60 protein-coding genes are annotated in these 54414 nt (G+C 63.2%); 30 read left to right on the forward strand and 30 right to left on the reverse strand.

Annotation, left to right across the window (positions count from 1 at the left end):
- The coding region (locus MAXJ12_RS09525; protein WP_008835616.1) for a response regulator at positions 1-341 on the reverse strand (341 nt) is incomplete at its 3' end.
- Positions 328-855, reverse strand: a complete 528-nt coding sequence (locus MAXJ12_RS09530; RefSeq protein WP_008835617.1) for a MarR family winged helix-turn-helix transcriptional regulator — start codon at positions 853-855, stop codon at positions 328-330. The genes MAXJ12_RS09530 and MAXJ12_RS09525, both read right to left, overlap by 14 nt.
- A gap of 244 nt (positions 856-1099) precedes the next feature.
- Between MAXJ12_RS09530 and MAXJ12_RS09535 the strand changes: the two genes are divergently transcribed.
- The 3 genes from MAXJ12_RS09535 to MAXJ12_RS09545 all read left to right on the forward strand — a co-directional run bounded on the left by MAXJ12_RS09535 (position 1100) and on the right by MAXJ12_RS09545 (position 3175).
- Positions 1100-1993, forward strand: coding sequence for a branched-chain amino acid aminotransferase (locus tag MAXJ12_RS09535; protein WP_008835618.1), 894 nt, complete (start codon positions 1100-1102; stop codon positions 1991-1993).
- A 142-nt stretch (positions 1994-2135) separates the two neighbouring features.
- A complete protein-coding gene (locus MAXJ12_RS09540; protein WP_008835619.1) occupies positions 2136-2420 on the forward strand; it encodes a hypothetical protein in 285 nt (94 codons plus the stop codon).
- Positions 2421-2530: 110 nt separating this feature from the next.
- On the forward strand, positions 2531-3175 hold the full coding sequence (locus MAXJ12_RS09545) for an MBL fold metallo-hydrolase (protein WP_008835620.1): 645 nt from the start codon (positions 2531-2533) through the stop codon (positions 3173-3175).
- A gap of 53 nt (positions 3176-3228) precedes the next feature.
- Here MAXJ12_RS09545 and MAXJ12_RS09550 read toward each other — a convergent pair whose 3' ends face one another.
- The 3 genes from MAXJ12_RS09550 to MAXJ12_RS09560 form a co-directional block, all read right to left on the reverse strand.
- Positions 3229-3663: a BA14K family protein gene (locus tag MAXJ12_RS09550; protein WP_008835621.1), complete on the reverse strand. Its 435-nt coding sequence runs from the start codon at positions 3661-3663 to the stop codon at positions 3229-3231.
- A 149-nt stretch (positions 3664-3812) separates the two neighbouring features.
- Positions 3813-4025 carry a cold-shock protein gene (locus tag MAXJ12_RS09555; RefSeq protein ID WP_008835622.1) on the reverse strand — a complete coding sequence of 71 codons (213 nt, stop codon included), beginning with the start codon at positions 4023-4025 and terminating at the stop codon, positions 3813-3815.
- 338 nt (positions 4026-4363) lie between these two features.
- Positions 4364-4576: a cold-shock protein gene (locus MAXJ12_RS09560; RefSeq protein ID WP_008835623.1), complete on the reverse strand. Its 213-nt coding sequence runs from the start codon at positions 4574-4576 to the stop codon at positions 4364-4366.
- A gap of 374 nt (positions 4577-4950) precedes the next feature.
- On the opposite strand from MAXJ12_RS09560, the gene MAXJ12_RS09565 reads away from it, so the two are divergent.
- The gene (locus tag MAXJ12_RS09565) at positions 4951-5493 is read left to right on the forward strand and encodes a Kazal-type serine protease inhibitor domain-containing protein (protein ID WP_008835624.1); all 543 of its coding nucleotides are present in this window, start codon (positions 4951-4953) and stop codon (positions 5491-5493) included.
- Between the two features lie 330 nt (positions 5494-5823).
- On the opposite strand, the gene MAXJ12_RS09570 is transcribed toward MAXJ12_RS09565, so the two are convergent.
- Complete coding sequence (locus tag MAXJ12_RS09570) at positions 5824-6114, reverse strand: hypothetical protein (protein WP_139043844.1); 291 nt, start codon at positions 6112-6114, stop codon at positions 5824-5826.
- 343 nt (positions 6115-6457) lie between these two features.
- Here MAXJ12_RS09570 and MAXJ12_RS37595 point away from each other — a divergent pair, with 343 nt between their 5' ends.
- Positions 6458-6595: a hypothetical protein gene (locus MAXJ12_RS37595; RefSeq protein WP_008835626.1), complete on the forward strand. Its 138-nt coding sequence runs from the start codon at positions 6458-6460 to the stop codon at positions 6593-6595.
- A 48-nt stretch (positions 6596-6643) separates the two neighbouring features.
- Here MAXJ12_RS37595 and MAXJ12_RS09575 read toward each other — a convergent pair whose 3' ends face one another.
- The 4 genes from MAXJ12_RS09575 to uvrB all read right to left on the reverse strand — a co-directional run bounded on the left by MAXJ12_RS09575 (position 6644) and on the right by uvrB (position 11786).
- Positions 6644-7126: a YegJ family protein gene (locus MAXJ12_RS09575; protein WP_008835627.1), complete on the reverse strand. Its 483-nt coding sequence runs from the start codon at positions 7124-7126 to the stop codon at positions 6644-6646.
- 30 nt (positions 7127-7156) lie between these two features.
- On the reverse strand, positions 7157-7360 hold the full coding sequence (locus tag MAXJ12_RS09580; protein WP_008835628.1) for a hypothetical protein: 204 nt from the start codon (positions 7358-7360) through the stop codon (positions 7157-7159).
- A 232-nt stretch (positions 7361-7592) separates the two neighbouring features.
- Positions 7593-8537 (reverse strand): calcium-binding protein, encoded by a 945-nt coding sequence (locus MAXJ12_RS09585; protein ID WP_008835629.1) that lies wholly within the window; start codon positions 8535-8537, stop codon positions 7593-7595.
- 204 nt (positions 8538-8741) lie between these two features.
- Positions 8742-11786: an excinuclease ABC subunit UvrB gene (gene uvrB, locus MAXJ12_RS09590; protein ID WP_008835630.1), complete on the reverse strand. Its 3045-nt coding sequence runs from the start codon at positions 11784-11786 to the stop codon at positions 8742-8744.
- A 233-nt stretch (positions 11787-12019) separates the two neighbouring features.
- Between uvrB and MAXJ12_RS09595 the strand changes: the two genes are divergently transcribed.
- The 5 genes from MAXJ12_RS09595 (at position 12020) to MAXJ12_RS09615 (ending at position 15239) form a co-directional block, all read left to right on the forward strand.
- Positions 12020-12619, forward strand: a complete 600-nt coding sequence (locus MAXJ12_RS09595) for a L,D-transpeptidase (RefSeq protein WP_008835631.1) — start codon at positions 12020-12022, stop codon at positions 12617-12619.
- A 189-nt stretch (positions 12620-12808) separates the two neighbouring features.
- On the forward strand, positions 12809-12955 hold the full coding sequence (locus tag MAXJ12_RS38735; protein ID WP_008835632.1) for a hypothetical protein: 147 nt from the start codon (positions 12809-12811) through the stop codon (positions 12953-12955).
- 150 nt (positions 12956-13105) lie between these two features.
- Positions 13106-13777 carry a hypothetical protein gene (locus MAXJ12_RS09605; RefSeq protein WP_008835633.1) on the forward strand — a complete coding sequence of 224 codons (672 nt, stop codon included), beginning with the start codon at positions 13106-13108 and terminating at the stop codon, positions 13775-13777.
- An 81-nt stretch (positions 13778-13858) separates the two neighbouring features.
- Positions 13859-14446 carry a protein-S-isoprenylcysteine O-methyltransferase gene (locus MAXJ12_RS09610; protein WP_008835634.1) on the forward strand — a complete coding sequence of 196 codons (588 nt, stop codon included), beginning with the start codon at positions 13859-13861 and terminating at the stop codon, positions 14444-14446.
- Between the two features lie 10 nt (positions 14447-14456).
- A complete protein-coding gene (locus tag MAXJ12_RS09615) occupies positions 14457-15239 on the forward strand; it encodes a hypothetical protein (protein WP_040585567.1) in 783 nt (260 codons plus the stop codon).
- Positions 15240-15260: 21 nt separating this feature from the next.
- Here the strand turns inward: MAXJ12_RS09615 and MAXJ12_RS09620 are convergent, their stop codons facing one another.
- A complete protein-coding gene (locus tag MAXJ12_RS09620; protein ID WP_008835636.1) occupies positions 15261-16466 on the reverse strand; it encodes an adenylate/guanylate cyclase domain-containing protein in 1206 nt (401 codons plus the stop codon).
- A gap of 209 nt (positions 16467-16675) precedes the next feature.
- Between MAXJ12_RS09620 and MAXJ12_RS38740 the strand changes: the two genes are divergently transcribed.
- Genes MAXJ12_RS38740 through MAXJ12_RS09630 form a run of 3 tightly spaced genes read left to right on the forward strand, consistent with a single transcriptional unit; the run spans position 16676 to position 20030 of the window.
- The gene (locus tag MAXJ12_RS38740) at positions 16676-17821 is read left to right on the forward strand and encodes a TonB-dependent receptor plug domain-containing protein (protein WP_244421471.1); all 1146 of its coding nucleotides are present in this window, start codon (positions 16676-16678) and stop codon (positions 17819-17821) included.
- The gene (locus tag MAXJ12_RS38745; RefSeq protein WP_244421472.1) at positions 17818-18816 is read left to right on the forward strand and encodes a TonB-dependent receptor domain-containing protein; all 999 of its coding nucleotides are present in this window, start codon (positions 17818-17820) and stop codon (positions 18814-18816) included. The genes MAXJ12_RS38740 and MAXJ12_RS38745 overlap by 4 nt, the downstream gene beginning before the upstream one ends.
- On the forward strand, positions 18816-20030 hold the full coding sequence (locus MAXJ12_RS09630; protein ID WP_040585569.1) for an MFS transporter: 1215 nt from the start codon (positions 18816-18818) through the stop codon (positions 20028-20030). The genes MAXJ12_RS38745 and MAXJ12_RS09630 overlap by 1 nt, the downstream gene beginning before the upstream one ends.
- Before the next feature lie 16 nt (positions 20031-20046).
- Here the strand turns inward: MAXJ12_RS09630 and MAXJ12_RS09635 are convergent, their stop codons facing one another.
- From MAXJ12_RS09635 to MAXJ12_RS09645, 3 genes are all read right to left on the reverse strand, one after another.
- On the reverse strand, positions 20047-21120 hold the full coding sequence (locus tag MAXJ12_RS09635; RefSeq protein ID WP_008835638.1) for a siderophore-interacting protein: 1074 nt from the start codon (positions 21118-21120) through the stop codon (positions 20047-20049).
- 114 nt (positions 21121-21234) lie between these two features.
- Complete coding sequence (locus tag MAXJ12_RS09640) at positions 21235-21996, reverse strand: haloacid dehalogenase type II (protein WP_008835639.1); 762 nt, start codon at positions 21994-21996, stop codon at positions 21235-21237.
- A 126-nt stretch (positions 21997-22122) separates the two neighbouring features.
- Positions 22123-22596 carry a VOC family protein gene (locus MAXJ12_RS09645; RefSeq protein ID WP_008835640.1) on the reverse strand — a complete coding sequence of 158 codons (474 nt, stop codon included), beginning with the start codon at positions 22594-22596 and terminating at the stop codon, positions 22123-22125.
- 306 nt (positions 22597-22902) lie between these two features.
- Between MAXJ12_RS09645 and MAXJ12_RS09650 the strand changes: the two genes are divergently transcribed.
- The 3 genes from MAXJ12_RS09650 (at position 22903) to MAXJ12_RS09660 (ending at position 25897) form a co-directional block, all read left to right on the forward strand.
- Complete coding sequence (locus tag MAXJ12_RS09650; RefSeq protein ID WP_008835641.1) at positions 22903-24039, forward strand: glycosyltransferase family 4 protein; 1137 nt, start codon at positions 22903-22905, stop codon at positions 24037-24039.
- 210 nt (positions 24040-24249) lie between these two features.
- Positions 24250-24783 carry a DUF1097 domain-containing protein gene (locus tag MAXJ12_RS09655; RefSeq protein WP_008835642.1) on the forward strand — a complete coding sequence of 178 codons (534 nt, stop codon included), beginning with the start codon at positions 24250-24252 and terminating at the stop codon, positions 24781-24783.
- Between the two features lie 133 nt (positions 24784-24916).
- On the forward strand, positions 24917-25897 hold the full coding sequence (locus MAXJ12_RS09660) for a DUF3137 domain-containing protein (RefSeq protein WP_008835643.1): 981 nt from the start codon (positions 24917-24919) through the stop codon (positions 25895-25897).
- Positions 25898-25986: 89 nt separating this feature from the next.
- Here the strand turns inward: MAXJ12_RS09660 and MAXJ12_RS09665 are convergent, their stop codons facing one another.
- Positions 25987-26418, reverse strand: a complete 432-nt coding sequence (locus MAXJ12_RS09665) for an anthrone oxygenase family protein (protein ID WP_008835644.1) — start codon at positions 26416-26418, stop codon at positions 25987-25989.
- A gap of 369 nt (positions 26419-26787) precedes the next feature.
- Here MAXJ12_RS09665 and MAXJ12_RS09670 point away from each other — a divergent pair, with 369 nt between their 5' ends.
- Positions 26788-27030 (forward strand): DUF1344 domain-containing protein, encoded by a 243-nt coding sequence (locus MAXJ12_RS09670; RefSeq protein WP_008835645.1) that lies wholly within the window; start codon positions 26788-26790, stop codon positions 27028-27030.
- Positions 27031-27253: 223 nt separating this feature from the next.
- The gene (locus MAXJ12_RS09675) at positions 27254-28129 is read left to right on the forward strand and encodes a hypothetical protein (RefSeq protein ID WP_008835646.1); all 876 of its coding nucleotides are present in this window, start codon (positions 27254-27256) and stop codon (positions 28127-28129) included.
- Positions 28130-28172: 43 nt separating this feature from the next.
- Here the strand turns inward: MAXJ12_RS09675 and MAXJ12_RS09680 are convergent, their stop codons facing one another.
- The 3 genes from MAXJ12_RS09680 to MAXJ12_RS09695 form a co-directional block, all read right to left on the reverse strand.
- A complete protein-coding gene (locus MAXJ12_RS09680; protein WP_008835647.1) occupies positions 28173-29654 on the reverse strand; it encodes a coiled-coil domain-containing protein in 1482 nt (493 codons plus the stop codon).
- 425 nt (positions 29655-30079) lie between these two features.
- Entirely contained in the window at positions 30080-31291 is a 1212-nt protein-coding gene (locus MAXJ12_RS09685; RefSeq protein ID WP_008835648.1) for a mandelate racemase/muconate lactonizing enzyme family protein, read from the reverse strand.
- 165 nt (positions 31292-31456) lie between these two features.
- A complete protein-coding gene (locus tag MAXJ12_RS09695; RefSeq protein ID WP_040585594.1) occupies positions 31457-33073 on the reverse strand; it encodes a GMC family oxidoreductase in 1617 nt (538 codons plus the stop codon).
- 185 nt (positions 33074-33258) lie between these two features.
- Here MAXJ12_RS09695 and MAXJ12_RS09700 point away from each other — a divergent pair, with 185 nt between their 5' ends.
- Complete coding sequence (locus tag MAXJ12_RS09700; protein ID WP_008835651.1) at positions 33259-33654, forward strand: acyl-CoA thioesterase; 396 nt, start codon at positions 33259-33261, stop codon at positions 33652-33654.
- 144 nt (positions 33655-33798) lie between these two features.
- Here MAXJ12_RS09700 and MAXJ12_RS09705 read toward each other — a convergent pair whose 3' ends face one another.
- Positions 33799-34191, reverse strand: a complete 393-nt coding sequence (locus MAXJ12_RS09705; RefSeq protein WP_008835652.1) for a winged helix-turn-helix transcriptional regulator — start codon at positions 34189-34191, stop codon at positions 33799-33801.
- An 82-nt stretch (positions 34192-34273) separates the two neighbouring features.
- Between MAXJ12_RS09705 and MAXJ12_RS09710 the strand changes: the two genes are divergently transcribed.
- Positions 34274-34876: an NADPH-dependent FMN reductase gene (locus MAXJ12_RS09710; RefSeq protein WP_008835653.1), complete on the forward strand. Its 603-nt coding sequence runs from the start codon at positions 34274-34276 to the stop codon at positions 34874-34876.
- A 164-nt stretch (positions 34877-35040) separates the two neighbouring features.
- Here the strand turns inward: MAXJ12_RS09710 and MAXJ12_RS09715 are convergent, their stop codons facing one another.
- The 6 genes from MAXJ12_RS09715 to MAXJ12_RS09740 all read right to left on the reverse strand — a co-directional run bounded on the left by MAXJ12_RS09715 (position 35041) and on the right by MAXJ12_RS09740 (position 40827).
- Positions 35041-36351 carry a hemolysin family protein gene (locus MAXJ12_RS09715; protein ID WP_008835654.1) on the reverse strand — a complete coding sequence of 437 codons (1311 nt, stop codon included), beginning with the start codon at positions 36349-36351 and terminating at the stop codon, positions 35041-35043.
- A gap of 218 nt (positions 36352-36569) precedes the next feature.
- On the reverse strand, positions 36570-37418 hold the full coding sequence (locus MAXJ12_RS34350) for a lytic transglycosylase domain-containing protein (RefSeq protein WP_008835655.1): 849 nt from the start codon (positions 37416-37418) through the stop codon (positions 36570-36572).
- A gap of 244 nt (positions 37419-37662) precedes the next feature.
- The gene (locus MAXJ12_RS09725) at positions 37663-38364 is read right to left on the reverse strand and encodes an LssY C-terminal domain-containing protein (RefSeq protein WP_040585572.1); all 702 of its coding nucleotides are present in this window, start codon (positions 38362-38364) and stop codon (positions 37663-37665) included.
- A 77-nt stretch (positions 38365-38441) separates the two neighbouring features.
- Positions 38442-39221, reverse strand: a complete 780-nt coding sequence (locus MAXJ12_RS09730; RefSeq protein ID WP_008835657.1) for an extensin-like domain-containing protein — start codon at positions 39219-39221, stop codon at positions 38442-38444.
- 95 nt (positions 39222-39316) lie between these two features.
- Positions 39317-40324, reverse strand: a complete 1008-nt coding sequence (locus MAXJ12_RS09735; protein ID WP_139043846.1) for an extensin family protein — start codon at positions 40322-40324, stop codon at positions 39317-39319.
- A 77-nt stretch (positions 40325-40401) separates the two neighbouring features.
- On the reverse strand, positions 40402-40827 hold the full coding sequence (locus MAXJ12_RS09740) for a DUF3775 domain-containing protein (RefSeq protein ID WP_008835659.1): 426 nt from the start codon (positions 40825-40827) through the stop codon (positions 40402-40404).
- A gap of 147 nt (positions 40828-40974) precedes the next feature.
- On the opposite strand from MAXJ12_RS09740, the gene MAXJ12_RS09745 reads away from it, so the two are divergent.
- Positions 40975-41325, forward strand: a complete 351-nt coding sequence (locus tag MAXJ12_RS09745; protein ID WP_040585576.1) for a DMT family protein — start codon at positions 40975-40977, stop codon at positions 41323-41325.
- On the opposite strand, the gene MAXJ12_RS09750 is transcribed toward MAXJ12_RS09745, so the two are convergent.
- Positions 41315-42208 (reverse strand): DMT family transporter, encoded by an 894-nt coding sequence (locus tag MAXJ12_RS09750; RefSeq protein WP_008835661.1) that lies wholly within the window; start codon positions 42206-42208, stop codon positions 41315-41317. The two genes, MAXJ12_RS09745 and MAXJ12_RS09750, sit on opposite strands and share 11 nt — an antisense overlap.
- A gap of 244 nt (positions 42209-42452) precedes the next feature.
- On the opposite strand from MAXJ12_RS09750, the gene MAXJ12_RS09755 reads away from it, so the two are divergent.
- Entirely contained in the window at positions 42453-42995 is a 543-nt protein-coding gene (locus MAXJ12_RS09755) for a tetratricopeptide repeat protein (RefSeq protein ID WP_008835662.1), read from the forward strand.
- A 190-nt stretch (positions 42996-43185) separates the two neighbouring features.
- On the opposite strand, the gene MAXJ12_RS09760 is transcribed toward MAXJ12_RS09755, so the two are convergent.
- Complete coding sequence (locus tag MAXJ12_RS09760) at positions 43186-44337, reverse strand: PQQ-dependent sugar dehydrogenase (RefSeq protein ID WP_040585598.1); 1152 nt, start codon at positions 44335-44337, stop codon at positions 43186-43188.
- A 309-nt stretch (positions 44338-44646) separates the two neighbouring features.
- On the opposite strand from MAXJ12_RS09760, the gene greA reads away from it, so the two are divergent.
- From greA to MAXJ12_RS09790, 6 genes are all read left to right on the forward strand, one after another.
- Positions 44647-45120 (forward strand): transcription elongation factor GreA, encoded by a 474-nt coding sequence (greA, locus tag MAXJ12_RS09765; RefSeq protein WP_008835664.1) that lies wholly within the window; start codon positions 44647-44649, stop codon positions 45118-45120.
- Between the two features lie 58 nt (positions 45121-45178).
- The gene (locus MAXJ12_RS09770) at positions 45179-46219 is read left to right on the forward strand and encodes a glycosyltransferase family 4 protein (RefSeq protein WP_040585600.1); all 1041 of its coding nucleotides are present in this window, start codon (positions 45179-45181) and stop codon (positions 46217-46219) included.
- 20 nt (positions 46220-46239) lie between these two features.
- Positions 46240-46971, forward strand: coding sequence for a glycosyltransferase family 25 protein (locus MAXJ12_RS09775; RefSeq protein ID WP_139043847.1), 732 nt, complete (start codon positions 46240-46242; stop codon positions 46969-46971).
- 144 nt (positions 46972-47115) lie between these two features.
- Positions 47116-47811: a hypothetical protein gene (locus tag MAXJ12_RS09780; protein WP_040585579.1), complete on the forward strand. Its 696-nt coding sequence runs from the start codon at positions 47116-47118 to the stop codon at positions 47809-47811.
- A 4-nt stretch (positions 47812-47815) separates the two neighbouring features.
- Positions 47816-48517 (forward strand): hypothetical protein, encoded by a 702-nt coding sequence (locus MAXJ12_RS09785; RefSeq protein WP_008835668.1) that lies wholly within the window; start codon positions 47816-47818, stop codon positions 48515-48517.
- A gap of 22 nt (positions 48518-48539) precedes the next feature.
- Positions 48540-49352, forward strand: coding sequence for a glycosyltransferase family 25 protein (locus tag MAXJ12_RS09790; RefSeq protein WP_244421473.1), 813 nt, complete (start codon positions 48540-48542; stop codon positions 49350-49352).
- Positions 49353-49422: 70 nt separating this feature from the next.
- Here the strand turns inward: MAXJ12_RS09790 and MAXJ12_RS09795 are convergent, their stop codons facing one another.
- Together MAXJ12_RS09795 and MAXJ12_RS09800 are read right to left on the reverse strand one after the other, a co-directional pair.
- A complete protein-coding gene (locus tag MAXJ12_RS09795) occupies positions 49423-50223 on the reverse strand; it encodes a glycosyltransferase family 25 protein (protein ID WP_008835670.1) in 801 nt (266 codons plus the stop codon).
- Positions 50224-50225: 2 nt separating this feature from the next.
- Positions 50226-50696: an Lrp/AsnC family transcriptional regulator gene (locus tag MAXJ12_RS09800; protein ID WP_008835671.1), complete on the reverse strand. Its 471-nt coding sequence runs from the start codon at positions 50694-50696 to the stop codon at positions 50226-50228.
- Positions 50697-50958: 262 nt separating this feature from the next.
- Here MAXJ12_RS09800 and trxB point away from each other — a divergent pair, with 262 nt between their 5' ends.
- The gene (gene trxB, locus MAXJ12_RS09805) at positions 50959-51933 is read left to right on the forward strand and encodes a thioredoxin-disulfide reductase (RefSeq protein WP_008835672.1); all 975 of its coding nucleotides are present in this window, start codon (positions 50959-50961) and stop codon (positions 51931-51933) included.
- A gap of 113 nt (positions 51934-52046) precedes the next feature.
- Complete coding sequence (locus MAXJ12_RS09810) at positions 52047-52943, forward strand: LysR family transcriptional regulator (RefSeq protein ID WP_008835673.1); 897 nt, start codon at positions 52047-52049, stop codon at positions 52941-52943.
- A 3-nt stretch (positions 52944-52946) separates the two neighbouring features.
- On the opposite strand, the gene MAXJ12_RS09815 is transcribed toward MAXJ12_RS09810, so the two are convergent.
- Positions 52947-53447, reverse strand: a complete 501-nt coding sequence (locus MAXJ12_RS09815; protein WP_040585602.1) for a methyltransferase family protein — start codon at positions 53445-53447, stop codon at positions 52947-52949.
- Between the last annotated feature and the right edge of the window lie 967 nt (positions 53448-54414).

The following is a 54414-nucleotide window of genomic DNA, read 5'->3' on the forward strand; positions in this document are numbered from 1 at the left end:
TAGTCGTCGGCGCCGGCTTCCAGCCCGTCGATCCTGCTGTCCGTCTCAGACAGCGCCGTCAGCATCAGAATGGGAACGGACTTTTCCGCCCTCAGGGCCTTCGTCAGGTCCACGCCGTTCTCGCCCGGCATCATGACATCGACGATCAGCAGGTCGAAATCGAGGCCGGCAAGCTGGCGCCTGGCTTCGGCGGCATTGCCCGCTACGGTGATGCGAAAACCGTTTTCGGTCAGGTATTGTTTCAAGAGATTGCGGATGCGGGTATCGTCGTCGACGACGAGTAGATGCGGCGCGTCGTCGTCCGGCGCCGCCGAGTTATTGGCCAGTTCATTGCTTTCCATGGTCTTCCCCTGGCATGTTGCCCGGCAAATTGTCGATCTGGGCTCGCAATTCCGGGTTCACCATCGCCTTCAGAAATCGCTCGATTCCTTCGCGTTCGGTGGATGTAGAACTTTCCAATGCGGCACGGATGCGGCGCGACTGTGGCCGGGCCAGCGCCAACGCCAGCGTCCGGCCTCGCGCAGTGGGATACAGTTCGCGCTGACGCCTGTCGCGCGGACCCTGGACTTGCGTGACATGGCCGCTGTCGATCAGTTGCTTGAGCACGCGCGCCAGGCTCTGTTTGGTGATCTTCAGAACGTCGAGCAGTTCGGCGACCGTCAGGCCCGGCTTGCGGTTGACGAAATAGAGCACACGGTGATGGGCCCGCCCGAAACCATACTTTGCCAGAATTAGATCCGGGTCGGAGGTGAAGTCGCGATACGCGAAAAAGAACAGCTCGATGATGGCGAGATCGATGCCGTCCTCGCCGGAGAGGGCCGTCCTGATGGGTTTGGCGTTTGCGCTGTCTGCCATGGGTTTCCGAAGAGTTCTCGAATTTATGTCAGCCATGTTGACATATTTTTCCGCTGTTGGTAATTTTTGCCAAGGTTTTCGGCGGATTGCGAACGAAAAGGCGAGCTAGCGCGGGTTTTCCCGGAACTTCCTGAGTTTGCCTTGGCTTTTATATACGCCTACTCTTGTGACAGTGGCCGCTGCTGTAAAGCCGGCCGAAAATTGACAACAATGAAGTGCGGGCGCAGATCCGCGGGAGGTTATGATGGCATCCGTTCCTTTCGACCAGCTCGAAGGCTTCATCTGGATGAATGGCGAGTTCGTCAACTGGGCGGACGCCAAGATCCACGTTCTGACGCATGGCCTTCATTACGCCAGCGCCGTATTTGAAGGCGAACGCGCCTATGGCGGCGAGATCTTCAAGCTTACAGAGCACACAGAGCGCCTGCACGAATCGGCGCGCATCCTCGGCTTCAGGATTCCCTATTCGGTCGCCGAAATCGACGACGCCTGCCGCGAACTGCTCAAGAAGCAGGGCCTTCGCGACGCCTATGTGCGGCCGATCGCCTGGCGCGGCAGCGAGCAGATGGGCGTTTCGGCGCAGAACAGCCGCATCAACTGCGCCATAGCCATCTGGCAGTGGCCGAGCTATTTCGATCCGGCGCAGAAACTTAAGGGCATCCGGCTCGATATGGCTGAGTACCGCCGACCCGATCCGCGCACTGCTCCCGCGCACGCCAAGGCAGCAGGCCTCTACATGATCTGCACCCTGTCCAAACATGCCGCCGAGGCCAAGGGTTTTGCTGACGCCATGATGCTCGACTGGCGCGGCTATGTCGCCGAAGCCACCGGTGCGAATATCTTTTTCGTCAAGGATGGCAAAATCCATACGCCGGATCCGGATTGCTTCCTCAATGGCATCACGCGCAAGACGGTCGTCGATCTGGCACGGGCGCGTGGGTTTGAAGTGGTGGAGCGCATCATCAAGCCGGAAGAGCTTGAGGGCTTCGAGCAGTGCTTCCTCACCGGCACCGCCGCCGAAGTCACGCCCGTCTCGGAGATCGGGCCATACCGGTTCGAAGTCGGCGAGATCACCAAGACGCTGATGAACGACTATTCCGCAGCCGTTCAGCCCAACCACGCCATCGCCGCCGAATAGGCCGGCGCGCTCATGCTGTTTCCACGGGCGGCCTTCGGGCCGCCCGTTTCATTTGAGCCATAGGTCATTTGACTTTCGTATAATTCCGTTTCTGATGGACGCACCGACTCGCGGAGGTCGGCTATCGTTGGAGGGAAACTATATGGAAGCGCTTCTTCCGATCATCATACAGGCAGTAACCGGCGCTGTTGGCGGGCTCGGAGCAGGAGCCGCGCTGAAGCAGGCGGCGATGAGTACAGTGACCAAGGTGATTTCGGGTGCGGTCGGCGGTATTGGCGGTGGACAGATTCTCGCCAGCCTTCTGAGCGATCCCAGCATGACCGGCGCGCTGACCGGCCCGCTTGGAGATGCGGTAGGCGGGCTTGTCGGCGGCGGCGTGCTGACGGGGATCGTCGGCGCGGTGATGGGCGCGATGAACAAGCGCTAAGCGCCAGAGCATGTTTGCAAATCGGGCCGCCCGCTTTGTTTGACCAGCGGATACCGTGGACGCAGCGGCGTGCCTCGCCTAAATGAAGGCGAGCCAGCGAAAGGAAAGACATGGGTCAGTTGAATGCCGGCATCATTCCGGTCACGCCGTTCGAGCAGAACTGCACGATCCTGTTCGACACGGACAGCAAGCAGGGCGTCGTGGTCGATCCGGGCGGCGACGTCGACCGCATCCTGGCGGCGCTCGCCGACAACAACATTACCGTCACGGCGATCTGGCTGACCCATGGCCATATCGACCATGCCGGCGGCGCAATGGACCTGAAAGAAGCACTGGGCGTCGAGATCATTGGACCTCACGAAGCCGACAAGCCGCTGCTCGACAATCTCGAAAACCAGGCGAAGCGGTTCGGCCTGACAAGCGGGGGCGTTCGCAATTGCGTGCCTGACCGCTTCCTGAGCGAGGGCGAGAAAGTCACCTTTGACGGCCATGTCTTCGAGGTGCTGCATTGTCCAGGCCACGCGCCCGGCCACGTCGTCTACTACAACCGGGCAGCCAAATTCGCCCATGTCGGCGACGTGCTGTTTCGCGGCTCCGTCGGCCGCACCGATCTTCCAGGCGGCGATCACGCCAGCCTGATCGCCTCGATCAAGGAAAAGCTGCTGCCGCTCGGCGACGACATCGGCTTCATTTGCGGGCATGGGCCGGGCGGGCGGTTCGGCGAGGAAAGGCTGAGCAATCCGTTTCTGACATGACAAAGGCCGGATCGCGCATGCGGTCCGGCCTTTTCGTCCGTATTCAGCTGCGGTTATCCAGCGGTGCAGAAATGCCTGCGGCCGTCGTAACCGGTGAAGGTGCCGGTGCGGGCGTTGAAGCTGCGGTAGCGGTCTTCGCAGTAGCGGTACCATTCGGGCGTCCAGGGCTCCAGCGCACCGCCATAGCCGTGGTCGACAACGTATTCCCGGCGGACTGGATAGTAGCGGCGAGCCGAATAGTAGCGGCGATCGCGCGGATAATCGTAATCGTCATAGACGCGGTATTCGGGCCGCGAGGCGTTTGCGGCGCCGACTGCGAGCGCGCCGACGGCGAGGCCGAGGATGCCGGCAGCGACCAGATCGCCGCTAGATGAATGGTGGCGATGATGGCGGCGCCAGTTGTCGCCGGCATTGGCGGCGGGCAGGGCGGCGAAAGTGGTGGCGGCGACTGCGGCCGAGAGAATGGCGGTCTTGAGGATGCGGTTCATATCTGTCTCCTTCGCACCTGTCCCGACTGCGGTGGGCAGGCGTAAAAACCGGAAATACGCCCCGGCATCTGAACGCAGGCTGAACGCGACCTGACAGCCGCGCCGCAACCGTATTTCGCGGAAATGCGGCGCAATTCGGAACGGGCGCGTCAGCCGATCGACAGGTTGACTGCCTTCGGACCCTTGCCGCGCTTGTCGGGCTCCGTCTCGAACGTCACCTTCTGGCCATCCTCGAGGCCGGGCAGGCCCGACGCCTGGACGGCGGAGATATGCACGAAGACGTCCTTCTCGCCATCATCCGGCGTGATGAAGCCGAAGCCTTTGGCATGATTGAAGAATTTTACTGTGCCGGTCTGCGGCATGGGGAACTCCCTCCAAGCGTGGTCCATGTCCGGCGGTCGAAATCCGCGCGGTCCCGGACGTTTGCTGGAGGAGCAGAAACAGACTTGTCGCGCCGGGGCCCTGCCAAAACCCTCTCGTTTCGCGACCCACCCGAAGTCTTTCGCTGTCATACCCCGGGGCCGGCTATTCCAGTCTCCGGGCCGGCAAATGCCCGAAGTCAGAATTTGTCCTTCATTTTCGGGACAGGGGCAAGCAAATCTTTTGCGGGCGAAAACAGCGACTTCGCACCCGCGCCGCAACAAGCGGAAAGGCGCGGCGGACCGGCCGCCGCGCCTCGAAAATCCGTTTTACGCGAGGCTCAGGCCGCGCTGAGATTGACCGCCTTGGGGCCCTTGCCCATGCGGTCGGGCTCGACGTCGAAGGTGACCTTCTGGCCATCGACGAGCGTGCGCAGGCCGGAAGCCTCGATCGCCGAGATGTGGACGAACACGTCCTTGGCGCCGCCATCGGGCGTGATGAAGCCGAAGCCTTTGGTGGCGTTGAAGAATTTAACGGTTCCGCTCTGGGACATGGGAGAACTCCTTCACCCGTTTCGTTGGTCTGCTTCCTGCCGTACCGCCGCGCCTCGGTGGCAGGCTCCTCTCAGTGCTTGGCGGTCGTGCATTCGCGCAACGTCGAACCCCCCGCCAAAAGAAGGGGTCGTCAGATATTCACAGTGTCGGGGAAAGGTTTCGTCCAAAACGGTCCAGTCTCCGGGTCAGCAAATGCCCGAACACAGAATTTATCGCACGGAAATACATTCCAGGCAAGATGCGGCCCGCATGCGTTGCATGCGATGGTTTCCGAATTGAAACACATCCTGAAGCGGACAGGGATTGCATTCGTACGCGGAATCGGAAGGATCGCAGCCGAGGGGCGGCGGACGGGACCGGAGGAGAGCGATCAATGATTTCCAGAGCAGTCTTTTGGCGCGGCGCATTGCTGGCGCTGGTGATGGCGGTGGCCGCCGCCTGCACGGTGGTGGTCGACGAGCCGGGGCCCGGACCACGCCCACTGCCGCCGGGGCCGGAATTCTGCACCCGCGAATACGACCCGGTGTGCGGGCGGCGAGGGCCGGACCGGCAGACCTTCGCCAATGCCTGCCTGGCCGACCAGGCCGGCTACCGCGTCGTCGACCGCGGCCAGTGCCGGCGCGACCCGCGCCCGCAACCCGACGCCTGCACCCGCGAATACGATCCGGTGTGCGGACGGCGCGGCGCGGAGCGGCGGACCTTCTCCAATTCCTGCCTCGCCGACCGGGCCGGCTACCGCATCATCAGCGAGGGCGAATGCCGCCGCGGCGGCGGAGGGAGCGAGGAGCCGCGCTTCTGCACCCGCGAGTACCGGCCGGTCTGCGCGACGAGGCGCGGCAATGTGCGGACCTTCGGCAATTCCTGCGAGGCGCTGGCGGCCGACTACCGGATCGTCGATCCGAACGGACCGTGCTGAGAGGCATGGTCTCTCTTTCCTTCTCCCCTTGTGGGAGAAGGTGGCCGACCCTGAGCTTGCCGAAGGGGAGGTCGGATGAGGGGTGTTGCGTGGAGCGCCACAGTTCTTGATTGATCGCATCGTGCACTCCACCTTCTCCGCCTCATTTCTTCCAACACCCCTCATCCGTCTTGGCGCTTCGCGCCAATCCACCTTGTCCGGCCGGGTCCCCGGTGCTTCGCACCGTCCCGGCGTTCGCCGGCCTTTCACCGTGCCACCGGCACGATGAATTCGCGTTCCGCGAACCGGCTGCTCACCCCACAAGGGGAGAAGGGAGCGCGCCGGCGCGTTTCATCCGGGCGTCCCGGCTGCCGACCTGCTGCGCTTTTTCCCGCTTGGCGCCTGCGGGTCCGGTCCAAAGGCCTGCACGAGACGGGCGTGGATCGCCGCGCGGGAGGCTTCGGTGCGAAAGGCCGAAAGCGCGATCCCGACGAGCATATCGTCCAATCGCCTCCCGAGCGCCTCGGGCCATAGCGGCGCGCACTCCGGTTCGATGCTACTGGCCTGACACAGGCCGGCGCGGCGGCAGGCATGGTTCGGGCATTCGGCGTGGAAGCCTTCGCCCCAGGCGAGCAGTTGCACCGCCGTCAGCACCTCCGGGCACGGCGACTGCCCGGGTGCGTACAGGTCGATCAGTGCGGATTATGCGGGAGGGGCAGGATGTGTGAACAAAAGGGGGTGAGGAAAATTTTGGGCTGGGTGTTATGCCATTGATCCGCAATGGATCTTTTTTCGGTAGGGCCGGAATGAGTGTGGATTCTATCCACATGGACATGCGACCGGCGCGAGGCTCGCCCCCTCCACCGCCTTCGGCGGTCCCCCTCCCCCGTAAACGGGGGAGGATCAGCGTTGCTGACGGCCGCTGCGTTGGTTCCTCCCCTGCGAAGCGGGGGAGGGGGACCATGCGAAGCATGGTGGAGGGGGCGTGGTCCGGAGTTCCGGCTCAGAACTCGAAACCCGCCTGTCCGCCGTCCTTTTCCTTCGGGGCTTTCTTGAAGCCGCCAGCATCGATGACCGGCAGGCGTGGGACTTCGCGGAAATCGAGAATGCCTTCTTCCCGTGAGGGACGGGGGAGAACGAGGCTTGCCGCAACGCTGGCGGTCCCCGTTCTTCAGGGCTCGCCGAATTGCAGCCCGAGCTGGTCCGCCTCTTCTTTTGGAAGTCGCGGCAGGATCACTTTTATTGTTTCGCCGCCGATGATCTTGTCGCCGCGCATGAACATCCAGTCGGAGACATATTCCTTTTCAACAGACATTTCCTGGCCAAGCTGAACATTCGAAACCGACTGCGGGTCGTTGTCGATGTTGCAGATCGCCTTGCTCGCAGCGCCGACGACCGGCCCGCACCAGAAGTGCTCAACCTCGTCGCCGTGCGTAATCTGGATCTTGACGGAAAATCGTTGCTCGCCTTCGCCTGGATTGGACAGATGCTGCCAGAAATAGGGGAGAGTGCTCCTCGCCTTGTCGATCGCTGCATTCATCTCGGGATCGTCAGTTTCGACCGATACGACCTGGTCTTCGGCCAAACTGATATGCACCGAGCACAGCAGGCTCAAGCCGAGGATGATCGATCTGGCGATTGAATGGGATGCCATCTTAATCTCAGTCATTCGATTGGCGTTCTTTCACCGGCAAACCGCAATAGCAAGCCCCAGCGTCCGCTTTCCGGCGGCCGAGTCCGCCTCGATCTGATGATCCCAGAGTTCCGCTCGGATCATCCGCTCGAGCTGCTCCAGTTCGTCCGCGGACCGTGTCTGGTTGAAAGAGTGGATGTCACTGATATCAAGCTTTCCCATAGAGACGCTGATACCATAGGCGGGCACGACCAAGCTAGCTCAACGCCCTGGCCGGCCGATCTTCTTCGACCGCCGCTTCTGCTTGCGCGCGTCGGACGGATCCTCGTAGGAGCCGATGCCGACGCGCTCGCGGCGTGGTTCGACAGGCTCACCATGAGCGGCGTCGAGTTGTGGCGGAGTGGCGTTGGCGCCGCCCCGGCCCTTCGGGCCTCTTCTCCCCGTATCCTTTGACAAGCTCAGAACGGGGAGAAGGTAAGGAGCCGCTTCACAGCACGAAGTCGTCGGCGATCATGTAGTGGTCGCCGCTGAGGGCGAGCTGGAATTCGGGGGTGGAATCGCTGTCGGTGTTGCCCGAGATGATCGTGTCGCTGCCGGAAAAGGTATAGCGGAGCTGGCCCGCGCCGGTGAACGCGCCGCCGCCGACGAAGCGGAAGGCCTGGTTGCCGGAGTAGTTGACGTTGGCGTCGATGTCGGCGAGGTCGATGAAATCGATATCCTCCTGGAAATCGGTGATGCGGTCGCGGCTGGGGGGCGTGCTTTCGGACGCGGCGGCGAAGACGAATGCGTCGTAGCCGCTGCCGCCGGTCATCACGTCGGCGCCGTAGCCGCCATGCAGGTCGTCATTGCCGCTGCCGCCGCTGAGCCGGTCGTTGCCGACGCCGCCGAGCAGCTTGTCGTTGCCGCCGCCGCCGGTGAGCGAGTCGGCATAGCGCGAGCCGAACAGGGTGTCGGCATAGGCGGTGCCGACGACGCTCTTGGCGCCCGAATTGGAGAACACGAAATCCTCGGCCAGCAACTCGCCGATGGAAACGTCGTCGACGGTGAGATAGTGGCTGTAGCCGTTGTAGAACGCGTTCAGCGAAGCGCTGCCGGTGGAATCGGTGTACATGAGCGCGCGCAACTGGCTGATGTCGCTGACGCCCCAGGCAGAGACGTCGATGCGGTCGACGTCGAAGGTGAAGTCGCCGATCCAGTCGGTGCTGGAGCCGGTCGAGCGGGCGCTCATGATGAACCAGTCGGCGCCCGTGCCGCCCCACAGATTGTTGACGCCCGTGCCGCCGAGAATGTCGTCGTCGCCGGAGCCGCCGAAGATCAGGTCGTTGCCGGCGCGGCCGTTTATGTAGTCATGGCCGCCATAGCCGTAGATCGTGTCGCCGTAGGCGGTGCCGTAGATGCTCTCGGAATAATTGGTTCCGTGGATGGTGGCCATGGGGTCTCTCCTTCACTGTGGCCGCGATGATGCGCGCAGGGCGCTGAACGGCGCGATAATGCGCCGTTCATCTGGCGTTCAGGATGGTTAATGAGGGCGGGAGAGGCGAGCAACTGGGGCACCCCCTCACCAAGTTCGCCGAACCGCTCGGCTTCGCTCGCGGGGCGAACTATCCTCTCCCGCAAGGGGAGAGGTAGGTTGGCGCTAGTTGCCCGGGCGGCCGGTCTTGCCGGGGCGGCGTTTCTGGCGGCGGGCGTCGGCGGGATCTTCGTAGGAGCCGGCGCCGGGACGGGCACGGATGAGGGGTTTTGCGTCCCGCGCTTCATCGGCGACCCCACCCTGGCCGCCTTCAGCGGCCGACCCTCCCCTCAAGGGGGAGGGAGGCGTCCCGCCGGCGGGCTTTTCGGTGCGGCGGACCGTCATTTCGTCGAGGCTGTTCTTGCGGAACAGAGATTTACCGTCGTCCGGCATGCCATAGTCGGAGCCGTGGGCTTCAGCGACGGTCTGTTTCTTGAAAAGCGAGCGCGGGACGGCATTGGCCGGAACGGCATGGTCGCCCGACGTGCCCATCTCGTCGAGATGCGGTTTGGCGAAGAGGGAGGGCTTCTTTTCGCTCACGCTGTCGCCGCTGCGCGGCTCGCTCCGCGGGGGCGCGCCATAAGGCGCGGCCGCCGGTCGGCGGCTCGGGCTTCGCCCGTTATCATCGACCGCCCGGTGCACGGCGCGGCCCTTGTTGTGCTTGCCCTTTTCGCGGCCGGAGACCGGGCTTTCGGTTTCGGCGTATTTGGCGAGCGGGTCGTCGGAGACGGCGAGCTCCATTTCGGTCAGACGCTTGATCTCGTCGCGCAGGCGGGCCGCTTCCTCGAAGTTCAGATCGGCGGCGGCGTCGCGCATCTTCTTTTGCAGATGCTCCAGGTGCGCCTTGAGATTGTTGCCCATCAGCGCGCCCTCGGAGGTGAAATCCGAGATGTCGGCGCGGACGTGGTCCTTCTCGTAGACCGAGTCGAGGATGTCGGAAATGCGCGACTTGACCGATTCAGGCGTGATGCCGTTGGCTTCGTTCCAGGCGAGCTGCTTTTCGCGGCGGCGGTTGGTCTCGGCCATCGCCCGCTCCATCGAGCCGGTGACGTTGTCGGCGTAGAGGATGACCTTGCCGTCGACGTTGCGTGCGGCGCGGCCAATCGTTTGTATCAACGACGTCTCTGAACGCAAAAAACCTTCCTTGTCGGCGTCGAGGATGGCGACGAAGCCGCATTCGGGGATGTCGAGGCCCTCACGCAAAAGGTTGATGCCGACAAGAACGTCGAACGCGCCGAGGCGCAGATCGCGCAGAATCTCGATGCGTTCCAGCGTGTCGATGTCGGAGTGCATGTAGCGCACGCGGATGCCCTGCTCGTGCAGGTATTCGGTGAGGTCCTCGGCCATGCGCTTGGTGAGCACGGTGCAGAGCGTGCGGTAGCCCTTGGCCGTGGTCTCGCGGATCTCGCCGACGACGTCGTCGACCTGGGTTTTTGCCGGGCGGACCTCGACCGGCGGGTCGATCAGGCCGGTGGGGCGGATGACCTGCTCGGCGAAGACGCCGCCGGCCTGCTCCATCTCCCAACCGCCGGGCGTGGCGGAAACGGCGATGGAAAGCGGGCGCATGGCGTCCCACTCCTCGAAGCGCAGCGGCCGGTTGTCCATGCAGGAGGGGAGTCGAAAACCGTACTCGGCCAACGTCGCCTTGCGGCGGAAGTCGCCGCGATACATGGCGCCGATCTGCGGGACGGTGACGTGGCTCTCGTCGACGAAGACAAGCGCGTTGTCGGGGATGTATTCGAACAAAGTCGGCGGCGGATCGCCGGGGCGGCGGCCGGTGAGGTAGCGCGAATAATTCTCGATGCCGGCGCAGGAGCCGGTGGCCTCCAGCATTTCGAGGTCGAAGCGGCAGCGCTGCTCCAGCCGCTGGGCTTCGAGCAGGCGGCCGGCGCGTTCGAGTTCGGCGAGGCGGAGTTTTAGCTCTTCCTTGATCGACTTGATCGCCTGGTTGAGCGTCGGGCGCGGCGTGACGTAGTGCGAGTTCGCGTAGATCTTCACGCTCTTCAGGTCGCCGGTCTTCTGGCCGGTGAGCGGGTCGAACTCGGTGATCGACTCGATCTCGTCGCCGAACATGGAAATGCGCCAGGCCGAGTCTTCAAGGTGGGCGGGAAAGATCTCGATCGTGTCGCCGCGCACGCGGAAGGAGCCGCGGGTGAAATCCATGTCGCGGCGCTTGTATTGCTGGGCGACGAGGTCGGCGAGGAGCTGGCGCTGGTCGAGGCGGTCGCCGACTTCCATCTGGAAGGTCATGGCGGTGTAGGTCTCGACCGAGCCGATACCGTATATGCAGGAGACGGAGGCGACGATGATCACGTCGTCGCGCTCCAGCAGCGAGCGCGTCGCCGAGTGGCGCATGCGGTCGATCTGCTCGTTGATCGACGATTCCTTCTCGATGAAGGTGTCGGTGCGCGGCACGTAGGCTTCGGGCTGGTAGTAGTCGTAATAGGAGACGAAATACTCGACCGCGTTCTCCGGGAAGAACTTCTTGAATTCGGAATAGAGCTGCGCGGCGAGCGTCTTGTTGGGCGCGAGGATGAGGGCCGGGCGCTGCGTCTCCTCGATCACCTTGGCCATGGTGAAGGTTTTTCCCGAGCCGGTGACGCCGAGCAGCACCTGGGTGCGGTCGTTTTCGTTGATGCCGGAGACGAGGTCGCGGATCGCCTGCGGCTGGTCGCCCGCCGGCTCGAAATCCGAGACCATCTTTATCGCAACGCCGCCTTCGGACTTTTCCGGGCGGGCTGGGCGGTGCGGCACCCAGAGTTCGCCGTTCTTGTGCAGCGGGTTGCCGGATTCGATCAGCGCCGAGAGCGCGGCGACCGTGGCGGTGACGCCGCCGGACGACATCTGCTCGGCGTCTTCCAGTGAAATGTCCAGGCCGGCGACGGGATTGAGGCCGGCGGCGGCGCGTTCCTTGGCGGTTGCCGCGCCGCCCATCGAGGTGCCGCGCGCGGTCTTGCTCGGGGCGGCGGAGCGCTCGGGGATTTTCTTGGAGGGCTTGCGCTGGGGTGAGGGGCGGCGCTCCGCCTCGCGCGAAATCTCCTCGGCCCAATCCGAGATCGAGCCGCCGAGCGGCGCGCCGGCAAATTCTGCCTGCGGCGCCTCGGCGAAGCCGAAGCGATTGTCCTGGTCCGCCGCCGCGGGCGGGTTCTTCTTTTCAGGGGATTTGGCCATGCGCCGAATATGGGAAGAATCGCCGGAAATGGAAAGGGTGGCGCATCGGCAAAGGCCGCCGCGCGAATCACATACTGACAGAAGGGTGTCAGGAAGAGATGCAGGAGCCGATGCATCGCCGACACAGCAGGCGCAGGAAAGGTCGATCGAGCGACGGCGAGGCTTGGCCCGACGGGATTTGAAGTGCTAAGAGAGGCCAATATGGCGGGGCCGATATTCCTGAGCGGGCAAAAATGAAAAATGAAAAGATTACGCGCCGAGGGCTGATTGTAGGCGGTCTGGCGCTGATGACCTCCGGATGCATGTCGACGATACAGGATGTGGTCCAGCCGATCCCGATTGCTCTTTCGGCGGACACCTATCGGGTGGATCCCCGCTATCGGCGGCAGCGCGTGCGCTATGATGGCGGCGAGGCGCCTGGAACGATCGTCGTCAATACGTCGGAATATTACCTCTATTCCGTTGAGGAGGGCGGCTGGGCGACGCGCTACGGCGTCGGCGTCGGCGAGCAGGGCCTCACGCTCAAGGGCAATGCGAGGATCGGACATAAGGCGGTCTGGCCTTCCTGGACGCCTACCGCCAACATGATGCGGCGCAAACCGCGCCTGGTGCAGTATGCGGGCGGAGTGCCCGGCGGACCGGATAACCCGCTCGGGGCGCGCGCCCTTTATCTCTACCGCGGCGGGCGCGACACCATGTTCCGGATACATGGCACGAACGAGCCCTGGTCGATCGGCACGTCGGTTTCGAGCGGGTGCATCCGCTTGACGAATGACGACATCGTCGACCTCTACGAGCGCACCCCGGTGGGAACCTCAGTGCTGGTCGTCTGAATATTACAGCGATGCTACATTCCGTGATGGAACCGGCCCGTAACATTTCCGTTAGGCATATCGGCAACTAGCCTCAACTGTGTCTTTCCTGCACTAGGCTAAGGGCTGGTTCGCGTCTAACCTTTACGAACCACTATGTGGTATTTGCCTGAGACTACCTATTCCGCCTTCGGGGAAAGGACCGATTTAATGAGCAGACTTCTAGTTACCGCAGTTTCCATCTTTGCCGTCGCCAGTCTGAGCGGCTGCGCAAACATGGATATCGGCAAAGGGAAGGGGAAGGCTCCGCCGCCTGTCATCGTCGAAGAGCCGGCGCCGGCGCCTGTGTACAAGTAATACCGGCTTCGGCCGGTAGTGGGAAAGGGCCGCTGGCCCTTTCCCACGAATCAGCAATCCGGATCGGGCGACTCTTCGGCTCGGTCGTGAGGTTAGCAGTGGCGGGCAGGATCCGCGTTTGATCTGCGCTCCTCGGAGTTCGGGAATGATATGACGCTTGTAAGCGGCCGTTCAGTGTTTGTGGCCCTGCTCGCGCTCGCGGTGGCGTCATGCCAATCGCAATCGCAGGTTAAACCTGAAGTGAAGTTCACGTCCGATGAACGGACCTTGGCGGCTGCCGGGGCGCCGACGCGTGCGGTTAATTCGATAAAAGGACAGTATTTCATCGAGTTCCGCTCCCGCTATGCCTATACATACGGGCATTCCTTCGTGATTTTCGGGCGCATGAGCGAATCGGGAAAGATGCTCAATCCCCAAGTCGCCGGCCTCGCTCCGAAGTCCGACGATCCCAATATCTATATGCTCGGCCATCTCGCGCCGGTGCCGGCCTCCACTGGATGGACCGACGGCGATCTGGAAATCCAGTACCGATCGGCGAGCTGGACAGTTCCGCTTTCCGAGCCCGAATACAGGAAGGTCGTGGCATATATACGCAAACTGCAGGGTAGCTCGCCGCTCTGGCACGCGTCGCTCTACAATTGCAACGCCTTCGTTGCCGATATCGCCAAGTTCATGGGCTACAAGACGCCCGGCATCTGGCTTATGCCGCGAGATTTCATCACCAAGCTTCGACAGATGAATGGCGGGCCGAATGCAATCGGCTATACCGGCCCTCCGGGAGTTGGAGAAGGAAACGCGCCTCCTGCAACGGCCGCCCGCTAGGAGATCGAGGATGTCCGAGGCGGCCGCGCCTCCCCCGAAGACGTCCATACCGCCGAAAGGGGCCGGTGAGTTAAATTGAGCATGGTAGCAAGTTCAGTCGGCGAGATCGTATGGGTGCTCGGGATCGTCGGCTGGTACGTGATTCGATATCCCTTCGAGCGACGGGCCAAACGCGTACGGGTGGTAACCAATCGCCGCTCGCCGTCCGAAATCGTCGGGCTTGTCTCGGCCCTCTTCGGGCTGGCGATCCTGCCCGGCTTCTATGTCGCGACCGGAACTCCGGAGGCAGCCGACTATCCGGCGAGATGGTGGGCGGTCGCACTTGGGGCGATCATTTTCGCCTCGGCGCTGTGGGTCTTTCGCAGATCGCACAAGGAACTCGGCCGGAACTGGTCGATCACGCTTGAGATCCGCGAGAGGCACGCGCTGGTCAGTGGCGGACCATACGCCCTGGTCCGGCACCCCATGTACACTTCTTTCATGCTGATGGGCCTCGGCCAGGCATTTCTGCTGTCGAACTGGGTCGCAGGCCTGGCGGGGCTTATCGGTTTCGCAGTCCTTTTTTTCCTGCGAGTGGACAAGGAAGAGCGTATGATGCTGGAGAATTTCGGCCCGCAATATCGGGCCTATATGGAGAGGACCAAAAGAATAATCCCTTATCTTTACTAGAGGTCCTGTCATGCGAGGCCGAGCACTAAAGATTTCGGCGCCCCGACGCCTTGTCGGCGACCTGATGCGATTTTCGATCGGAGTGCCGCGGGTCACCGTGCAGCGTCGTATGAATCTCGCGCCGCTCGTGGCAGCCAGAATGGCGCAGCAGCCCAAACCCTCCTGGAGTGCGATCTTCGTGAAGGGATACGCGCTTCTCGCCCGGGAAACGCCCGAGTTCCGGCGTGCCTACGTCAAGCTTCCCTGGCCGCAATTCTACGAATACCCGGTGAGCGTCGCCTCGATCGCCCATGAGCGCGAATATGAGGGCGAGCGGGCCGTGCTGCTGAGCCGAATCAAAGGGCCGGAGCGCTGCTCCATCGCCGAACTGCATGCATCGATTCACGCGGCACGGTCACGTCCGGTGATGGAGATCAAGGAGTTCCGGCGCGCCTTGAAGATGGCCCGCGTGCCGACGCCGATCCGCAGGGCGCTGATGTGGCTCGGGCTGAACATTGCCCGGCAGAGGCCGAACTATTTCGGCACGTTCCAGTTCTCCGTCTATTCGGGACTTGGGGCAGAATCCCTCAACCCGCTCACGCCGCTGACCACACTGCTCAATTACGGGCCGATCGGCGAGGACGGATCGGTCACCGTCCGCATCCTTTACGACCACCGTGTGATGGATGGCGCCAATGTCGCGCGCGCGCTCCACAGGTTCGAAGAGATACTGAACGGAGAGATCGCCGACGAGGTGATGCAATTCAGCCAGGACTCTGCCGTTCCTGTAAGGCAGGAGCGCGCCAGCGGCTGACGATTCGGCCGGCGGTTCTTGTCAGGATTGCCGTGCCGCCGCCGCGCCAATCTCTGCGGGCGGTGCGTATATTTGCCGGGAGCCGGTCAGGCCCTTCAGCTCGAAAGTCCCGAGGGAGTCCGCCGGCAGGCCGGAGGCGGCGGCGAAATCATCGGAGAGAAGGACCGGACGGCCGAGATCACGGCAGAGCCCTTCGATCCGCGCCGCGAGGTTGACCGCCGGGCCGATGACGGTGAAATCGAGCCGGCTCTCGCCGCCGATATTGCCGTACATCACATCGCCGATGTGCAGAGCGATGCCGTGCTCTATCCGCGGCTCGCCGGTGCCGGCGCGTTCGGCGTTGTATGCGGCGATCGCTTCCCGTGCATTGTCAGCCGCGGCGAGCGCGCGGGCGCAGACCGGGGCCGGATCCTCGTCGAGGATGGGAAAAATACCCAAAAGCGCATCGCCGACGAATTTCAGCACCTCGCCGCCGCCTGCGTCGAGTGCCGCGCACATGCGGCCGAAATAGGCGTTGAGAAGCTCGATCAGGGCGTCGCGCGGCAGCCTTTCGGAAAGGCTGGTGAAGCCGCGAAGATCGCAGAGCCAGATGACGGCGCGAATGGTTTCGCCCATGCCGCGCTTGATCGCCCCTTCCAATACCCTCGCGCCGGCCTGGCGGCCGATGTAGGTATCGAGCAGGGTTCGCGCGGTCAGGCGGAGCGCCTGAACCTCGAGATTGACCGCGACTCCCGGCGTCATCACCTCCAGCAGCTCCATTTCCTCGTCGGTGAAGCCGCCCGGGCGCCTGGTCGCGACGGTCAGAAGCTTGGACGTTCCGTCTGAAAAGGGAATGCTCAGCGCGACATAATCGGTCATGCCGTCGCGGCGAAGATCGGCGAGGATGCCGTACTCGCCTTCGCGCGGCGGCGCAGTAGGGTCGCAGCGCACCGAACCGCCGCCGCTATACACCGTCTTAACCGGGCTGTTCTCCAGCACCGGCACGGATTCCGCTGTGAGGCGGAAGAACCGATCGGACACGCCTTTGCCCAGTTCCCAGCGCGCGCTGTAGGAATGGACCTGCGGGTGCAGGATCGGCACGCCGGTGGTGAGCCGCGCCACCTCTATACCGTGGGCGAGGAACTGTTCGGCAAGCGCGGCGAGGAATGCCTTCGGATCGCTGATCCGCCTGGCGTCGGTCAGGAGCCAGTGCATGAGCGGGTAGTCGAGGGCGAAGCGCAGAGCCATGCGGGGGAGCGTAGAACCCGGCAAAGGCCGCGGCAAGGAGTACCGGGGGCTCGGTTCGGCGAGGAGACTGGAATTGATTGGAGCCACTTGGCCGACCGGCGTCTTGCCGCGTGGATGCTTCCGTCGCGCCCGAAAAATAACTTGACTCAAACAGTCAGATTTGTGAACCCGCCTATCGCGAACAAGGCAGACCGCGAGCGGAGAGAATTATGGGGACGCAGACGATAACGGGCCGGTGGGGGTTGATCCTGCTGGGGAGCGCCGCGGTGCTGGCCGCGACTCACGAGGCTTTCGCCCAGGATGAACGCGGCGTGACAGTGCTCGAACAAATAAGCGTCGAGGCCGAGAGCGACGACATCCTGGTGCAGGACGGCTATGTCGCCAAGACGGACCGGATCGGCACCAAGGTCGATACGCCGATCGTCGAGATCCCCCAAGCGATTTCGGTGGTGACGCAGGACCAGATCGAGGACCAGAAGCCGCGGACGCTGAACGAGGCGCTCACCTATACGGCGAGCGCCAACCCGAACACGTTCGGCTTCGACACGCGCTACGATGCGTTCTTCCTGCGGGGTTTCCCGGCTCACTACAACGGCATGTTCCGCGACGGGCTGCGCCAGTACAACGGCCCATCGGCCTGGTTCAAGACCGAGCCTTATGGCATAGAAGGCATCACCATACTGAAGGGCCCGGCCTCGTCGCTCTACGGCATCAGCGGTCCCGGCGGCATCGTCAACCTCGTCACCAAGCGGCCGAAGGAAGAGCGGTTCCGGGAAGTGGAGGTGCTCGGCGGCCTCCATGATCGCGCGCAGATCGGCGTCGACTTCTCCGGTCCGGTCAATGACGAAGCGACGATGCTTTATCGGTTTACCGGGCTCGGGCGGCTCTCCAATACCGAACTGCCGGGCTATCCGGACGACAAGCTCTATCTGGCGCCGGCTTTCACCATCAAGCCGGACGAGGACACGAAGCTGACGATCCTCGGTGAATATTCGCATTCGGTCACGGGCGGTACGGCCGCGTTCTACAACCCGGCCTACGGCGTCGCCTCCGACCTCTACGAGGGCGATCCGGCCTACAACGACTTCACCAACGATCAGGGCCGCATCGGCTACGAGTTCGAGCACCGGTTCAACGAACTGTTCACGCTGCGCCAGAACCTGCGCTACTCGGCGGTCGATGCCGATCTGGAATACAGCTACCACTATCCTGTTGCTGGCGTACCGGACTTGCAGAGGGGCTACGGCTACTACGTCGAGGATATGCAGAATTTTGTCGTCGACACGATGGGACAATTCGAGTTCGAGACCGGAATCGCCCAGCACACGGCCGTGGCCGCATTGACTACGCGTTGACCGACTACAGCGCCTATTCCGCGACCTTCTATCCGACCGTCGACGATGCGCGTGCGGGAGACCCACCCTTCGCCGGCAGCCAGAGCGCGAACCAGGTGGGAATCTACCTTCACGATCAGATAGAAATCGACGACCTTACGCTCTTCGCCAGCGGCCGCTACGACTGGGTCGACACCGACTCGGTCGACACCGCCTTCGTTGAGACCAACCAGAAGGACGAGGCATTCTCCTATCGGCTCGGCGCCTCCTACCGGACCGAATGGGGCATCATCCCATATGCCAACTACTCGACTTCGTTCTCGCCGAACATTGGTCTCGTCTATGACGACCCGTCCAACCCGGCGGACCTTGGCCGCGCCGCACGCCCAACCATCGCGACGCAGATGGAAGCCGGCATAAAGTACGAGATCCCGGACACGAATGCCGTAGTCAGCGCCGCAGTCTTCGATATCGATCAGGAGGACGGCGTCGTCTTCGACACCTCGACCGGGGTCAACCGCCAGCGCCAGCTTGACCTGAACTCGCGCGGCTTCGAACTGGAGGCGAATGCCTCCTTCGACAACGGCTTCAGCCTGATCGCATCCTACACACATCTGCGCGTCAAAATTGAAAAGGGAGCGGACATCGACATCGGAAACGGTCCGCAGAGCACCGACGGCAAAGAGCTTTCCGCCACGCCGAACGACATCTTCTCGCTCTGGGGTCACTACAACTTCGAGAGCGGCGCCCTGGAAGGGCTCGGGATCGGCGCCGGCGTGCGCTATGTCGGCACCAGCTTCGGCGACGACCTGAACACTTTCGAGAACGAGGACCGGGTCTTCGTCGACGCGGCTCTGTCCTACGATTTCGGCAGAAAGAATCCGAACCTCGAAGGACTCATGCTGCAGGTCAACGCCAAGAACCTGTTCGACGAGAGGAAGCAGAACTGCTCGGCAGGCTACTGCTACTTCGACGAGGGCCTCAACGCGACCGCCAGCCTGCGGTATCGGTTCTGATGCACGCTCCAGCCCCCAAGCCGGCGTCGTCGCCGCTCGCAATCGTTATGGCGATCGGCGGCCTCTACGTCGCGCAGAGCGTGATCGGCGGCATTACCTGGCACGGCCTGCCGGCGGTGATGCGCGCCGAGGGTTTGCCGCTCGACCAGATCGGCCTCGTCTCGCTGATCGTCCTGCCATGGGCGCTGAAATTCCTGTGGTCGCCGGCGGTAGAACGCTTCCGGCTGCCGCTCGTGGGGCCTAACCGGACCGGAACGATTGTCGTCGCGGGCGGCCTCGTCTCGATCGCGGGGATGTTGGTCGCCGGCCTGATCGGCCCGGCCGCTCTGATGCCGATGCTGGCCTGCCTGACGGTGGTCGCCTTTGCCACGTCGACGGTCGACATCGCTTGCGACGGTTTTGCGGTGCAGAGCCTTGCCAAGGAAAACCACGGCTGGGGCAACGCCGCGCAGGTGGGCGGCGCGTATCTCGGCGCGGCGATCGGCGCGGGGCTGTTCCTGGTGCTCGTCGATGCGTCCGGCTGGCTGATCGCGGTCTGGAGCATGGCGCTGCTGTTGTTGCTGCTTGGGCTGCCCTTCCTGTTCGGGGCGGTCTCCCGCATGCCGAACGAGACGCGGGAGCATGTGCCCTCGCTGATGGCGGCGCTCAGGCGGCCGGAGATACGCCGCGGCCTGACGGCGGCGGCGATCTACGTTATCGCGCAGAAGGCGAGCATGGCGATGCTCGGGCCGTTCCTGATCGATGCGGGTCTCGACCTGGCGACGGTGGGGGTCGTCAATGGCGTCGGCAGCATGTTCATCGGCGTCGCCGCCGCCCTTGCCGGCGGGGCGCTCGTCAAATCATTGGGCGTGCGCAACATACTGGTGCTGGCCCTGTTGCTGCAGGCGGCGGCGCTGTTCTTCTTCTCGGCCTTCGATTTTTCAGGCGGCTTCCCGAAATGGGCGCTGATAGCCATCGCGGTCGCCAGTTCGTCCGGGGTGATGGCGCTCGGATTCGTGGCGCTCTACGCGCAGTTCATGCGCTGGTCGGATCCGAGGCAGGCGGGGGGGGGCTTCACGCTCTTCCAGTGCATGGACGCGCTGGTGAGCATGGCGGGCGGGATCCTCGCCGGCTACGCGGCGGAGCATTTCGGCTACGGCATCTTCTTTGCCGGGGCGGGCGTCATAGCGCTCATGGCGGCGCCGGCGATTGCGATGGTGTCCGACCGGCGCTGAGCGCCGGTCGGGACAACTATTCGTCGTCGCTTTCGCCCGAGATGCCTCGTCGCCAATAGGCGACGACCAGGTGCCAGTCCTTCTTTAGCCCCCATTCCTTGCGCAGGATTTTTCGGATTTCCTTGAAGTCCGAAAACTCGCAACCAGCCCATATGTAGACGTCCTGTGGCAGGGTCGCCGGGTTCATCTTGCGGAGCGTCTCCGACAGCAGGCCCGCGGTTCCGGCATCGCGGCCATCGCGGTAGAGCCAGGTGACGCGGACATTGTCGCCGCCGGCGAGCGGGATCGCATCCGCCGGACCGTCGACTTCCAGAAAGACGTCGGCGCGGGTTGCCGGCGCGAGATCGTCAAGAATCCGGCCGATGGCCGGAAGCGCGGTGTCGTCGCCCAGAAGGAGAAGATTTTCGGCCTCCGGGACCCCGCCGCCACCGGGCCCGATCATGCCGATGACATCGCCTGCTTTGGCGTTCTCGGCGAAGGTCGCGGCCGGCGTATCGCCGCCGGGATGCAGGACGAAATCGACATCGACCCAGCCCGCGGTGACGTCGATCGCCCGGATGGTGTAGACCCGGACCACGAGGGCGTCCTCGCCCGAGGGCCAGACCAGCAGGCCGTCAGCGCCCAGCGAAGGCCACATCGGCCGCCGGTCGTGCGGCGGCAGCAGCAGGCGCACATGCAGGCCGCCATGGGTGAAACGGCCGAGATCGCTGCCGGAGAAGCGGACACGCTGCATGTGCGGTGAAATCCGGGCCGTGGACAGGACGGTGAGTTCGCGGAAGAAGACCGGGGTGCCGGCTTCGGCGCCGTCGCCCTGCCAGCGGATTCCGGCGGTCGTGCCGAGATATTCGGCGAGGTGGCCGGCAACGCCCATCTTCATGTAGGAGAGATTGGTCTCGTCGTCGGCATAGACCTTTATGCGGGCGCTGCGGTCGCCGACAAGGGCGCTGAGCGAGCCGTAATGGGTACGAAACTCCCATTGGTCGTCGACCCCGGTTTCGATCTCGTACTCGCTGTGCTCGGCGCGCAGCTTTTCCATTACCGATCTGATGGTGTCGTGCTCGATTTGGGTTTGCGCGCTCAGTTGGTCCATCGTCCTGCCTCTTGCGTCTTCGGCTTCGGGCGCTTTCCGCGGCACGCGGACACGCCTCAATTGTCGGCATGCCATGGCGGCTTCGTTGGTTCCAGTTAAATATGAGTATGAAGATCAGATTTTGTGGCCTGATCTGTTCATCGCCGGAATCCGTTCGGAAACCTGCTTTAGAATCTCTGCGAGTTCGATCAGGTCGCTCGCCATATAGTCCCAACCATCGAGCGGCTCGACACTGGCAGCCATCGAGGGGTCTTGCGCGTTTGCGCGGACCACATAAGCCGTCTTCAATCCGCATCGGCGGGCGGCGTCCAGATCGTAGTCATGAGCGGCGACCAGCATCGCACGCTCCGGCTTTACACCCAGGAGTTCGCAGGCGCGAAGATATACCTGTGGCGTCGGCTTGTAGGCCCTGGAGACATCTGCGCCGAGGATCGTATCCCACGGCAGCCCGGCACGCTTTGCCATGTCCACCAGAAGCCGCGTGTTCCCGTCCGACAGCGGTGCGACGATGAAGCGTTTCTTCAGTCTGGAAAGGCCCTCCACCGAATCCGGCCAAGGTTCCAGACGATGCCAAGCCAGATTCAGGTTTTCCAGTTCCGCGCGCGGCAATGCCGAAGGCGTCAGCCCGAACTCTTTCAGGCAGGCTTCCAGGTTCTCCATATTGAGCAGATCGAGCGGGACAAAGGATCGCTGCCCGTTGCGGATGGCCTCGACCGATGCGTCGTAGCGTCCGACCCAGGCATCGGCAAAAGCCGCGGCGTCGATGTGAGAAGCGTTGTGGCGCTTCAGAAACGAACCCGCCTCCGCCGCTATGCTGCCGCGCCAATCCACGACCGTTCCCAGAACGTCGAAGAACAATACCTCAACATTCGTCATACTAGAGCTCCATGCCCATCAGTCGCGGTAAGGTCTTGTCGAGCTGCCACGAGATGCCAAAAAGCGCCCGCTCGGGAGCGAGCAGACACGCTCTGGCAGCGATCTGGCCGCAGACGCGATGGAGCGTCAGCCTCGCCGCGCCGCCTCGATCGCCGCGACGTCGATTTTCTTCATATTCATCATCGCGTCAAAGGCGCGCTTTGCTTCGGCGCCACCGGCCGCCAGGGCGTCAGTCAGCACGCGTGGAGTGATCTGCCAGGAGACCCCCCACCTGTCCTTGCACCAGCCGCACGCACTCTCCTGGCCGCCATTGCCGACGATGGCATTCCAGTAGCGGTCGGTCTCCTCCTGGTCGTCGGTTGCGATCTGGAACGAGAAGGCTTCGTTGTGCTTGAAAGCGGGACCCCCGTTGAGGCCGATGCAAGGGATGCCGGCAACCGTGAATTCGACCGTCAGCACCTCGCCCTCCTCGCCGGATGGGTAGTCACCGGGTGCATGAAAGACGGCGCCAACCGCGCTGTCGGGGAAGGTCTCGGCGTAGAAGCGGGCGGCGGCCTCGGCGTCCTTATCGTACCAAAGACAAATCGTGTTCTTTGCCATTGCCATTGCGTGTTCCTTTCGCTTTGAAGCCAAGATTTCGGCCTTGTTTCCAGCCGCTCTTTCGAAATAGGCAGCCTGCCGCCTTTCTCCACCCCGGAAGCGTCGGTCTTGTCCGGGCGATCGCAAAGAGCAGCTACCTTAACGTTCCTGTCCACTTCGGGTCGATAGCCCAGATCCAAATTGAGGCACTGCCAAGCCGCCTCTCTTGATCAGGCAGAAGAGGATGTGGGATAAGCGCCGGTCCTGTCATAACCCGTTTCAGCCGCGCTCGTTCCTCCGGCGCGGACCGGCATAGAAAAGCCACCCATGAAGATCGCCCACCTTGTAGGTCATGATTCACTTAATGGGGTGGCGACGAGCACCAAGATTCTGATCGACGCGCAGATCAAGGCCGGGCACGAGCTGATGCTGGTGCATTCGAGGAAATCATGGATTGGCCGGCAAAGCTTTGCCGGGCCGATCAAGATGCTGGAATCGAGCTTCAAGACCATTCCTGCCGATCTGCGCGCCACCGGCTACCCAATCCGCGACTGGGGCCGTACGCTGGTCCATGCGCATGGCAGCCGGGCCAACAAGTTTTTGATGGTCTTCACCATCGCCGACGGCGCACCGGCGGTGATGACGGCGCATTCGCGGCAGTTTCAACTGCCGTGGCGCTTTGCACATGCGGTGGTGGGGCTTAGCCGGCAAACCGCCGACTACTACACAAAGCGGCTCCTGGTCTCCAAAAGCAGGATGCACGTCGTGCCCAACATGTTCGACGCGTCGGCGCTGGCGCCTGTTTCGCCGCAAAGGCGGGCGGAAGCGCGGCAAAAGCTCGGCATCAGGCGGGATGCGCTGCTGCTCGGCTCGACCGGCGCGATCAGCGTGCGAAAGACCCAGATCGACATGATCCGCATCCTGAAGCGGCTGATCGCTTCCGGACTCGACGCCGAATTGCTGCTGATCGGCGGCTTTCCCGCGAAAAAGGAGGCAATGCCCGGCTGGCATGAAGCGCTTGGCGACCCGGCGGTCGCAGGGCGGGTGCATCTTGCCGGCCCGCGCGCCGACGCGATGGAACTCGCGGCGGCGATGGATATTTTCCTGTTCACGTCGGTCGTGGAGGAGGCGCCAATCGCACCGCTGGAGGCGATGGCGCAGGAGGTGCCGGCGGTTTCGACCGATGTGGGAAACATGGCGGACCTGTTGCCGGCCGAGCGGATTTTTGCGCCTGGCGACGTGGAGACCATGGCGCGGGCGGTGGAACGGCTTGCCCGCGACGAAGGCCTGCGGCGGCAGGCGGGCACGCTCGACCGAGCCGCGGTCGCCGAACGATTGTCGCCGCAGAAGATCCTGCCGCAGATCGATGCCGTCTATCGGGCCGCACTTGCCCGCTCGCGCGACCGCGGCTGGAAATACTTCAAGAACCCGGCTGATCGCTACATCCTCGACGCCGGGGAATAGTCCGTCGGGACTGCTTTCGGGGCCGTCAAGGTACTGCTCAGCGGACGATTGCATCGCGCGCCATGACGGCGCGCGGGCGCAAAGCTGGGGACGGCGCCGAAGGCAAGTTGACGCAGGGGAACATTGCTGATTTTGTAGGCAGCAGGGCACTGTCATGAGGCAAGTCACACGCTGTGTGATTGCTTACGGAATCCGGTTGGAGGATTTGACATGCCTTTGCTCACAGCACTTGCAATCAGTATCGGAGTTCTCGGCGGCGTTGCGACTTGGCTTTTCGTCGGGCCGTTTGCCGCTTTAGGCCTGCAGATATGGGCAGCATTCGTCGCCTGGGCGGCATTTTACCATTCGGGCGGCAAGGAAGCCGCGCTGAAGACCAATATTCCGGCACATATATTGGGCGCGGTCATCGGCTGGGCGGCGCTGGTGGGCACGACGACGCTGGCCGGCGGCCTCGGCGTCCCGCTTGCGGCCGGGATCTGCGTCGGGATAGGCGCCGCGGCCATGGTGCTTGCGGCCAATGTCGGCGCTTTCGGCTCGATTCCGTCATCGGTCTACGGCTTCGCCTGTGTTGCCGGCTATGCCCTGCTGGCCGGCAAGCTCGGGACGCTGACTTCGGCGTCGCTGATCGACAATCCGCTGATCAACATCGTCGTTTCCATGGTGATCGGTTCGCTGCTCGGCTGGCTGTCGGAGCGCATCGGCGGCGCTTTGGCCGCTAAATCGCCGGCGGCGAAAGCCGCCTAGCACCGACAGCGTAAGGTCACGGTTCCGGCGCCACTGAATTGGCGCCGGAGTCCGGTCCGGCGCTGGCAGATTTTTCCTCTAAAAACAGCTATGATCGCCCGGCGCGGATACTGTCCGCGATGGAGGGCGGCGGATGGAGGCCAGGGATTTCATGCCGGACGAGGCGGTGGTCGCCGGCATCAGGACCGATATCGAAACATACGAAGGCGAACGCCAGAGGGCGCGCAGGAGGGTGAACTGGCGCCTGCTGGTATATCTCGCCGCGGTGGCGGCAGCCGTAGTGGCATTGGCGATCGGGTTCAACGATTTCGCCGATCCGCATGAGCAATGGCACTCCACCCCGCACCTCTATCTCTATCTCGGCGGGCTCATCGCGGTCATCTTCGCTTTCTGGGCGGCTTCGAAGCCGGCGAGGGACGCGCAGCAGAAATTTCGCGAGCATCTGCTGCCGATCGTTTTCGGCTTCATCGAAGATTTTCACTACCGCAACAAGGCGACCCCGCTCTCCTTCGACCGGCTGCCGCACGAGGCGGTCGGATGGTTCGACCGGCAGCACTTCGATGATGCGGTCTCGGGCAAATACGAAGGATTCACGTTCGAATTCTACGAGGCCGACCTTGCCGCCACAGGGTTCGCAAAAAGGGAGGAGACGAAATTCAAGGGCGTGGTGCTGGCGTTCCAGTCGATAGCGCCTTTCCCCGGACTGCTGGTCGCCACGCACAAGGCCAACATGGTGACCTCGTTCTTCCGTGGGCTGTTCGGCGACGGGGATCTGGAGGAAATTACCAGCGGTGTCGCCGAGCTGGACGAGAATTATGAGTTCCGGACCGACAATCCGACGGCGGCGCAGCCGCTGGTGAGAGGGCGGCTGGCGCAGGCGCTGCAATGGCTGGGCGAGACCTGGCCGGACGAGCCGGCGCGGGTGGCGCTGCGTGGCGAAGACGGGTTCCTGCTTTTGCCGTCAAGCAAGGATTTCTTCGAGCTGCCGCCGATCTCCGTGCCGCTCGACTACCGCAAGCATATCGAGCCGATGATCGCCGACATGGCGACGCTGCTTGCAATCGCCGCGCTGGTGCGGAAGGTGGGGGCGTCGGACGATATCGAGGCAGCCTAGAAGGTGCCCCTGACCTTACCCTCTTCCCGTCATCCTTCGACAAGCTCGGGACGGGGCGAGGCGGACTTCGGCGTTGCGCCTGTCATGCGTTAGCCAAGCGACGCCGCGAGGAACAGCAGCGTTGCGGCAAAGCCCAGGGCTGTGCGGACGGCGTGCAGCCTTGCCCATCTCTCCAGCAGTTCGCGGCTATCCGGTCCGGCCGATACGGGATCCGTCGCCATCAGCCTGTTGTTGACGGGCATCATGACAATCAGCGTGAAGGGCCAGTTGGCAATGAGGACCAAGGCGCCGGCCAGCCAAAGCCAGCCGCCGGTCTGCCACCACGCCAGCAAGCCGAGCAGAAACCCTGCTACCGCGAGCGAGGCCTGCATGGCGAAACCACGCTTGTAGGCCGGTTTCCACTGGATGAGCATCGACCGCTCGTCGAGGTTCCGCCGCGCAGGGTGTTCGGCGATGTTGATGTAGACTGCCGCGCCGGCAAAGACCGCAGCGACGATGAGGGCAAGATGTCCGGAAATCATGGTCGCCTCCAATGCTGACGTAACGGTAGCAGAACGAAAAGCCGAATTCGCCATCGAAAAATCTGGGGCTTTTGTGATCGACGGTCGCGCAAATTCCGGCGGGGAAGGGGCGGTAACACGGCGCCGGCCCAATTGCGCCAAGCACGTGATTAGGCAGCGAAGCGGCTGTAACAATCCGGCCCGCCGACGGCGAGCGAAGCGGTAAGCAGGCTGCATCTGGGCAAATGCGGCATAATTAAGCCATTGTTATTGTTGCATTAACTTCACCGTTTGTGATTTGCGGCGGATCATCGCCCGGCCTATTTCCAGGTCGTTCGACGGCAGCCAGTTCGGTAGCCGAACGGACAAACCCAAACGGGAGTACCAAGCATGAAGAAGATCCTAGCAACCACCATCGCCTCGCTCGCCTTCATCGGCGCCGCCTACGCAGCCACCGTCGAGGGCGTGGTGCAGTCGGTCGATCCGGCAACGCGCACCGTCACGCTGGAGGACGGCACTGCGGTCGTCGCGGCGGAAGACGTTGCGATCGACGCGCTTGCCCCCGGCGCAAAGGTCAAGGTGACGCTCGAGGACGGAACGAGCAACGCCACCGCCATCGAAGCGGCTATGTGATTTTCATCGCCTAGCAATTTTGAATAACGGCCGGCCGGTCCCCTGTGGGGCCGGCCTTTTCGCATGCGCGGAGCGCAGACTATTCGCGCGCGACGTGATCATCCGCCGCCGTTTCGTCTCCGGCGCCCCGACGCGCTGGCTTTTGTTGTGTGGTCCGCTCTTCGTGAATCAGCGAATCGTGGCATTCTGGCCGTAAACGCGCCGGGCGCGGGGGAGGGCAGCCATGACTGAAGATCTGTGGTTCGGCGTTGCGGTGATCGTGCTGCTGGCCGCGATGGCGGCGGCCTTCGCGCGCTGGGGCCGCGGGCCGGGCGAGGGCGGCGGGTCGCCGGTCGGCCGGTTCGTGCTGATCGCCACGGCCGTCGGCGGGTTGATAGGCGCGCCGTTCTGGTGGCTCGACCTCGCCCCGAGCTTTGCCTGGGACCTGCCGCCGCTGGCCTCGCGAATGCTGGGCGTGGCGGCGCTGGCATTCGGCGTGACCGGCGTGGCCGTGCTGGAACACCCGAGCGCTGCGCGCGAGCGGCTGTTCTACATACTGATCCTGGCCTATCTCGTGCCGCTGGCGCTGGCGGCGGTCTTCCTGCATCTCGACCGCTTCGACTTCGCCCGCCCGGTGACCTACGGCTTCTTCGCGGTGGTGATCGTGCTCTGCGTCGGCTCGGCGCTAGAACTTTCGCGCGGGAGACGTGTTGATGCGGCCCAGCCGTCACCGGGCGCGGCGGTGCGGGGCTGGCTGCTTTTGGCCGGACTGGTGCTGGCTGTCTGGGGCGCGGCGCTGTTTCTCGTTCCCACCGCGCCATATCCGCAGCTGTTCAACTGGCCGCAGGACGAGTTGAGCTCGCGGCTGATCGCGGCGATGCTGGTGACCGTCGCCGTGGCCTTTTTTCTGTCGCGGCGCGACGCCGGACTGGCGCGGCTGGCGCTGCTGTTTGCCGGCGTTTACGGCATAGGCGTGGTTGCGGCCGGGCTGATGAACGCTGTCGGCGGCAAGCCGATGCCGCTGCTCTACGTCACCGGCTTCGGCGTTATAGGCCTTGTCTCGCTGGGGCTTTTGGCCGGCATGAAGGGCATGAGGATTTCACCGCAGGCCGCATCGTGAAGGCGCGTCCAGCTTCGAGCGTCCAGCGCCTGACCGGCTCCGCTCAGCCTGCCGCGAGCTTCGGCCGGAAGCCGTTCTTGGCTTTGGGCTTGACGCCGAACGTGGTCGGGAAGTCGTCCGCCTTAACGCGGACCTTCGCCAGTTTCTCGTAACGCTTCAGACGCTGCACGGTCTTGGTCAGCTCTGCGATCTGCTGGCGCATCGCCTCGGCCTGCTCGGCGTTCAGGCCGCCGGCGGCTTCGTCCTCGACGGATCCATCGCGCATCGCCTCCTTGCGCTCGCTGTCGACCTCGGCGGCCAAACCGGCATATTTACGTTCGGCGAACTGCTTTTCGGATTCGAGTTCGTTCAACCGGGTCTTCAGCGCCGTCAGTTCGGATGCGGTTTCGGCCTGCTCGGCGACGCCCGCATTCAGCCGCGACAGCAGCGTCTGGATTTCGCCCTTCAGCGCATGGTTCTCGCTCTGGTAAAGCTCCTCGCGCTCGTGCATTTCGCGCTTGAAGCTGGCGATTTGATCGTTGGCCTCGACCAGGCGCGCTTCCAGCGTATCGGTCAGCTTCTGCAGCCGCGCCGCTTCCTTCTCCTCGCTAGCAAGCTTGGCCGTGGTCTTGGCGATCAGCGCGGACTCGCTGGCGTGAACCGCGGCCAGATCCTCGTACTTGCGGCGGGTCTCGGCCTGGCGCTGCAGCGCCTTGTCGAGATCGAGCGCGATGTTGACGTTCTTTTCGCGGAGCATCTCGTTCTCGCGCATGTAGCGCTCGGCCTCGTTGCTCCTGGCGGCCAGCGAGGTGTGGAGTTCGCTCTGGACGAATTCGGCGCGGGCGATGGCGTTCTTGGCCTCGACGGCTTCCAGCTTGGCCGAGCTCAGGGATTCACGCAGATCCTCGGCCTCGATCATCAGCCTGCCTTCGCGCCGCTTCAGCACCTCGATGAGCTGGTCGTAGCGGGCCCGCAGCTTTTCGAGCTTGTCGACGCGATCGCCGAGCCTGCGGTTTTCGGCCGCGTAGTTCGCGTTCATGATCTCGAGTTCGTTGGCGCGGCGGATGTCTGCGTAGCAATCGTCGAGGAATTCGCGGCTCAGATTCTGCGAGGCGACGATGTTGGAAAGCGCCGTGCTGATCTGGGTCAGATCCTGCTGGATATTGTTGCGGGCCTCGTCCACGGCTGCGAGGCCGGCGAGGCGGTTCTGCGTGTGCGAGGTGAGGCGCTCGGAATTCTCTTCCGGGGCAGGGGGAGCTTCGACCGGAGCGGAGTCGGCCTCAATCCCGGCCGACAATTCGGCGTCGAATTCGGATTCGAACTGCTCGGCCAGCTCGTCGGCGAGTTCGTCGCTGTCTGTCGCAACAGCTTCCGATTCGTCGCTGGCTAGCGCGACAGCTTCCGTTGCTTCGCTGTCAGGGGATGCAGTCTCGGGTTCGGGCGGGAGCATGAATTCCTCGTTGAGGACGTCAGTCATGCCGTCTTCGAGCGTGACGAACGCCTTCCTAAGCGGATCCTTTCTCGTAAGGATGTTTGCGAGATTCATGGGTACTGCTCCACCTGTTACAGGACAGCCAATAGAAGGGCCGTAATTCATACTTTATTAATAAATCATACATCTTTCCGCGGCGGGAGGAACAGGGGGTGCATGCGGAATTTGGGATATAGTAAATAGCCACGCGCCGGAACTCGACCAGATGTCGAAAACGTACGGTCAATACAGCAAGTTGTGACAGCTCTTATTCTTGCATTGCTGCCTCGAACATGGGCGCCAACTTGAACTGCGAGACTGCCGCTCCGACGCGTTGCGTCAAGCGCTCGAGACAGCGATTCAAGCGGCCCGCAAAATCAATTCCGCGGCGTATATTAGAACATTGAAATTTAACGCGATTTTGCGGCAGCCGGACTGCCGGCGAAACGCCGGCAGAGCGCCTCCTGAGGAGGTGCGCAGGGCGAAAAGGCGCCCGACGCTCAGGGAAACAGCGGGTCCTGCGCCATCTGCAGATGCAACTCCTGGCCGGTCCACGGGTGAGCCTCGCAGACCGCTTCGTCGAGTTCGACGCCGAGGCCGGGCTCCTTCGAAGGGATGACATTGCCGTCCTGCCATTCGATTTTTTTCTTCAAGAGCGTGGCATGGAAGCCATCCCACTGCTTGAGCGACTCCAGAATGAGGAAATTGGGCAGGGTGGCGGCGAGCTGGATGTTGGCTGCGCCGACGATCGGGCCGCAGTAGCAGTGCGGCGCGATCTGGATGTGGTAGGCCTCGGCCATTGCGGCGATCTTCTTGGTTTCGAGAATGCCTCCCGAGCGGCCGAGGTCCGGCTGGAGGATGGTGGCGGCGCGGTTTTCGATCACCCGCGCAAATTCGAACTTGGTGGTCAGGCGCTCGCCTGTGGCGATCGGGATGGAGGTGCCGCGGGCGGCCTCGGCCATCACCTCCGGCATGTCCGGCGGCACCGGCTCCTCGAACCAGAGCGGGTCGTAGGGCTCGATGGCTCGCGCCATGCGCAGCGCGCCCGAAGCGGTGAACTGGCCATGGGTGCCGAACAGGATGTCGGCGCGGTTGCCGACCGCTTCGCGGATAGCCTTCACCATGCGCGCGGATAGGTCGATGTCGGCAAGGCGAGGTTGATGACCGTCGAAGGCGGTGTAGGGGCCGGCGGGGTCGAGCTTGACCGCGTCGAAGCCCTGCTCGACATATTCGAGCGCACAGGCGGCGGCGAGGTCGGGATCGTTGTAGACGTTCCTGCCCACAGCGTCCTCGGAATGAACGCTGCCGGTGTGCGGATAGAGATAGGTGTAGGAGCGCAGCGCCTCGTGCACCTGGCCGCCAAGCAGCTTGTAAATGGGCTTGTTCGCTTCCTTGCCGATGATGTCCCAGCAGGCGATTTCGAGCGCCGAGAAGCAGCCCATGACGGAGACGTCGGGGCGCTGCGAGAATCCCGACGAATAGGCGCGGCGGAAGAAGTTTTCGACGTCGTGCGGATCGCGGCCGACGAGGTAGCGCTCGGCCAGGTCCTCGATCATTCTTGCCGTGAGGTGGGCGGAGAAGGTGGCGTTGTAGGCCTCGCCATAGCCGACGACGTTGGAGTCCGTCGTGAGCTTCACGAAGATGAAGTATTTGCCGCCAATGCCGGGCGGCGGATTGCCGACGACGAAAGTTTTGACATCAGTGATTTTCATGATCTGTCCTCTCCGACGGCAGAAAGCCTGTCCCCTCCACCGCCTCGGCGGTCCCCCTCCCCCGTAAACGGGGGAGGATCAGCAGCGGCGCCGCCAGATCCTCCCCTGCGTAGCGGGGGAGGGGGACCATGCGAAGCATGGTGGAGGGGGCGAACGTTCCCGCCGTCATTTATGGTCCTCCAATATCATTGCGGCGCCTTTGGCGCCGGTCATGATGGCAGGCGCGTTGGTGTTGCCGGAAATATTATCGGGGAAGATCGAGGCGTCGACGATGCGCAGGCCGGCGAGACCGTGGACCTTCAGTCGTGGATCGACGACGGACCCGGACGGGTCCGGGCCCATGCGGCAGGTCGAGACGGGATGATAGACAGTGCCCGAGCGCTTCCTGAAATCCTGAATCAGATCTTCGTCGGAAGCGATCGAGGGGCCTGGCAAAACCTCCTCCTCAATGATTTCGGCCATGGCGGGCATGGAGGCGATCCTACGCACGAACTTCACGGCCGCAAGCATCTCGGCGACGTCCTGTTCGGTCGAATAGGCGTTGGGCACGATCTTTGGATAATCGAGCGGATTGTTCGACCGGATCATGATCGAGCCGCGGCTGGTCGGACGGCAGTTGGACAGGCCGATGGAGAAGCCGGGCCACGGGTCGGGCGTAAGGATCGGGCGCTCGCCGTTTTTTGGGATGACAGTCGAAAACGCCTGGAAATAAAGCTGCATGTTCGGCCGCGCAAGCTGCGGGTCGGTGCGGAAGAAGCCGCCGGCATTGTTCATCGAGAGCGAAAGCGGCCCGCTGCGCGAAAGCAGATATTGCATGCCGACATAGAGCTTGCCCCACCAGGGTCGGAGCAACTGGTTGAGCGTCGGGACCTTGCCCTTGAAAGTGTAGTTGATACCGAGGTGGTCCTGCAGGTTGGCGCCGACGTTGCCGTTGTCGTGAACGACCGGGATGCCGAGCGACCGCAGGAGATCGGCCGGGCCGACGCCGGAAAGCTGCAGAAGCTGCGGCGTGTTGATCGAACCGGCGCAGAGCACGATTTCGCGGCCGGCGCGGGCGGTGATGGTGCGGCCGTTGCGGATATATTCGACGCCGACTGCTCGGCTGCCTTCGAAGAGGATTTTCGTCGCCAGCGCTTGGGTTTCGACGCGGACGTTCTTGCGCTTCATGGCGGGGCGCAGGAAGGCGCGGGCGGCCGACATGCGGCGGCCGTTGCGGGTCGAGATCTGGTAGACGCCGACGCCTTCCTGGGATGCGCCGTTGAAATCCGGGTTGAGCGGCAGGCCGGCTTCCTGTCCGGCCTTGAGGTAGCGCGCGGTTAGCGGATGAACGGAGCGCGAGCAGTCGGTAACGTGGAGAGGGCCGCCGACGCTGCGCCACTCGTCGGCGCCGGCCTCGTTGTCCTCAATCACCTTGAACAGTGGCAGGAGGTCGGCGTAGCCCCAGCCCGAATTTCCTGCCGCCGCCCAGGCGTCGTAGTCCTCGGCACTGCCCCTGATCCAGACCATCGCGTTGATGGAACTGGAGCCGCCGAGAAGCTTGCCGCGCGGCCAGTGGTCGACATTGCCGGCGAGGCCGGGATCGGGCTCGGCCTTGTAGTTCCAGTTGACGGCGGGGTCGAAGAAGGTCTTGCCGTAGCCGAGCGGCATCTGGACATAAAAGCGGCGATCTGTGCCGCCGGCTTCCAGCACCAGCACCGAAAAGCGGCCGCTCGCCGACAGGCGCTCGGCGACAACCGAACCGGCGGAGCCGGAGCCGACGATAATGAAATCATAGCTTTGCATGGAATTTGAAAGGTCGCCGGCCAACATCCTGATGTTTTGAATCATCCTATGGGCAGGCGCGCGCCTTCGGCACCGGGGCTTCCGGCATGGCTTGTGACAAAAGCGACCGTGTTGCCGGTCCGGCTTCTCGTTGACGCAACAGGCTGGCAACGTTACGGCAGGAAGAGAGATGGAGAGGAAGCGCCATGGTCCACTACGCCAACGGACAGCCGACGGGCGAACTGACGCTGCGCACGCTCGCCATGCCCTCCGACGCCAACGCCGCCGGCGACATTTTCGGCGGCTGGGTGATGGCGCAGATGGACCTGGCCTGCGGCATTCGGGCCGCCGAGCGGGCCAAGGGCCGGGTGGTGACAGCCGCGGTCAAGGAAATGTCGTTCGCCAAGCCGATGAAGATCGGCGACACTTTGTGCGTCTACACCCATGTCAACCGCGTCGGGCGCACCTCGATGACGCTCAAGGTCGAGGCCTGGGCGCAGCGCTATCTGACCGACCTGATGGAAAGGGTGACCGACGCCGATTTCATCATGGTGGCGCTGGACAGCGAGGGCAGGCCGAAGGCGGTGCCGGAGGAGAAGTGAGCGAGTAGGCAGTAGGCAGTAGGCAGTAGGCAGTAGGCAGTAGAAAGTTTGCGGTAGAGAGGATCTCTCTGCTGGATCAAACGGTTTCTTCGCTATTCCTTCTACTGCCTACTGCCTACTGCCTACTGCCTACTGCCTGCTGCCTCAAAAATGACTGCCGCTCCTGCCTTCCGGACAGGCTGCGTCGAATTTCTGCCTCGCCTCGTTGACGCGGGCGGTGTTCTTGCGCGCCCATTCGCCGAGCGCGTGGACCGGCTCCAACAGCTCGAAGCCGAGATCGGTCAGTTCGTATTCGACGCGGGGCGGGATGGTCGGATATTGCGTGCGCGTGACGAAGCCGTCGCGCTCGAGGCCGCGCAGCGTGGTCGTCAGCATTTTTTGCGAGATGCCGCCGACCGCCGTGCGCAATTCGCTGAAGCGCATGCGCCCAGCGCCGAGCTTGCCAACGACAAGCACCGTCCATTTGTCGCCGACGCGCTGCAGGATTTCGCTGACGGCGCGGCAATCCTCACTGCGGTGAACGTGCCTTGGTTTCAAAAAAGTGCCTCCTTGCGAGGGATTTGACCACTCTCCTATATAGTGTCGGTATCCAATTTATACCAACGCAAGAGGTGAAACCATGACCAAACCCAAAATCGGTATCGTGATCGGCTCGACCCGCGAAGCCAGATTTGCCGACAAGCCCACAGAATGGATTGCCAGCATAGCAAAGGCGCGCGGCGATCTCGACATCGAAATCGTCGACCTGCGAGACTATCCGATGCCCTTCTTCGAAGAGGCGAAGTCACCCGCATGGGCGGCGCCTGAAAGCGAGGTCGCGCGCAAATGGGGCGCCAAGGTCGCGGAACTCGACGGCTTCATCTTCACGGCCGCCGAATACAATCACGGCCCTACCGCGGTGCTGAAGAACGCGATCGACTATGCAGGCCGCGAATGGAACCGCAAGCCGGTCTCCTTCATCGGCTATGGCGGCGTCGGCGGCGCACGCGCCATCGAGCAGCTTCGCCAGATCGCGATCGAGATGCAGATGGCGCCGACAAAGGCCGCCGTGCACATCCTCTGGCCGGACTATCTCGCCGTGCTGCAGGGCAACAAGCTCGAGGAGATCGACCATCTCAACCAGGCCGCCGGCGCGATGCTCGACGATGTCGCCTGGTGGGCCAAGGTGCTGAAGGCCGCGCGGGACAATGATGCGGTGGTGGAAGAGGTGAAGGCGGCGTGAGGCAGTAGGCAGTAGGGAGTAGGCAGTAGGGAGTAGGCAGTAGGGAGTAGGCAGTAGGCAGTAGGCAGTAGGCAGTAGGTAACAGTGAAAGAATCTTCGTAGCTGCTTTAGCTGGGGGAACGACTCTCACCCAAACTCCCACTCACCGAATGCCGACTGCCCCTTCAATGGCCCCTGGCCTGCCGTCTCGCGCCGGGCAGGCGAGTGGCGAGCACCTTGTCGATGCGGCGGCCGTCGAGGTCGACAACCTCGAAGCGCCAGCCCTGCGCGTCGACGCTTTCGCCGGTCGCCGGCAGATGGTGCATGTGCGACAGCACATAGCCGGCGACCGTCTCGTAGTCGCGGTTTTCCGGCAGGTCGATGCCGAGATGGTCGCGCATCTCGTCAGCCTGCATGTAGCCGGCGAGCAGCCATGATCCATCCTCGCGCTGCACCGCGTAGGGCTCTCCCTCCTCGGCGTCGGCGCGAAACACGCCGGTGATCGCCTCAAGGATGTCGGCCGGCGTCACAATACCTTCGAAATGCCCGTACTCGTCATGCACCAGCGCCACCGGCACTTCCGATTCGCGCAGCGTGGCGAGTACGTCGAGTGCATCCGCCTGGTCGTGCACGATGGGCGCGGCGCGTACATGCTGACGCGGGTCGAAGGCGCGCCCGGCCAGCATGGCGGCCAGGATCTCGCGCGTCTGCACCACGCCGACCATGGCGTCGACGCTGCCTTCGCCGACCGGCAGGCGCGAATGCTGTGTCTCCATCAGCATCTTGCGCGCGGTCGCCTCGTCCCATTGCAGGTTCATCCAGTCGATCTCGGTGCGCGGCGTCATGACGGCGCGGACCGCGCGGTCGCCGAGCCGCATCACGCCGGCGATCATGCGGCGCTCGTCGGATTCGATGGTGCCGTGGTGCTCGGCCTCGGCGACCAGCATCTTGATCTCCTCGTCGGTGACTTTTTCCTCGCTCTCGCCGTGCTGGCCAAGCAGCCAGAGAACGCCGCGGCCGGACACATCGAGCAGCCAGACCAGCGGCGCGCCGATCTTCGACAGGATGGTCATGGCCGGCGCGACCCTGACGGCGACGCCTTCCGGGTTGCGCAGCGCGATCTGCTTGGGCACGAGTTCACCGATGATCAGCGAGCCGTAGGTGATGAGGGCGACGACCACGCCGACGCCGCCAGCGTTTGCGACATTTGCGGGAACGCCGGCCGAGATGAGCACACCGCTCAGGCGAAGGCCGAGCGTGGCGCCCGAAAAGGCGCCGGAAAGCACGCCGACAAGCGTGATGCCTATCTGGACGGTCGACAGGAATTTTCCCGGATCGGCGCCGAGCGCGAGGGCGCGGCCGGCGCCCCTGATGTTGCGGTCGATCATTGATTTGAGGCGGGCGGGCCGCGACGAGACGATGGCAAGCTCGGACATCGCCAGAAGGCCGTTGACGCAGATGAGGACGACCACGATGCCGATTTCAAGATACAACATGGTTTTCCAATAGCATCACAGCCGAGCCTTCGGGAAGGCACCCCGGAAGTAGCGCGACCCGGCGGGTGCGGCAACGGTGTTTCCGATTGGCATTGCCGGCAGGCAGGTGAGGGGCGTTCCTTCGGAGCAGGGTGTCGTGGCTGAAGCCGACGCCGCGGTCGAAGCTGGCCGATCCGCGATATAACGGGCGACGAGAAACGGGGACCGCGATCCTCCGGCTAGTTTCGCGTCACGATCTGAATATAGTTCACAGTCTCCAGCGGCAGTTTCTTGCGCCGGCCGAACATGCATTTTTCGCCGCAGTTGTACCCGGTCAGGGTCTGTTTCACATCCCCACCCGACAATTTGAGCAGGTGTTTGAGTTCCTTGACGCCAGCCTCCGCCCCGGTACGACAATTGGTTAGCTGCTTGGCCGTGTAACCGTGTTTGGCGCCCGTACCCGGCATGACCTGCATCACGCCCAAGGCACCGGCCGGTGATTTAGCACCACAGTTGCCGCGCGATTCCTGCTTGGCCACTCGCAGGGCCAGATCCACCGGCACCTGGTGCATCCTGGCCGCACGTATGACTTCCTGATATCCGGGTTTAGCCATCTCGATACCGGACACGCGGGGGACAGACTGGGATAGAGTGGGGTTGGCGGCGTTGCCGATGCCGAACAAAGAGGACACTCGCCACTGTTCCTCGAGCGGGGCCTGTCCGGCATAGGCTGTCTTGACCGTCTTGGTTTGCTTCGTCTCCAAGATGATTTTGGTTCTGGTCTTTGGCTTCTGTCCTGGCTTGTCGACAGATACTTTTATTTCCTCGCGCTTCTCGTCGCGTGGTTCCTGATATTCCAGCTTTTGGATTTCATCTACCTTCGAGAAGATAAATGGGATTGGAATCTGTGGGTCGGTGGGACCAAATCGCTCGTCTGGGCCGAATCTGGCGAGGATGGGTGCGGGTGGTTTACCCAATCGTTCGCGCTTTATCGATTGTTTGTATTCGGTCGAGGATTGGAGCCGTGCCCCGGTGTCCGGGTACGGACAGCTCAGCAGTGACGCGAGCAGACAGACGGCTGCCGACATTGGTGATGTCCCACCGGCTTTACAATTACCCTCTCCGAGTCGATTCTATCCCCTCACTTTACAAAAAAAGCGAATGGCGACTCATCTGCCTCCCCTACGGAACCAGTATTTCAACGAAATCGACCCTAGACAAAGCGTAAAGCTTACGCCGTGAGGCGCTGCTGCGCGGAATTGGCTGAGCCTGTTGCAAAGAAGAAACAGTGAGCCCGGGGGGAGAACCGCACCCGATTTAGGGAACGACGTTCTAAGGCCGGAGCACGCCGATCGTGACCATGCCGTCGGTGAAATAGGGGTCGCCGCCGCCATTGCGGCCGGTTTTGGTCGGTCCGACGCCCTTCTCGCTGTAGGTCGAGACGAGCACGCCGGCGGCCTCCAGCCCGCCGATCAGGAAATCGCGCTCGGCGTCGAGGTCTGGCCCGATATGGTGGGTGATCTGGCCGGTGTCGTGGCTGAAGCCGACGCCGCGGTCGTAGCTTGCCGAACCGAGCCAGAGCGGCCGGCCATCGGGAGCTGGGTCGGGCATCAGCCAGAAGCGGACATGATGACGGTGGTCGGCGCTTTGGCCGACAGGCTTTTCGAAGGCCAGATCCTGCCTGCGCCCGCCGAGCATCAGCGTGCTTACCGGGGCATCGACATCGGGCCGGTCGAAGAGCACGCTTTCGCCTATCTCCAGGCTGGAGCGCCAGGTGATGGCGTCGGCGGCGCTCCAGCCGGCGGCCGCAAAGGCGTTCAGCAGTTCCGGTTTCGAGCCGATGAGGCCGACATTGATGGGGTCGCCGGGGATGCCCTGCGGTGTCGTGGTCACCATCGCGTCGGGGAGCTTGAGGTTGCCGCGGTCGAGCCATGACCAGAATGCCGGCGCTATCAGATAGGCGAATCCGGCATAGGCCAGGCTGAGCGCCAGCACCCAGCCCGCCACCCGCGTTTGCATCCTGCGTCGACGCATGCTGCTTGCCCCGATATTGCTGGGTCAGCTTACGCCGTAGGAGGCTGGTGGGATAGGCTAGAAGCCGCTACCGCCCTCTACTTGCAGGCCACGTAGCCGTTCCTGCGCGGCATGATGTCGAAGTGGAAGTGGTTGCGGTGGTCGTAATCGTAGCCGGGGCCGAGCACGGTGGTGAAATAGTCGCAGCCGTCGGCCCGCACATTGTTGAGGAAACCGCGCTGGCGGAAGGCGAACCAGCCGGGCTTGCGAACGTCGATGTCCTTGCCGTTGTTCAGCTCGATGCGCATGATGTCCAGCGCATTGCCCACCGAATGCTGGGACGGCTTTCCGCGCGAGCCGCGAATGTTGCGGCAGGAATAGCTCGAACCCTGGTGGATGGTTTTTACGCCCGACAGATAGCGCCAGCGCGCCGACGGGACGAGCTCCTTCCTCGTCCAGCGGGCGAAAGTGGCGGCCATGTCGCAGGAGAGCGTCGCCGCCGGCTTCATCCGGACGCTGCCGATGGCCGAGACCTCGACCGGGAAATCGATGCGGCAGGCGCCGCCATCATCGATCGGCGCAAGGCTCCTGAATTGCACGCCGAGCTTCTGCAGGTCGCGGCGGCAGGCGATCTCGTCGGCGGACATGGTGATGGTCGGCGGCGCTGGCTCATTGAAGCGCGGATAAGCGCTCATCATCGGGTTGGAGGGGACGAGGCTCTGCAGGCCTCGCGTGGGAACTGCCGCGGTCTGCGCACCGACATCGACATCGGGACGGAGCGACATGACATCGTCGGTGGTGCAGGCCGAAAGCGCGGCGAGCAGCATGAGTGCGCCGCCGCACCATATGGCGCGGGCGCGCGGCAAAGATAGGCCCATCGACCGGTTCCCTGTCCCGAGGTCTTCGAGCCTAGCGGACAAGCGTAAAGGAAAGGTCAGCGGTTGTGTTTACGCCTGCGGCGGGATTAGGGCGGTTATTGGCAGAACGTCCCGCCATTGCGGCGAGGGGCGAGGTCGAAATGGAAATGCAGCGCGTGGTCGGCGTCGCTGCCCGGCCCAAGCACGGTCTTGAACGGCCCGCAGGCGGCCTTGCGGATCGCGCCGAGGAATTTCGCCGCCTTCCGATCGGGCGTCAGGTTCACGTCGACGGCAGTGCCTTTCGACAGAGTGAAGCGAGCAATGTCGAGCGCGTTGCCGAAGGCGTGCTCCGACAGTTTCGAGCCGCCATTGCGCGGGCGGCAGACATAGGCCGAGGCGTGGCCGATCGATTTCAGCTCCTCACCATATTCGGCCTTGGCGGCGGGGGAGATAATGTCTGCCGCGAAACGCGCGGCGGCTTCGGCCATGGCGCAGTTCATCAGCGCCTCCGGCTCAAGCGTTATCGTAGCGCTGAGTTTGGTCAGCGCGAGCGGGTAGGGCAGGGCGCAGCCGGCCGGGTCGCTCTCAGCCGGGCGCTCCTCGAAGACTGCGCCGAGCTCCCGCAGCCGCGCGCGACAGGCGGTCTCGTCGGGCGGGATGATGTCGAACCTCGGCGCTGTGGAGCGCGGGTCGGCGGGCATTTCGGGAAGTTCGGGAGCTTTCGCGGCGGTTCCACTTGGTTTTTTCTCGGGTAGCGGGGCGTCAGTGGGCAAAGCCTGCTTTTCCTCGGGATCGGCGTCGGCCGGGCTCTCCGGGCCTTCAGCCGGCGCAGGCGTTTGCGCGGGTGGAACAGGCTTCTCGCCGTCTTGCGGAGCTGGAGTTTGCCCGGGCTTGCCGTCATCCGAAGCGGTCGGGTCGGGTTCCGCATCCGGCTTCGGCTCGGGCACCGGTGGTTCGCCGAGGCGTTCGGGCGGGATATTGCCGGCGGGCGGCGGGTGGATTTCGGGTACCGGAACCTTTTCGGGCAGGTCGGGGGCCTGGGCCTGGGCGAGGCCGCCGCATACGACCGTGGCGGCGACCAGCAATGCGAGCTGCCGGGTGGTGACAAAAAGCAGGGAGGTCATCGCTTCCACAACGACCATTTGCAGGCGTTGGCTGCGCCAGGCAACTACTGCCTACATCACGTTTGGCGACAGCGGCGTCATGCGCCGAGCGCTTCCAGCCCTTCCTCGAGCCAGTCGCCGAGCAGCGGCATGCCGAGCAGATATTTCGACGTTCGTCGGTTGCCGCGCTGGCGCGCCTCGTTGACTGCTTCGTTCCATTCGTCGGCGCCGTAATCGCCGCGGCCGATCCACATCAGCGCGATCAGCTCGGCGGCCTCGTCGACATTCAAATCGTCGATGAGCTGGCGCAGCTCCTCGGCAGTCAGATTGTCGGTCTGTTCCTCGACCAGGCCGTCATGATGGTGGTTGTCGCGGGAGTTGCCGTCGAGCTCGACCTCGTGCTCGCTGCCGTCGGCGTAGTCCTCATTGACCGCGGCGCTGATCGCCTTGGCCTTTTCGATGAAAAGGCGGACGGTATCGGGACCAATGGTCAGTTCCCACTCCCTGTCGAGCTGCTGCTGCACGGGCTTCCTCCAACACACCCCGGCCTGATGATAGCCGATTTGGCGGCTACGTCACGCGGCGAAATTAAGTGGGCCTTGCGGGCGATTGACAGGAGCCGGCCTTCGCCTGAAATGGCGCGCTGCCTTCCTCCAGACGTGATTCTCCCCATGACGCTGCTGCTGTCGCCCAAGGTCGTGCCGGTGCTGCTCCTGCTCGCCTCCAACGTCTTCATGACGTTTGCCTGGTACGGGCACCTGAAGTTTAAATACGCCCCGCTTTATATGGCAGTGCTGTTTTCGTGGGGCATCGCCTTCTTCGAATACTGGCTGGCGGTGCCGGCCAACCGCATCGGCCATTCGGTCTATTCGGCCGCCGAGCTGAAGACGATCCAGGAAGTCATCACGCTTGCCGTCTTCGTGGCGTTCTCGGTGTTCTATCTCAAAGAAGGAATCACCTGGAATCACGCGCTGGGTTTTGCACTGATCGCCGGCGGCGCGACGTTGATCTTTAGAGCGTAGAAGCCCGCCGGCGCGCGAGGAGTACCGGCAGGACCTCTACCGCGACGATCGCCGCGAAGATCAGGCCGCAGCCCAGAAGGCCCGCTGCCGGCAGCCGTTCGCCCAGGAACCACGCGCCGAAGAGGGCGGCGAATACTGCTTCCGAGGCAAGGAAGATGGCGGCCTGCGGCGCTGTTGTGTAGCGCTGGCCGACGACTTGCAGGGTGAAGGCGATGCCGCCTGAAAAGACGCCCGCATAGATGATTTCGGGGCCGGCGCGGAAGATCGCGCTCCAATCGAACGGCTCTATGGCCAAGGCGACCGTCATGCCGATGACGGCGCAGACAGTGAATTGGGCGACAGCGAGCGTCACCGGACGGCCGGTCGGGCTGGCGCTGCGGCCGATATAGATGAGCTGGAGCGCGCAGAAGCCTGCGGCGAACACGGTCAGCCAGTCGCCGACAGTCAGCGCCTCAACCTGGCCGCCGGACAGGAACCAGATGCCGGCGAGCGCGGTGAGCGCGGCCGGCCAGACCACCGGGTGCGGCCAACTGCGAAACAGGAGCACGGCGAGGAACGGCACCATCACCACGTAAAGGCCGGTGAGAAAGCCGGAATTGGTGACCGTGGTGGACAGGAGGCCGACCTGCTGGAAGCCGACAGCGCCGAACAGGAGCAGGCCGATCCACAGGAAGGCTGCCCAGTTGGCCGGCGTCAGCGAGCGTTCGGCGCGCCGCGATTCATGGAGCGCAAACGGCAGGATCGCCAGCGCGGCGATGGCAAAGCGCAGGCCGATGAACAGGAACGGCCCGATCGCTGCCATGGCGGTGGACTGGGCGACGAAGCCCATGCCCCACATGGCGCCGGCGAGCAGCAAAACGAGGTTGGCCTGGATGCGGGTCAATTTTCGGGGTTTCCGGCTGAAGAAAATTCGAACGGGACATCTACCAGCAGGGATTGTGACGGCAAGGGCCAGCACAGCGGCGGCTTAGGGACAGCACGGCCCTGCCACTTCTGCGGCGTTGCTTTCGGCGGCCATGGTGGCAAGATGATTGCAACACGGCGGCAGAGGCGGGCAGAACGAAGCCTGGAAGAACAGCCGCGCCGAAACCGTTAATGTCGCGAAGGACCCATTGTGGAGGTTTCCAATGCAGACCCGCTTGATTACCAGCCTTGCCTCGCTTCTGGTCGCCGCGCCGCTTATCGTGGCGCCGGCATTCTCGGCCGGAGGCGGCGGCGGAGGCGATTCCGTTCCCCAGTGCAAGAGGGGCCAAGTCTACGACAAGAAGACTAAGAAATGCGTGCCGCAGCAGGGGCAAGGCGTCATCGACGACGACAGCCTTTATGCGAACGGCCGCCAGCTCGCGCTCGCCGGACGCTATGACGAGGCGATCACCGTGCTCAGCCTGGCCGAAAACAAGTCCGATCCGCGCATCCTGAACTATCTCGGTTATGCGCACCGCAAGCAGGGCCGCATCCTTGTCGGCCTCGGCTATTACCAGGAGGCGTTGAGGGCCGATCCGGACTATACGCTGGTGCGCGAATATCTGGGCGAAGCGCATCTGCAGCTCGGCGACGTCGCCGCCGCACGCGAGCAGCTTTCCGAGATCGAGAAGCGCTGCGGCACGGCTTGCGAGGAATATGCGGAATTGTCGGCGCAGATCGAGGCGTATGTGAAGGCGAAGGGCTGAGCGGGGCGCTGGGAAAAAAAGCCCCTCTCCGTCTCGGGCTTCGCCCGAGCCACCTCTCCCCCGCTTCGCAGGGGCGAGGAACCCAAGCTGGAAGTAAGACGCTGCCTTCATCGCGCGGTTCCTCGCCCCCACAACGTGGGGGGAGAGGTGCCGAGCGCAGCGAGGCGGAGAGGGGGCGGCAGACCGGCCCTCACCCCGCCCGCGACAGGCGAACGATGACGCCATCGCTCTCATCGGTGAGCAGCCAGATCGAGCCGTCGGGGGCGAGGTTCACGTCTCGGATGCGGCCGAACTCGCCTTCGAACATGCGCTCCTCGCCGGTTATCTTGCCGGAATCGTCTCGCTCCAGCCGCGAGACGAGCTGGAATTTCAGGGCGCCGGCGATGAGGTCGCCGTTCCATTCCGGGAACATCTCGCCCTGATAGCTGATGAGGCCTGAAGGGGCGATCGACGGATCCCAGTAGAACAGTGGTTGCTCATAGCCTTCCGCCTCGGTTCCGACGCCGATCTTGTCGCCGGAATAGTGGACACCGTAGGAAATGACCGGCCAGCCGTAATTTTTCCCTGCTTCGGGCTGGTTGACCTCGTCGCCGCCCTTGGAGCCGTGCTCGACCGTGACGAGCGCATCGGTCACCGGGTCGAAGGTCGCGCCCTGGACGTTGCGGTGGCCCTTCGACCAGATTTCGGGAAGGTGCTTTGCGCCATCGGGCGAGGGATTGTCGGCCGGGATCGAGCCGTCCGGATTGATGCGCAATATCGAGCCGGCATGGTCGTTCATGTCTTGCGCGCGCTTGCCGCCGCCGCGATCGCCGAGAGTGATGAACAGCGTGCCGTCCGGCCGGAACACGATGCGCGAGCCGAAATGATGGCTGGTCCGGGTTTTCCTGGACATGGAGAAGATCGTCTCCATGTCCTCGAGGCGGGCGGCTGCGCCGTCGCGAACGAGTTTTGCACGTGCGACGGCGGTACCGGCACCGCCTTTGCCGGGCTCGGAGAAGCTGAAGAAGACGAGGCCGGAGGAGGCGAAATCGGGCGAGACGGCGATGTCGAGCAGGCCGCCCTGGCCGCGCGCCACGACGTCGGGCACGCCTTCAACCGGATCGGAAAGCTCGCCGCCCGACAGGATCCGAATGCGGCCGGGCCGTTCGGTGACGATGATATCGCCGTTGGGGAGGAAATCGAGCCCCCAGGGATGTTCGAGGCCGTCGGCGACGATGTCGGCGCGAACTTCGACCTCCTCGGTCTGCAAGGTTCGGCTTTCGGCCATGGCCGGCAAAGCAATGGAGGCGGACAGCGCTGCCGAAAGCAACGCGCGAGAAAGGTTCTGTCTGATCCCGGTCATGGTCTCGACATAGGCATCGAGGCGTCCGAGACAAGAAAGCGCCGCGGCGAGGGCTCCGGGAAATGCGGCAAGGGCGATCACAGATAGGTGAATATGTGGATGCGAGAGCGAGCGCGCCGCGGTCGTCGAGTGAGTTGGGCCAAGCCAAATTTTTTCGCGTGAAAATGCGCGCGGGCTTGCTATATTGAGATAAATTGAGCTGAGAACGGTTCCGTCGCCAAGGCTGCTGGACCGTTTTCTTTTTTTGCCCGCCGCCTTCCCTCCGAGTGTCGGATGGCGCGGGATCAGGGAATGGAAAGGCCGATTGCAATGAACAAGGTGCCGATGACCGCCAGCGGATTCGAAGCTCTGAAGGAAGAGCTGCGGTGGCGTCAGCAGGACGAGCGCCCGCGCATCATCGAGGCGATCTCGGAAGCGCGCTCGCATGGCGATTTGTCCGAAAACGCCGAATACCATGCCGCGAAGGAAGCGCAGAGCCTCAATGAAGGACGTGTGCACGAACTCGAGGACCTGGTGGCGCGCGCGGAAGTCATCGATATCTCGAAACTTTCCGGCGACAAGATCAAGTTCGGCGCGACGGTGAAGCTGGTCGACGAGGACACTGAAGAGGAAAAGACCTACCAGATCGTCGGCGACCAGGAAGCCGACGTGAAGTCCGGCCGCATCTCGATCTCCTCGCCGATCGCGCGCGCGCTGATCGGCAAGGAGGTCGGCGAGACCATCGAGGTCAATGCGCCCGGCGGGCCGCGCGGCTACGAAGTCGTCCAGGTGCAGTTCATCTGAGGTGGACACGCGCATCGAGGCCGCCGGCCAGACCGGACGGCGGGCTCCGGCGCCGGACATGGACCGCGTCGAGGTCGTCGCTCCCAATCTGAAGCGGCGGCTTTCCGGCGTCACCAGCACAATCATCCAGCTCGTGCCCCTGCAGGCTGAGATGCTCGGGATCGCCACGCTCGGTCCCGGGCTGCCCGACAGCCTGCCGAGGATGCGGTGGTGGCAGGTTTTCGCGCTTCTGAAGCGGCCTGCTTCCGGCCGCAAGCGGATATGGCACGCCCGGCGCAACACGGAGATGGTCGCAGGCCTGGTCCTGAAGACGCTCTTTCGCGCCCCGCTGAAGCTGGTCTTCACCTCGGCCGCGCAGCGCGACCACAGGCCGTTCACCAAATGGCTGATCCGGCGGATGGACGCGGTGATCGCGACCAGCGCCCGTTCCGGCGGCTTTCTGGATGTGCCGCATACGGTGATCATGCACGGCGTCGATCTCGAGGAATTCCACCCGCCGAGGAGCGGCGGCGACGCATTCTCTGCTTCGGCCCTGCCCGGAAAATATGCGGTCGGCTGCTTCGGGCGCGTGCGACACCAGAAGGGCACCGACCTCTTCGTCGACTCGATGATCGAGCTGTTGCCACATTATCCCGACTGGACGGCGGTGATTGCGGGCCGCGTGACGGCAGAGCAGAAGGCGTTCGGCGACGAACTGGAAAGCCGTGTGGCGAAGGCCGGACTGTCGGACCGCGTCGTTTTTCTCGGCGAGGTTCCGGACATCAAGCCATGGTACAGGCGGGTTTCGCTTTATGTTGCGCCATCGCGCAATGAAGGGTTCGGGCTGACGCCGCTGGAGGCGATGGCTTCCCAAACGGCGGTGGTGGCGAGCGACGCCGGCGCCTATGCCGAAATGATCGTTCCGGGCGTCACCGGCTCGGTGGTCGCGGCGGGTGACGGCGATGCGCTTACCGAGGCGATCCGGCCCTATCTCGCCGACCCGGCGCTGGCCGAAGCGCATGGCGTAAACGCGCTCGCCCATGTGACGGAGCATTTTCCGCTGCAGCGTGAGGCCGCCGCCATTCGCACCATCTACGACCAGGTCTGGGCGCAGGGATGAGCGCGACGGACGCAGCGCCGATACGCGCCGAGGCCTTTATCATCCACCTCGCACGCGCCGAGGCGCGCAAACCGCAGGTCGAGCGGCTGGCAGCCACGCTGCCGCTGCCGATCAATGTCATCAATGCGGTCGACGGGCTGGCGCTCGGCGACCGCGAAATCGAAGCGGCCTATCGCCTGCATCTTTATCGCCCGCGCTATCCGTTCGCGCTGCGCAAGGCCGAGATCGGCTGTTTCCTGTCTCACCGCAAGGCATGGCAGGCGATTATCGACCGCGGGCTCGACGCCGGGCTGATCGTCGAGGACGATGTCGAGCCCGACGAAGAATTGTTCGGGCCAGCGCTGGAGCTGGCGATGAAGACGATCCGGCCGGGCGACTACATCCGCTTTCCCGACCGCAGCCACACGGACAGCGGCGCGGAGGTCGCGAAAACCGGCGGGGTGCTGCTGGTCGAGCCTACGCATGTCGGACTCGGCATGCAGTTGCAGCTCGTCGGGCGCGAGGCCGCGGCCGAACTCCTTAAGGCTACGGAAACCTTCGACAGGCCGGTCGATACGACGATCCAGATGCGCTGGCTTGCGAAGATCCGCATTCTGGCAGTGCGGCCGCCGGCTGTCCGGCAGATCGGGCACCTGCTCGGCGGCACCGTGGTGCAAAAGAAGTCGAAGCCGCTCAGTGAGGTGCTGTCGCGCGAGGTCAAGCGGGCCTGGTACCGGCTGGCGTTGCGCATCGCGGCTTTCGGCAGGCGCTGATGCCGCCAACGCGCTGATCGCTCAGCCTTCCAATCCATAGCCAACTGTTGACCCAGAGAGAATCGGTTTGCGGTCGAACTGCACAATGTTTTAAAGAGCGCAACCGCCCGGCGAGTGGGCGGACGGCCTGGGGAGCCCGATGGCATGAGCGGAAAAGGCTCTAAAAAGAGATTGTTCGTCGTCGGCAACGGCGTTTTGCTCGAGGACATGTCGGAGCGGGTCGACGCCAGCGATGCCGTCTTGCGGTTCAACGAGCCGAAGGCCTCGATCGGGATGAGCGGCACGAAGACCACATGGCTTTTCGTCTGCAACACGGGCAAGCCGATGAAGCGCAGGCTGGACAATCCTAGCTATCCCACATCGCCAATCGTGCGGGCGGCCGAACTGGTCATTCTCGCTTCCCATCCGATCGCGGTCGAGAAATACGCCCCGAAGCTCAGCCTTCTGGCGCGAATAAAGGGCAGGCGAGCCGAGTGGACCTGGGCCTGCCTCAACATGTTCGGCAATGCCGGCAAGATGGTGGCGGTCATGCCCGTCTCCGACTACGAGGCTGGGTGCCGCGAACTGGGGCTTGAGCCGTCCTTGCTGCTGAAAATTCGCACATTCCCAAGTACCGGATATTTCGGCATCCGGTATGCGCTGGAGCAATGCCCGGCGGATGAATGGGACGTTGAAATTGCCGGCTTTAGCTGGCAGGGCTGGCAGCGCCATGCCTGGGCGGACGAACGGTCGTGGCTGGAGCGCAAAGTCGCGGAACGCAATATTCATATATGGCCGGCAGGGGACGACCAGAAGCCCAAATACGCGAAGAAGAAGCGCAAACACGCGAAGAAGGATTAGCACATTGGAAAACAAGCTCGACATTTACATCGGCTGGGATTCCCGCGAGCCGATTGCTTACGATGTTGCAAAGAAGACATTGCTGGATCGGGCGAGCGTCCCGGTCGGGGTTCACCCGATCAAGCTTGCCGAACTGGTGGAGAAGGGCGCCTATACACGTGAGGTGGACCCGCTGGCCTCGACCGAATTCACCTATTCGCGCTTTTTCACGCCGTGGCTTGCCGGCTACAAGGGCTGGGCGCTGTTTTGCGATTGCGACTTCCTGTTCCTCGACGATGTCGCGGAACTGACCGGATATCTGGACCCATCCAAGGCGGTACTGTGCGTCAAGCATGACTACACGCCGAAGGCGACTGTCAAGATGGACGGCAAGGTGCAGACCAATTATCCGCGCAAGAACTGGTCGTCCTTCATGCTGTTCAACTGCGAACACCCGTCCACGAAGACCCTGACGCCGGAAGTGATCAACAGCCAGACCGGCGCCTACCTGCATCGGATGCAATGGGCCGCCGACGACGAAATCGGCGCCCTGCCGGAAAGGTGGAACTGGCTGGAGGGATGGAGCGAGAAGCCGGAGACGGGAACGCCAAGCGCAGTCCATTTCACCAATGGCGGCCCATGGTTCAAGGATTGGCAGAACGTCGATTACGGTGACGAATGGCGCGCCGAGGCTTCCAAGGTCGATCCCAACTGGAAGCCGATCTAACCAGCGCGCCGAAGGAGCATCGATGGTGCCTCCGACGCAAATGAAGCTGTTCGTCATCAACCTGGACCGCCAGGAAGGAAGGCTGCGCCGAATGGCGGAGATGTTTGATGCCATGGGCCTGCAATTCACCCGCGTCAGCGCGGTTGACGGCAGGCAATTGTCCGAGGAGACAATCAAGCGCTGGTGCGGCGGCGCCTCTTTCGGCGAAGTGCGGCCTGGAGCGACGGCCTGCTTTCTGAGCCATCGGGGATGTTGGCAGCGCATCATCGACGAAGCGCTGCCATATGCGGCCATCTTCGAGGACGATCTGCACCTGGGGGATGATGCGGCCGCGCTGTTCGCAAATGGCGACTGGGTGCCCGAAGAGGCCGATATCGTGAAGGTCGAAACCATGCGGCAGCCAACCCGCTTGGACAAAACGCTCATTGCAGCGCCCGGCAGGCGCAAGCTCTATCGGCTGGCCGGCAAGCATATTGGCGCGGGTGGCTATGTGGTGACCCGCAAGGGGGCGGAAAAGCTGCTCAAGATGAGCGAAACCTTCGCCGATCCGGTTGATCATTTCCTGTTCAATCCGGAATTGCCCTTTGCCTCCTCGCTTGTCACATTTCAACTCTCTCCGGCGATCTGCATGCAGGATTTCTTTCTGAAGGAGCCCGCGGCCATCGTTGGTCTCGGCAGCGATCTGCACCACGAAAGATCACAGGACCGGCTGAGCCGTGCTGAAAAGCTGTGGCGGGAGGCGAAGCGCCCGTTTGCACGGTTCTATGGCTTCCTGCACCGAAAGGTTTCCACCTTGCTGACGGACAAGCAGTGGGTCGTGGTCGAATTCAGATAAGGCGGTTGAGGCCACAGCGCCGCGCGTCCTTCAGGACGCACAAGGGACGCTGTAGGGTTTTGAATGCGCGCTAATCCCTTGCTCGATCTGGCCTGAATTCTATCCGTCTTCTTTCCCTATATCCGAACAATTCCAGGAGCTTGCCCCAAAGTCGGACCACCTTTCGTGTCAGATAGTGGACAAGGTTGCGGTACGGCTTTTTCCTGAGCTTGAGATTTTGGTCATTGCTGCTTTTCATATAGCCAGCTTTTCCCTCGAGGTCGAGGAGGCCGCCTTGAATGCAAGGCGCCGGATCGACCTGATAGAGGGTCAGGCGGGGGAAATGCAGAGACTGGGCGTTGAACAGAAACTCGTCGACCGGGTCCGTGAAATTTTCTGACTGAGCCAGGAGACGCTCCGCCGCCCGGCGTGAAATGATATAGGCGCATGCGCCCAGATGCCTGCCATAGAGCCGGACGATCCTGCGTCCTGAGAAAAGGCGTGCCGGCTTCGTGCGGATGGTAGCCCGCTCAAGGAAGGTCTCGAGCTTCATGACGTCGCAATCGGGAGGAATCCACTCCGCGGTCGATAGCAAGTCGGGAAGCTCCTTCGAGCAAACCACATCGTCTTCGAAAACGGCACCGTGGCTGTCGCCCGAAGCGACGATCAGCTTCCAGACTTTGCGATGGCTTTCGAAAACCGCGATGGCGCCGGCGGACATGGTGAACCCGAGAAGGCCAGGCCGCGCCCGTGCGGCTCGCGCGGCAATCCCTTCGTCGAGCTTGTCGGTCGCCGGGACGCGATGCCAATCGATCCCGAACTGCTTTCCCTGCCGCTCGATATGCGCCATGCGCTCGGGGTCGCGGTCGAGATTGATGACGTAAGCCTTCATGACTAAATCGCCACCATGCCCTCGTCCTTGACCTGGCGGATGGTCAGCGCGGTGCGCACGGTGTCGACATTGGGCGAGGAGGTCAATTCCTCGATGACGAAGCTCTGGAAGGCGCCGAGGTCGCTCGCCACGCAGTGCAGCAGGAAGTCGGATTCGCCCGAAACCATCCAAGCCTGGCGCACGATCGGCCAGCCGCGGGTGCGCTCGGCGAAAGCCTTCAACTCGCTTTCGGCTTGGTGGTGCAGGCCAACAAGGCAGAAGGCCACCACGTCCATGCCGAGTGAGGGTGCGTTGAGCAGAGCGCGGTAGCCGCGGATGATGCCGGCATCCTCCAGGCGCTTGACGCGCCTCAGGCAGGGCGGGGCGGAGATACCGATGCGCCGAGAGAGCTCGACATTGGTGATGCGGCCTTCATCCTGCAGTTCCCGCAGGATTTTCCAGTCGATCGCATCGAGTTCGGCCTTGATCGGCATTTTTTCTTCCGCGTTGAGGATCCGGCGAAGTTGAAGGAGATCCAGCCAAATCGTGTCATTAAACCATTGGTGGTTGTCCGTCAGGCCCGGTTTTGCGGAATTTTGCAAGCGCATCCCGGCCTCTATCCTGGCGCGCACCAAGCTTTCCGGGGACGATTGCAGCGCCGCCTTGCTGACATGGCGGGCAACACCTAGATTAAGGGCCGATTTTCAGATTACTCAGCCCTGCGCATTGCGGGCCCCTCTTGCCGAAAGCACGTCCATGACATCGAAGCACGCGCCTGTCCTGATCATTGGTTCCGGTCCGGCCGGCTATACGGCGGCGATCTACGCGGCGCGCGCCATGCTGAAGCCGGTGCTGGTCGCAGGCTTGCAGCAGGGCGGGCAGCTCACCATCACCACCGATGTCGAGAACTATCCGGGCTACGCCGATCCGATCCAGGGTCCGTGGCTGATGGAGCAGATGCTGAAGCAGGCCGAGCATGTCGGCACCGAAATCATCAATGACGTGATCACCGAGGTCGACCTAGACGTCCGGCCGTTCCGGGCGAAGGGCGATTCGGGCACGGTCTATACCAGCGATGCGCTGATCATCGCCACCGGCGCGCAGGCCAAATGGCTCGGCATTCCGAGCGAGCAGACCTATATGGGCTTCGGCGTCTCGGCCTGCGCCACCTGCGACGGCTTCTTCTACCGCGGCAAGGATGTCGCTGTGATCGGCGGCGGCAATTCGGCGGTCGAGGAAGCGCTCTATCTTTCGCACATCGCAAAGAGCGTGACGGTGATCCACCGCCGCAACGATTTCCGCGCCGAGCGGATCCTTCGCGAGCGGCTGTTCAAGAAGGAAAACATCAAGGTCATCTGGGACACGGTGGTGGAAGAGATCACCGGCCGCCCCGGCAAAGCGCCGATGCCGCCTTCGGCCGACGGGCTGAAGCTGAAGAATCTGGTGACCGGGGCGGAGACGCATCTCAAGGTCGACGGCGTGTTCGTGGCGATCGGCCATGCGCCGGCGGTGGAACTGTTCGCGGGCAAGGTGAAGCAGAAGCCGAACGGCTATCTGTGGACCGCGCCCGACTCGACCCAGACCGATGTGCCCGGTGTGTTTGCGGCCGGCGACGTGACCGACGATGTCTATCGCCAGGCGGTGACGGCGGCCGGCCTGGGCTGCATGGCGGCGCTGGAAGCGGAGAAATATCTCGCGAATCTTGAAGAGGTTCGCGAGGCGGCAGAATAAGGTGTGTTGAAATTCAACACATTTAGACCGGCAAAGCCGGCTGGGAACGAATAACTGCGCGATCCATTTCGAGAATAGCCACTTCTCGAAATGACGGCGTATGAGGGGGAGATATGTCTCTGGACTGGGACAAGCTACGCGTGTTTCACGCAGCGGCGCAGGCGGGCTCGTTCACGCACGCCGCCGAAACGCTCCGGCTTTCGCAATCGGCGATTTCGCGGCAGGTCAGCGCGCTGGAACACGATGTCGGCGTGCCGCTGTTCAACCGGCACGCGCGCGGCCTGGTGCTGACGGAACAGGGTGAAATGCTGTTTCGGACGACGCACGACGTCCTGATGAAGCTTGAAAACGTCAAGACGCAGTTGACCGAGACGCTGGAGAAGCCGACCGGCACGCTGCGCGTGACGACCACGGTCGGACTCGGCACTGGCTGGCTGACCGAGCGCGCCAAGGAGTTCCTCGACCTTTACCCGGAGATCAATCTCCAGCTCGTGCTGACAAACGAGGAACTCGACCTGACCATGCGGCAGGCCGACTGTGCGGTGCGGCTGCCCCAGCCGCAGCAGCCGGACCTGATCCAGAGGCGGCTGTTCACCGTGCATCTGCACGTGTTCGCCACGCAAGCCTATCTCGACCGCTACGGCAAGCCGATGTCGGTCGCCGATCTCGACCAGCACCGCATCGTGACGTTCGGCGAGCCGGTACCGGCCTATCTCGCCGGCCTCAACACGCTGGAGACGGTAGGCAGGCCGGACGGAACAAAGCGCGCCGCGGCTCTCCAGATCAACGATCTGATGTCGATACGCAGGGCGGTCAGGCGCGGCGTCGGCATCGCCATGCTGCCGGACTACATGGCCGACAAGGAATCGGGCCTCGTGCAGATCCTGCCCGAGGTCGAGGCGCCGTCCTTCGACACCTTCTTTGTGTATCCCGACGCAATGAAGAACCAGGCCAAGCTCAAGGCCTTCCGCGACTTCATGTTCGCCAAGGCGCGCAACTGGTCTTTCTAGGAGTCAGGCGCTCTTCCAGGGTGTGAGACGCGGCACCCAGCCGGGAACCGCGCGGCGGTAGGCCTCATATTCGTGGCCATAGCGGCGAGCAAGCGTCGGCTCTTCGTAGAGCTTGACGAATGTGAACACCGTGACTGCGACGGCGCAGGCATAGATGACAAGCGACCCGTCCGCGAACAGCAGCGCCTGACCGAAGATGATCGACAGGACCGCCACATACATCGGGTTGCGCACGTATCGATAGGCGCCGCCGACGACCAGCCTCTCAGTGGGCGCAATGGGAGCAGGGGTGCCGGCGCCCTCGAAGGCAAAGCGCGCGAAGGAATGAAGGAGAACCGCAAAGCCGCCCAGGATGAGGATCGATCCCGCCGCCACCATTGCGGCCGACGAAGACAGGGGCAGGCCATAGCCGTTCGTCAGGAACCATGGGACCAGCCCGGCCACGACACCCGGCACCAGGATCAGGAAGGCTGCGCTGCCGGCGATGGCCGAAGGCTTACGCACCGTCATTCCTTTCAGTTCGGCCGGGGAGACGGATAGATCGCGCCCTGCGGGCCCGGTTGAAGCATCCGGCGTCGCCGTTCTTGGTTCCATCTGGTAGAAGTGAAGCTTATACCACAGGGTGCGTCATTTTGCATGGGAGCATTGCAAACTGGGTGCTTGTTTCTCGGGCAAGACCAGCCCATATATTGATCATCTTTCGGGCGCGTTCCTCCTCCCATTAGCGCCTGGGAGTGTTCCCCTCTGGAGGTTTAGCCTTAATCGGCACTTCCAACAAACTCAGCCGGGTCTTCTTAGATCCGGCTTTTTTGTTGCCTGAAACCGCCCGACGATGTCTCCGGCATGCCGAAATGCCGTTGTCCGGCCCCTCTTTTGTTCCGCCAAGTGCCTTTGGTGTTCCGCCAGTGCTTTTGGCCTGCGTGGAGCAAAGGGTTTGCAATCGAGCGCCGCACGCGTTTGCCGAACTCGCATGCTGCGATAGCTGCACTCGAATCGCGCAATGCAGCGGCGAGGCCTGCCCAATCGTGAAGCGGAGGACCGGCGGCATTCGTGAGAATTCGGCGGATGTCCAGGCCTTGCAACAGTTACAGCCGCAGTGTTCGCCAGCGCGTAACGGTTATATGTAACATCCGGTAACCTGCCGAGAGCGGCCTTGATTTGCTACCAATCAAAACAGGACGCGGCGTTCGGTCCGTTTCGGGAGATGGGGGCATCACTCGAAACCTCCGAGGCTTAGGCAGCCGTCGCGTCCCGCCCATTCAGATGCCTCCGGGCATCAACCCCAAGCGCTGTCCCTCGGGGCGGCGAACGATGCGGCGGACCTGACGTGCCGCCATCCTCCCGCCCGTTCCCCAACGGCGGTACGGTCCGCGAAAAACGGCGTCCGATCTTCGGACGCCGTTTTTCTTTGTCGAGATAGGCTTCCTTTCGGAATTGGTCCTCTCCGCTACGGGCGGGGAGGAAGGAGCGA

It is taken from the genome of Mesorhizobium alhagi CCNWXJ12-2, assembly GCF_000236565.1.
Classification (GTDB): Bacteria; Pseudomonadota; Alphaproteobacteria; order Rhizobiales; family Rhizobiaceae; genus Allomesorhizobium; species Allomesorhizobium alhagi.

Bases quoted from the DNA above. Each gene is read 5' to 3' on its own strand.
- MAXJ12_RS09530 (WP_008835617.1), bottom strand. From the start codon at position 855: ATGGCAGACAGCGCAAACGCCAAACCCATCAGGACGGCCCTCTCCGGC.
- MAXJ12_RS09535 (WP_008835618.1), top strand. From the start codon at position 1,100: ATGGCATCCGTTCCTTTCGACCAGCTCGAAGGCTTCATCTGGATGAAT.
- MAXJ12_RS09540 (WP_008835619.1), top strand. From the start codon at position 2,136: ATGGAAGCGCTTCTTCCGATCATCATACAGGCAGTAACCGGCGCTGTT.
- MAXJ12_RS09545 (WP_008835620.1), top strand. From the start codon at position 2,531: ATGGGTCAGTTGAATGCCGGCATCATTCCGGTCACGCCGTTCGAGCAG.
- MAXJ12_RS09550 (WP_008835621.1), bottom strand. From the start codon at position 3,663: ATGAACCGCATCCTCAAGACCGCCATTCTCTCGGCCGCAGTCGCCGCC.
- MAXJ12_RS09555 (WP_008835622.1), bottom strand. From the start codon at position 4,025: ATGCCGCAGACCGGCACAGTAAAATTCTTCAATCATGCCAAAGGCTTC.
- MAXJ12_RS09560 (WP_008835623.1), bottom strand. From the start codon at position 4,576: ATGTCCCAGAGCGGAACCGTTAAATTCTTCAACGCCACCAAAGGCTTC.
- MAXJ12_RS09565 (WP_008835624.1), top strand. From the start codon at position 4,951: ATGATTTCCAGAGCAGTCTTTTGGCGCGGCGCATTGCTGGCGCTGGTG.
- MAXJ12_RS09575 (WP_008835627.1), bottom strand. From the start codon at position 7,126: ATGGCATCCCATTCAATCGCCAGATCGATCATCCTCGGCTTGAGCCTG.
- MAXJ12_RS09585 (WP_008835629.1), bottom strand. From the start codon at position 8,537: ATGGCCACCATCCACGGAACCAATTATTCCGAGAGCATCTACGGCACC.
- uvrB (WP_008835630.1), bottom strand. From the start codon at position 11,786: ATGGCCAAATCCCCTGAAAAGAAGAACCCGCCCGCGGCGGCGGACCAG.
- MAXJ12_RS09595 (WP_008835631.1), top strand. From the start codon at position 12,020: ATGAAAAATGAAAAGATTACGCGCCGAGGGCTGATTGTAGGCGGTCTG.
- MAXJ12_RS38735 (WP_008835632.1), top strand. From the start codon at position 12,809: ATGAGCAGACTTCTAGTTACCGCAGTTTCCATCTTTGCCGTCGCCAGT.
- MAXJ12_RS09605 (WP_008835633.1), top strand. From the start codon at position 13,106: ATGACGCTTGTAAGCGGCCGTTCAGTGTTTGTGGCCCTGCTCGCGCTC.
- MAXJ12_RS09610 (WP_008835634.1), top strand. From the start codon at position 13,859: ATGGTAGCAAGTTCAGTCGGCGAGATCGTATGGGTGCTCGGGATCGTC.
- MAXJ12_RS09615 (WP_040585567.1), top strand. From the start codon at position 14,457: ATGCGAGGCCGAGCACTAAAGATTTCGGCGCCCCGACGCCTTGTCGGC.
- MAXJ12_RS09620 (WP_008835636.1), bottom strand. From the start codon at position 16,466: ATGGCTCTGCGCTTCGCCCTCGACTACCCGCTCATGCACTGGCTCCTG.
- MAXJ12_RS38740 (WP_244421471.1), top strand. From the start codon at position 16,676: ATGGGGACGCAGACGATAACGGGCCGGTGGGGGTTGATCCTGCTGGGG.
- MAXJ12_RS09630 (WP_040585569.1), top strand. From the start codon at position 18,816: ATGCACGCTCCAGCCCCCAAGCCGGCGTCGTCGCCGCTCGCAATCGTT.
- MAXJ12_RS09635 (WP_008835638.1), bottom strand. From the start codon at position 21,120: ATGGACCAACTGAGCGCGCAAACCCAAATCGAGCACGACACCATCAGA.
- MAXJ12_RS09640 (WP_008835639.1), bottom strand. From the start codon at position 21,996: ATGACGAATGTTGAGGTATTGTTCTTCGACGTTCTGGGAACGGTCGTG.
- MAXJ12_RS09645 (WP_008835640.1), bottom strand. From the start codon at position 22,596: ATGGCAAAGAACACGATTTGTCTTTGGTACGATAAGGACGCCGAGGCC.
- MAXJ12_RS09650 (WP_008835641.1), top strand. From the start codon at position 22,903: ATGAAGATCGCCCACCTTGTAGGTCATGATTCACTTAATGGGGTGGCG.
- MAXJ12_RS09655 (WP_008835642.1), top strand. From the start codon at position 24,250: ATGCCTTTGCTCACAGCACTTGCAATCAGTATCGGAGTTCTCGGCGGC.
- MAXJ12_RS09660 (WP_008835643.1), top strand. From the start codon at position 24,917: ATGGAGGCCAGGGATTTCATGCCGGACGAGGCGGTGGTCGCCGGCATC.
- MAXJ12_RS09665 (WP_008835644.1), bottom strand. From the start codon at position 26,418: ATGATTTCCGGACATCTTGCCCTCATCGTCGCTGCGGTCTTTGCCGGC.
- MAXJ12_RS09670 (WP_008835645.1), top strand. From the start codon at position 26,788: ATGAAGAAGATCCTAGCAACCACCATCGCCTCGCTCGCCTTCATCGGC.
- MAXJ12_RS09675 (WP_008835646.1), top strand. From the start codon at position 27,254: ATGACTGAAGATCTGTGGTTCGGCGTTGCGGTGATCGTGCTGCTGGCC.
- MAXJ12_RS09680 (WP_008835647.1), bottom strand. From the start codon at position 29,654: ATGAATCTCGCAAACATCCTTACGAGAAAGGATCCGCTTAGGAAGGCG.
- MAXJ12_RS09685 (WP_008835648.1), bottom strand. From the start codon at position 31,291: ATGAAAATCACTGATGTCAAAACTTTCGTCGTCGGCAATCCGCCGCCC.
- MAXJ12_RS09695 (WP_040585594.1), bottom strand. From the start codon at position 33,073: ATGCAAAGCTATGATTTCATTATCGTCGGCTCCGGCTCCGCCGGTTCG.
- MAXJ12_RS09700 (WP_008835651.1), top strand. From the start codon at position 33,259: ATGGTCCACTACGCCAACGGACAGCCGACGGGCGAACTGACGCTGCGC.
- MAXJ12_RS09710 (WP_008835653.1), top strand. From the start codon at position 34,274: ATGACCAAACCCAAAATCGGTATCGTGATCGGCTCGACCCGCGAAGCC.
- MAXJ12_RS09715 (WP_008835654.1), bottom strand. From the start codon at position 36,351: ATGTTGTATCTTGAAATCGGCATCGTGGTCGTCCTCATCTGCGTCAAC.
- MAXJ12_RS34350 (WP_008835655.1), bottom strand. From the start codon at position 37,418: ATGTCGGCAGCCGTCTGTCTGCTCGCGTCACTGCTGAGCTGTCCGTAC.
- MAXJ12_RS09725 (WP_040585572.1), bottom strand. From the start codon at position 38,364: ATGCGTCGACGCAGGATGCAAACGCGGGTGGCGGGCTGGGTGCTGGCG.
- MAXJ12_RS09730 (WP_008835657.1), bottom strand. From the start codon at position 39,221: ATGGGCCTATCTTTGCCGCGCGCCCGCGCCATATGGTGCGGCGGCGCA.
- MAXJ12_RS09735 (WP_139043846.1), bottom strand. From the start codon at position 40,324: ATGACCTCCCTGCTTTTTGTCACCACCCGGCAGCTCGCATTGCTGGTC.
- MAXJ12_RS09745 (WP_040585576.1), top strand. From the start codon at position 40,975: ATGACGCTGCTGCTGTCGCCCAAGGTCGTGCCGGTGCTGCTCCTGCTC.
- MAXJ12_RS09755 (WP_008835662.1), top strand. From the start codon at position 42,453: ATGCAGACCCGCTTGATTACCAGCCTTGCCTCGCTTCTGGTCGCCGCG.
- MAXJ12_RS09760 (WP_040585598.1), bottom strand. From the start codon at position 44,337: ATGACCGGGATCAGACAGAACCTTTCTCGCGCGTTGCTTTCGGCAGCG.
- greA (WP_008835664.1), top strand. From the start codon at position 44,647: ATGAACAAGGTGCCGATGACCGCCAGCGGATTCGAAGCTCTGAAGGAA.
- MAXJ12_RS09770 (WP_040585600.1), top strand. From the start codon at position 45,179: ATGGACCGCGTCGAGGTCGTCGCTCCCAATCTGAAGCGGCGGCTTTCC.
- MAXJ12_RS09780 (WP_040585579.1), top strand. From the start codon at position 47,116: ATGAGCGGAAAAGGCTCTAAAAAGAGATTGTTCGTCGTCGGCAACGGC.
- MAXJ12_RS09790 (WP_244421473.1), top strand. From the start codon at position 48,540: ATGGTGCCTCCGACGCAAATGAAGCTGTTCGTCATCAACCTGGACCGC.
- MAXJ12_RS09795 (WP_008835670.1), bottom strand. From the start codon at position 50,223: ATGAAGGCTTACGTCATCAATCTCGACCGCGACCCCGAGCGCATGGCG.
- MAXJ12_RS09800 (WP_008835671.1), bottom strand. From the start codon at position 50,696: ATGCCGATCAAGGCCGAACTCGATGCGATCGACTGGAAAATCCTGCGG.
- trxB (WP_008835672.1), top strand. From the start codon at position 50,959: ATGACATCGAAGCACGCGCCTGTCCTGATCATTGGTTCCGGTCCGGCC.
- MAXJ12_RS09810 (WP_008835673.1), top strand. From the start codon at position 52,047: ATGTCTCTGGACTGGGACAAGCTACGCGTGTTTCACGCAGCGGCGCAG.